Origin of the sequence: Pseudoalteromonas sp. Angola-7 (assembly GCF_028599255.1) — a bacterium.
GTDB classification, from domain to species: Bacteria; Pseudomonadota; Gammaproteobacteria; order Enterobacterales; family Alteromonadaceae; genus Pseudoalteromonas; species Pseudoalteromonas atlantica.
Window position 1 is genome coordinate 115344 of record NZ_JAQREL010000006.1, and the last position, 57671, is coordinate 173014.

A 57671-nucleotide genomic window follows, 5' to 3' on the forward strand; every position below is an offset into this window, starting at 1 on the left:
TAGGTTAGCCGCTAATTGCTGCTTGGGCTGTTCTAGGTGCAAATCTAAACTTGCCATGTTTTCGTGCGTAGGTGCAAAAGGTTGCTGAAAATCGTTATCGATTTTAAGTGTCCAGTTAAAGTAGTAGGCATCGCCTTGGCTTTTACGATAATTACGTACATTTGCCATAGCTGATTTTAATTTTTGCCCTACTAGCGCTGGATCATCAATGATTACTTCAAACTTATCAAGGGCTTCTTTGCCTAATGTCAGCTCTACAAACTTACATAACTCGCTAAAGTACGCTTCGCTTTCTTTAGGGCCGGTTAAAATAACAGGCAAACACTGTTTTTCGTTATCTGGGTGCAGCAAAATACCTAATAAATAAAGTAATTCTTCTGCAGTACCTGCACCACCTGGAAATATAATAATTGCATGCGCCGTTCTAATAAATGCTTCAAGGCGCTTTTCAATGTCAGGCAAAATTACCAGCTCATTTACAATAGGGTTTGGCGGCTCTGCGGCAATGATACTAGGCTCAGTTAAACCAAGATAACGGTTTTCGCTAATGCGCTGTTTAGCATGGCCAATAGTGGCACCTTTCATCGGGCCTTTCATCGCGCCTGGGCCGCAGCCAGTGCATATATTTAAACCACGTAAACCAAGCTCGTAACCTACTTGCTTAGTGTATTTATATTCTATTTCGTTAATTGAATGCCCGCCCCAACATACAATCATATTTGGCTCACTGTTAACACGCAGTGCGCCGGCGTTTCTAAGCATATCAAATACCATATGGGTAATGGCTTTTTGCTGTTTAAGATCTTTTTCGTATTTTTGGCAAATAAATAAAATATCGCGGATCACCGAAAAAATATGCTCGTGAATACCGGTAATTATTTCACCATCAACAAAGGCGGTTTCGGGAGGGTTTTCTAACTCAATTTTAATGCCACGCTCGCGACTGACTAGGCGTATATCAAAGTCTTGGTATTTGTCGTAAATTTCATTACTTGCGTCTGTGTGGCTGCCTACGTTAAGGACGGCTAAGGCACAGTTTCTAAAAAGTCGATAACGTTCACTGGCTGAAGATTGCTCTAATAAATCAACTTCCAATTGTGACAGTAAATCTAAAACCCCAGTCGGGTTTAACTGTATTAACATCGGCATTCTCCTTGTTGCTTAAAATGTAAAAACTGCATGTCATTTACTTTAGCACTCAAGCTAATTGAGAATTATGACATTATTTACTCATACAAAGGCGATCCCGACCCGTTTTTTTTGCTTCATAGAGGGCGTCATCTGCTCTGTCGAATGCTTTGAGCGGTGTATCGCCTTTTTTAAATTGTGTAGCGCCTAACGAAATGGTGATTTCTATTTCTTTTTCTCTAAATTTAAAAGGAATATTTTTAATCACTTTTCTAAGTTTTTCAAGCGGCTGCGCTGCGTTTAACAACGAAAGCCCAGGCATTAGTAGTACAAATTCCTCTCCGCCGTAGCGGGCTATAAAATCAGACTGCCGGACTGATTTTTGCAGCGCCTTTGCAATAACTTGTAAGGTTATATCGCCTGCAGTATGACCAAACCTGTCATTAATTGACTTAAAGTGATCCACATCAATAACCACTAGGGTAACATCCGAAGCCTGCACATTAAATAAGTGAAGCTCATGGTTGTAACGCTCATCAAAGGCTGCTCTATTTGGAAGTTTTGTAAGGCTGTCGAGTAAACTTTTAAAGCGTTGCTCGTTTAGGCGTTTTTTATATTTAGTTAGTTTGCCTTCTAAGCTGCCAATTCGATCGTTTATTTCATCAAAACTGGCAATCAGAGTTTCGCGGTCTTTTCTTTCTAGCTGCTCTTTAGCAATAAAGTCTTTACTGAGTGATCTTAGCTCGTTGTCTACTAATTCTTTTAATGAGGAAATAGACGTAGCCGATTGGGTTTGCTCGTTTAAGTGCTTTATTTTCCCTTCAATACGTTTGTTGAGCGTATCGAACTCTTCACCCATTGATTTAGAGTGCTGGCTGGTAGATACAATTGATGAGTGCAACTCTTCTAACGTTTGATTAAGTGAGACTAAAAAGCTTTGTGCCGATTGGCGCTCTTTACTGATATTTTTAACCACAACGCTAATTATATTTAAAGCGGCTTGCAACAGTGCTTCTACATTATCGTTTTCGGTAATCGCATTTTTTATTTGTTTAATTTGCTCTGTCGATTCATCCTCTAATACCAGCTCATTTGCAAGCTCTAATAACTTTTTAGCCATATGAGGAGAAGCATTGGTACTTGTTTCATCCGAGGCTGATAGCTTGCTCTGTAAAGCATGATGATAAAAGTTTATTAGCTGATTTAAAATCGGAATGTAATCGTGGGTAGACTGTACATTATTAATTTCGTGGTCGAGTAAATGTCTTAAGGTGCGACGGGTATCGTCTGGCAAGCCTTTGGTTTTTTGTAAAAGCTTACCGGCTGTTTGTACGCTCGAAAACAGCTCTCGCTGATGGGCTGTTTGTAACGCCTCTTGGTTTTGCAGTAACAATAAAATGTCATCTATTAAAGGGGATAATATTTCAAACCCGACACCTTTATTTAGCGAACTTCTAAATTTGGCGAGTTTATTATCAAGCTCAATATCAAGCCCTTTACAGCTTAAAGACAGTTTTGCAGTTAGATTTGATAAAGTATCAACTTGGAGCTTACGCGCATTTTCAATGGCTACCCTTGCTTCAATTGCTTGCTTTAACTTTTTATCTACAGCGTTAGAGTTTTCAGACACCTAAGCATACCGCCATTGTATTAATTACATTACCTTCAGTTTACAACAAAATCATATTAAGTGTAGTTATCTAATTAAAAACTTAGCATTTTTACTTAGACCCTGCATGTAAACTGAGCTATTAGGTTGTTTGTCGTTTTTAATTCACTTTTAATTTATGCCTTGTTAGGCTTATTTCAAATAATAAGTAACTTTGAGTCATTATGAAAAAGCGTTTTGTCCTGTCAATGTTAGCGGCCTGTTGTGCAGCCCCTGCGTTAGCCGATGTAAATTATTCTTTAAGTATTACACAGCCACAACATCATTTAGGTAATGTAAGTGTAGAGTTTCCAAAGTCGGCGCAATCGCATATCGATGTTAAATTGCCTGCATGGCGCACTGGGCGCTACGAAATATTAAATTTAGCCAATGGGGTACGTTACTTTGCGGCCACAGACGACAATGGCAATGCATTAAAATGGGAAAAAATTAACCACAGCACATGGCGAGTGCATTTAGCTGAGCCAACACACGTCAATATTGATTACCAAGTCTATGCAAACGAGTTAGGTAAACGTGCACGCCACATAGACGATAGCCATGCGTTTATTGATGCATCTGGCTTTTTTATGTTTAGTGAATCGTTTCGCCAAGAGCCAGTTACCGTAGATTTAAAGGTGCCTAAAGCGTGGCGCTCTGTATCAGGCATGGAAAATGCGAGTAATAAACACAGTTTCAAAGCCGCAGATTACGATGTACTGGTAGACTCACCAATAGAAACAGGAATTAACAAACTTCATAAATTTGAAGTAGATGGCCGCCAATACGAGTTAGTTATATGGGGCGAAGGCAACTACGATGAGCAACTAATGCTTACTGATTTAAAAAAATTAGTCACCACAGGTAATGTTATTTGGGATAGCTACCCGTATGAGCGTTATGTATTTATGGTGCATGCTACATCGGGTGCTGGCGGGGCAACTGAGCATTTAAACTCAACCATTATACAGCGCCCACGGAATCGTTTTGGTAGCCGCGAAGACTACTTAGGCTTTATAAGTACCGCCGCGCATGAATTTATTCATACTTGGAATGTAAAAGCTTACCGCCCTAAAGGGCTGGCGCCTTATGATTACACCAACATGAACTACTCAAATTTATTATGGATTTCGGAAGGTTCTACTAGCTACTTTGAAGATCATCTATTAGTGCGCTCAGGCATAGAAACCACCGATGAGTTTTTTAAAGTGATGAGTAAAACGATTAATCGCCACTTACAAACACCAGGTCGAGAAGTACAAAGTGCCAGCGAAACAAGCTTTGATAAATGGATAAACCAAGGCGGCGACCACGCGCGTAATTACAGCACCAATATTTACTTAGAAGGCTCATTGCTTTCTATGTTGTTAGATATACATTTATTAGAAACAACCCAGGCAAAAGTTAATTACCGCCAAGTACACAATGCTTTATACAACAAGCACACGTTACCACAAGGGTTTACTGAGCAAGATGTACTGGCAATATTAAAAGACCTAACAGGTGAAGACTACACAACGTGGTGGCACGATAACGTGAGCACCCCAGCTAATATAGATTTTGATGCTTTATTAGGTAAAGTTGGCTTAAAGCTTACTCGTCCTGAGAGCGCTAAGCCATTAGCAAGCATTGATGCAACTGCAAAAAATAGCGGTGAGTTATTAACGCTCACCCACGTTCGCAGAGGCGGAGCAGCATGGCAGGCGGGCCTCACAACAGACGATAAAATTGTGGCGGTTAACAAGCAGCATGTAGGAAAAGATTTAAAATCGAGCTTAGAAGTATTTAAAGCGGGTGAAAAAGTCACTATCGATTTTATTCGTCGCGACGCACTTCAATCGACAACCCTCGTTTTATCGCAAGATTATGATAAACCTAAAAAGGTGGTTGCTGATAAAAATGCAACTTTATCTCAACGGGCCTTATTTAAAGCATGGATGGGGGTAGAGCACCCCATTAATGTGAAAGCTGATTAACATAATAGCGTTTAATAAAAGGAGCTTTGGCTCCTTTTTTTATATCTTATGCAAAGGTATATCACTTAAAAACCAACCTAAAAGTGCTAATTTTAAGAGTACGTCCTATTATTGTGTTAATAACGACTCTAGGTTGCGTATAAATGAAGTCATTAAAAACCACTCAAATCCTCTCACATCAATTTGTGCTTAACGATCCGCTGCATCAGTTATTTGATGCGATACACAGTATTTCTGTGCAAGGATACGATGAGCAGCGCCGCGTTATTTATTGGAATAAAGGCAGTGAGCTGCTTTATGGCTTTACAAAAGAGTACGCAACCGGAAAAAAACTAGAAGATTTAATTATCCCACCTCCAATGCAAGATGCGGTTATAGATGCTCATCGTGAGTGGCTCATAAACGATATCGAAATCCCCGCGGCTGAGCTTACATTACAGCATCAAAATGGCAGCAGTGTTACTGTGTTTTCAAGCCATGTTATGTTTACAAATCAGCATGGGGTAAAACAGATGTACTGCATCGACATAGACTTGAGCGATGTAAAACAAGCACAAGCGCAAGCTATGGATAAACAGCAGATGCTCGAAAAAGTATTTGAAGCCATTCCTGATTTGTACTTTTTACTCAAACCGGATGGCACTATAGTTGATTACCATGCTAATGATTTGAGCAACTTACATTTACAGCCTGAGCAATTTTTAAATAAATCGATGTTTAGCGTATTGCCCTATACTGTAGCCAAAATGTTTAAAGACAATATTCAAGAGCTGTTAATTCACAAAGGTAATGTATGCTTTGAATACGAACTTTTAGTACCCAAAGGCGTGTTGTATTTCGAAGCGCGAGTGAGTTATTTACATCATTCAGACCAAGTAATGGTGATAATTCGCGACATAACAGAGCAGCATGAGTCAAACAAACTTATACGTAAACAAGCCTATTACGATAGCTTAACGCTACTCCCTAATCGTTTTAATTCTTTAAAACGACTTACTCAGCTAATTAACACTGCGAGCGAAAAAAACACTTTAGCCGCTGTTATTTTTATCGACTTAGATGACTTTAAAAAAGTAAACGACACACTCGGGCATGAAATTGGCGATTCATTACTTATCAGCGCCGCTAATAAATTGAGCCAAATAGTTAATGAAAACGCGACCGTAGGCAGGTTGGGGGGCGATGAATTCATTATTTTACAACCAGAGCTACACAGTAAAAAACAGCTAGACGAGATTGTTACACGCTTACTTAAAAGCTTTAGAACCCCCTTTGAAATAGATGGCCGCGAATTGTTATTAACGTTAAGTATTGGCGTGGCTTTGTACCCTGATAATGGGGTAACAGCCTCTGATTTATTACGCCATGCAGACACAGCAATGTACCAAGCAAAAGCGCTTGGCAGAAACACCTACGCCTGCTTTACCAGCGAAATGAATACCGCTATAAAAAGGCGGTTAGCAATAGAAGAGCAGATGCATGTTGCTCTTGAAAAAAATGAATTTGAATTGTATTTCCAACCTAAATGCGATGCTAAAACACTTAAAATAATTGGGGCTGAGGCGCTATTACGCTGGAACAATAGTGTGCTTGGTAAGGTTATGCCCGATGAGTTTATTCCGTTAGCAGAGCAAACAGGTTTAATTATTCCAATTGGAAAGTTTGTTATTGAGCAGGCATTAGCATTTTTAACGCAGTGGCAGGCAAGCTCTCAACAAAACTACAGCATGGCAATTAATTTATCACCAAGCCAATTTAGAGATTCAGAGCTGCTAAGTTTTATAGCAAGCACGTTAGAAAAAACCGGAGTAAGTGCTAAAAATGTCGAGCTTGAAATAACCGAAGGCGTGTTAATGAGCGTGCAAACCAATATTACAGAGTCATTGTATGCACTTAATAAGCTCGGTATTAAACTATCCATGGATGACTTTGGCACAGGCTACTCATCGCTTCGCTATTTAAGGCAATATCCGTTTGAGGTATTAAAAATAGATCGCAGCTTTATTTGTGGTATTACCGAAAACCAAGAAGACTACAGCTTAGTTAAAGCCACAATTGCAATGTCGCATAGCTTAGGCTTAAGTGTGGTAGCTGAAGGCGTAGAAACATCAGCACAACAAAAACTACTAGCCGAGCTAAATTGCGATCTGATTCAAGGTTACTATTTTAGTAAACCGCTGCCTGCATTACAGTTACTTGATTTTAAAGCGTTATAAGTACATTTATTATAAGTGTTAACCTAAACCCAGTGAGCTGTAAATAGCGTAAATTGAGCCGCCCACCGCATTTAGTATTTAAACCCTTTAGCCAAATAACGCTACACATTAATATGATAGGCTTTACTGCTACTGCTACTGCTACTGCTACTGCTACTGCTACTGCTACTGCTACTGCTACTGCTTTGGTATTTTGATAAAACAAAACCTATGCAGTGAAATACAACACCCACTAGATTGAGTAAAACTCATCCCGCAAACTTTAATTCCCCTGACACTCATAATTCATTAATTTAATTCATGTGCATTTTATAAGCTAATGATGCTAGGTTTAATCATCACAATATTGAAGGAAATAATTATGAAATTAGAGTCATTAGCACTGCACCATGGTTACGAGTCTGAAGAAACCACAAAATCAGCAGCAGTGCCTATTTATAATACCTCATCTTACACGTTTGATAACACGCAACACGGCGCTGATTTATTCGACTTAAAAGTACCAGGCAATATTTATACTCGTATTATGAACCCAACCAATGCGGTGCTTGAACAGCGTATTGCTGCAATGGAAGGGGGCATTGGTGCGCTAGCGGTAGCCTCGGGCATGGCAGCTATTACCTATGCTATTCAATGCTTGTGTGAAGTAGGCACTAATATTGTGAGCACCAGCCAAGTATATGGCGGTACATATAACTTATTAGCTCATACGTTACCGCGCCAAGGTATTGAAGCACGCATGATTAAGGCTGATGATTTTAGCGCCTTTGAAGACGCGATTGATGATAATACCCGCGCAGTATTTTGTGAGTCCATTGGTAACCCGGCAGGTAATATTGTCGATATTGAGCGTTTAGCTAACATTGCTCATAGTAAAGGGGTGCCACTTATTGTTGATAATACTGTAGCTACACCGTATTTATGCCGCCCATTTGAGTTAGGTGCCGATATAGTGGTTCATTCACTGACAAAGTATATAAACGGACACGGTACAGCTATTGGCGGTATGATTGTTGATTCAGGTAAATTTGATTGGAAAGCCAATGCCACACGCTTTGCAATGATGAACGAGCCCGATCCGTCTTATCACAATGTGGTCTATACCGATGCCTTTGCAGAAGCAGCCTTTATTGGTCGTTGTAGAGTAGTGCCACTTAGAAATACCGGTGCAGCACTTGCGCCCAAAAACGCATCTGACATTTTAATTGGCCTAGAAACCTTAGGTTTACGAATGGATCGTCACTGCGAAAACGCGCAGCAACTGGCTGAATACTTAGAAAATCACCCTAAAGTACTTTGGGTTAACTACGCTGGTTTAACATCAAGCTCATATAATGCAATGAGCCAAAAAATCACCAGTGGTAAAGCCTCAGGCATTTTAAGTTTTGGTATTGCGGGCGGCCTTGAAGCAGGCACGCGCTTTATTGATGCGCTTAATATGATCTTGCGTTTAGTTAATATTGGTGATGCTAAATCGCTGGCTTGTCACCCAGCGTCAACTACACACCGCCAATTAAATGATGAAGAGCTTGCAAACGCAGGTGTGAGCCGTGATTTAATTCGCCTATCAGTCGGTATTGAAAACATTGCCGATATTATTGCCGATGTAAGCCAAGCGCTCGATAAAGCATAGTTATAAAATTAAGAACCTTGCGTAAGTAAAGAAGGTGCTTTTGAAGCGCCTTTTTTATTAAGTTTAATTTGCTTGGTTTGTTTTATAAATGCATTTGTATAAAGTTTATTTAAAACGCCGCTGTGTAATTGTTGAAACTTACGTTTAAAAAAAGCTTTTTTAACCTTTGTTTTAGTACCGCAGCTTGCAATATCGCTCTGTATGTCTGTATTTTGCGAAACAGGGTATGGCATAAGCGAAAAACCATTTACGTGGGTTTCCCAAATATGTTGTAAGTCGCAATCTACAGGGCGGCCAAATTGGGCTGTGGCTTTAAGTAATTGCTTAGCCCCTTCATAGCTTATTGCCGTAGCACAACAGCCGGTCATTAGCTTTTTATGTATGACTAATTGCTGGTGGTTATTTAGGTTTTGCTGATAGGCAATAGGGCGAGTGCGGCTTTCATAAGCGGCGAGTTTAATAAGCTGCCAGGGCTGCTGTAGCTGCTCAATATTTTTTATCGCATTATGAATGCTCTCATCAATATAAAAGTCATCCTCGAGCACAATCGCGTAATCTAGTTTTTCATCAACTATTTTTTGCCATGCTTTACGGTGGCTTAAATAGCAGCCAATTTGACCATTGCTTAGCGGATAGTGATACTGCTGTTTATTTAATTGCGGGCTGTAATGTAGGAACTTTTGTTGTGTACTCAATTGTGCGCCATCTACGGCATCAATCCGTTCAAATGGCAAGTTAACACGTGCCAGTTGCGTTTGAGTATTTGCGAGTCGCTGCGCGGAGCGCGCTAAGTTTATTACAAATAATGCTGCCATGATGTTCACCCCCTACCGTTTTTAGTAATACTAAAGGGGGGCTGTTACACGCAAGTGGCAAATTTATGGCTTTTTTAAGTCAGCTCGCGGCTGCGCTAAAATGGCGTTTTTTTCTTCTTGGCTGAGGATGATCCAATCAAATATTTCTTCATTAGTTCGCCCGCAGCCAGTGCAATAACCGCTGCGGCGCTCACATATGCCTAAACAGTCTGTTTTTAACTTAGTGTTTGAGTGTGTGGGTTTTTGCATTTAATTTCCTAGCGGCGGAGCAATCTCAAAACGGGTAATATAGCGCGTTCTGCTTTGAGAGGTAAATAAGGTGATAACTGGGTGAGCTTCATCCAAAACAAAGTTACTACTCATTGAGGTTGCTGACTCTTTCGTATTTTCGTACCAGCCTTGTGATGCTAAGCATTGACGTATTTTATCCACTGTTTGTATATGTAGATTTGTGGCAAGGGCTTGTTTGTTTTCACTCGTGCATTGATAACTAAACTGCTTATTATGTTGAGTAATGGTGCAGGTATTGCCTATAAAATGAGTATTAGCATGCCACTGGTTTATAAAATCATTTCCCACTTTATTTGCTTTTACTGCATTAAAGCCGTTAGTGTGCGCATTAAGTAATGTGTTTAGTGGGCTACATGCGTTTTGCGTTTTTACTATTTTAGGCGCAGGGGCTTTTTGGCTTACACAGCCTGTTAGTACCAATAAGGATAAGGCTGTGATAATTGATTTATTCATAAGCAACGCTAAAAGAATTCGATAAGCTGCACCATACGCAACCTATGTAAAAAAATAAATACCATAACGTAAAAAGGCCCATAAAATATGGGCCTGTAAATGTGCTAAAATAAAGCAGCTGTATTATTTATGGCGACCTTGCAGGCATTTTACAACGTCTTCTAGGGCTAAGCCTTGGCGTTGTAGTAATACAGTAAGGTGGTAAATTAAATCAGCCGATTCGTTAGTAAGCTCATCGTTATCGTGTTTCATTGCAGCAAGCGCTACTTCTACGCCTTCTTCACCTACTTTTTGACAGCTACGGCTTAAGTCTTTAGCAAACAATGAAGCTGTGTAGCTTTTTGCTGGGTCGTCGTTTTTACGCTCAACAATCACATCTTCTAATTGCGCTAAAAAGCTTAGGCTAGGTTTTGCATCATCACCAAAGCAGCTTTGTGTGCCTAAGTGACATGTTGGGCCTTCTGGGTTAGCCAGTACTAAAATTGAGTCGTAGTCACAATCGGTATGCACCGATACTACGTTTAAGTAGTTTTCTGATGACTCACCTTTGGTCCATAAACGTGACTTTGAACGCGAGTAAAAGGTTACTTTGTTACTTTCAAGCGTTACCTTTAGTGCTTCGCTATTCATGAAGCCTTGCATTAAAATAACACCAGAGCGAGCATCTTGAACAATCGCAGGGATCATTTCGCTTTTAGCAAAATCTACTTGAGTTTGGTTTTGTTGTGTTACTTGCATAGTCTTGCTGCCACTTGGTTATCGGTTAAAAATTGTTTTAATTCGCCAATGTTAATCACATTTTTGTGAAAAACGCTTGCTGCCAATGCGCCATCGACTTCGCTTTGTTTAAACACATCAACAAAGTCTTGCATACTGCCTGCACCGCCTGATGCGATTAAAGGAATATTACATAATGCGCGAATTTTACTTAGCTGCTCATTGTCGTAACCGTTTCGTACGCCATCTTGGTTCATACAGTTTAAAACAATTTCGCCTGCGCCTAAGTCTTGTACGCGTTTAACCCATTCTTCGGTTTTGTAACGTGTACGGCTTGATGCATTAGGATCGCCGGTTAATTGATACACTAAATACTCACCGGTTACTTCATCGTAAAAGCTATCAATACCTACAACAACACATTGCTTACCAAATTCATCGTGTAGCTCTTTTATAAGCTCAGGGCGGGCAATAGCAGGGCTGTTAATACTTATTTTGTCAGCGCCACGCTCTAGTACACGTGCTGCATCAGCTACCGATTTAATACCGCCAGCCACACAAAATGGAATATCGATGTGGCGGGCAATGCTCTCTACCCAATTTACATCAAGTAGGCGTTTTTCAACACTTGCGCTGATTTCATAAAAAACCAGTTCATCGGCGCCGGCATCGCTGTAGGCTTTTGCCATTGTTAAAATATCGCCCACTATTTCGTGGCCTTTAAATTTAACGCCTTTTACTACTTGGCCGTCTTTTACATCTAAACACGGGATTATGCGTTTTGATAACATGCCAACGCCTCCTCAACACTAAATGCGCCATCAAGTAGTGACTTACCTAAAATAACGCCACCTACACCAAGCTCTTTAAGCTTTTTAATGTCATCAAGTGAACTTACGCCACCCGAAGCTTGCACTTTAATGCTGCTGTTATGGCGAGTTAAATCTTCATAAAGCTCAAACGATGGGCCAGTCATGGTGCCATCTTTACTGATGTCCGTACATAAAAAGTCAATAACGCCCAAGCTTACATAAAAATCAACAAGCTCAAGTAAACCAAATTCAGATTCACTTAACCAACCGTGCGTAGCAGGTGCCCAGCCCGTGGCTGTTTTATTTACATCAAGGGCAATAACAAAGTGCTCGGCGCCAAATTGTTCAATCCAGGCTTTTACTTGCTCGCGTTTTTCTACCGCCATAGAACCAATAACAACTTGGTTAGCACCGGCTTTTAGCCAATCGCTTACATCTTGCTCTGAGCGAATACCGCCGCCCACTTGATACGGTACGTTAAGCGCTTTCGTTGCAGCTTGGATATGTTGCCACTGTTTTTTACTTGGATCGCGTGCGCCTTCTAAATCTACAAGGTGCAATTTACCTGCGCCGCTGTCGGCGTATTCTTTTAAACGTGCGCCAAGCTCAAAAGGGTAAAACTGAGCGGTGTCGTACTTACCTTGGTATAAACGAACAATTTGATTTTGTAATACGTCTAATGCTGGAATAATCACAAATAATCTCTTTATTGTTGGTTAATGGGCCGTTTATAACTGCCAATCAACAAAATTTTGTAATAAACGTGTGCCTACTTTTGCACTGCGCTCTGGGTGAAATTGCATGCCAGCGTAGTTGTCTTTTGCAACAATGGCTGAAAAGGTTTGGCCGTATTCGCCGCTTACAAGTGTTGCATCGTTTACGGTGTGCGCAAAGCTATGTACAAAGTACACTTGCTCGTCTTGCGTTAAGCCTTTGGTGAGTGCATGCTCTTTATTTACGCTTAAGTTATTCCAACCCATATGCGGCGATGTTAAATTGCCAACATCAAGGGCTTTTACTTGGCCTGGTATTTTACCTAAGCATTGTACGTTACCTTCTTCGGTGCTTTCGCACAGTAACTGCATACCTAAGCAAATTCCCATAAGAGGGCGCTGGTATTCGTTTATAGCTTGTTGCCAGCCGTTATCTACAAGGCGTTTCATGGCAACAGATGCATGTCCAACGCCTGGTAATATAGCACGCTCAAAGCCGGCTAATTGCTCTGGCGAGGTAATGACTGTTGGCGTTTGACCTAAGCGTTCAAAGGCAAAACGAACTGAATTTATATTGGCACACCCGGTATTAATTATGGCAATCATAAACATCCCTTAGAGCTGGCTGTTTGTTGGGTCGTGTCTTGTGCTACTGCCATACGAAGGGCACGTGAAAACGCTTTAAATAAGCCTTCTACTTGGTGATGACAGTTACCGTCGCTCACCGATAGAATAAGGCTAATAGCGGCATTATCGCTTAAGCTTTTGAAAAAGTGCTCAACCATTTGTACGTCTAAATCGCCGGCTTTTTCACGGCTAAAGTTAGCGTTTAATACAAATGAAGCGCGGCCCGATAAATCGATTTGTGCTTCAGCTTTACACTCATCCATTGGCAGTGCAAAACCATAGCGCGCTATTTGCGATTTAGTGCCCAGCGCTTGTTTAAGCGCGACACCTAGGGCAATACCTATGTCTTCAACAAGGTGGTGCTCGTCTATGTGTAAATCGCCTTGCGCTTTAATGTTTAAACCAATGTTGGCGTGGGTGCGAATTTGATCAAGCATGTGATCAAAAAAGCCAAGGCCTGTTTCAATGCTACCGTTTTTAGTTTGATCTAGGTTTATGGCTACATCAATTTGGGTTTCTTTGGTGTTACGCGTAACACGGCCTTCGCGATTGGCAGTTGTAAGCTTTGTAACAATGGCAGGCCAGCTGCCATCATACAAAATGCCTTCACAACATAAGTTTTGAGCAAGGCCAATATCTGTTTGGCGATCGCCAATCACGTATGAGCGAGCTAAATCAACCTTGCCAGAGCGCATAAGCTCAGTTAATAAACCTGTTTTAGGTTTACGGCAATCACAGTTTTGCTCGTCAAAGTGTGGACAAATTAATACCTCGTCAAAGCTAATGCCTTGGCTTTGCATTATGTCCATCATTTTATCTTGTGCTATATCAAAGTCAGCAGTCGGGAAGCTGTCTGTGCCTAAGCCATCTTGATTAGATACCATTACTAAGCGGTACCCTGCGGCTTGTAACTGTAATAAAGCCGGGATAACACCAGGTAAAAACGCTAATTTTTCTAGGCTGTCTACCTGTTTGTCGGTGATTGGCTCTTCAATTATGGTGCCGTCACGGTCAATAAATAAATAGGGGTTACTCATGATACTTCTTGTCCTGATAAAAGAGGTGAGGTTGCTGGCTTATCAAGGCCATCTAACCAAATTTTTACTTGCTCAAGTTCTTGCTCATTACCAATGGAGATACGTAGCCAATCGTCTTCACCGTATAGGGTAAACGCGCGCATCACTAAGCCTTGTTCAAGTGCTACTTTAAAGTAGTTTTTGTCGGCTAATTTTAAGGTAACAAAGTTACCTTCACCAGTGAGAATTTTTAATGCAGCAGGAGATGCGTTTAACCACTGTACAAGTTTAGCTTTTAAACTATTTAAAATAGTTACTTGTCGGCGCATTGATGTAATGGCATCAGGCGCTATGGCTTGTGCTGCAATACTTGCTACCACACCCGATACCGGATACGGCGCAATCACTTTGCGAATAGGTGCAAGTACAGTTTCTTGTGCAAGTGTAAAACCGGTTCTTAGCCCTGCAAGCGCAAACGCTTTAGATAAAGTGCGCAGTACCACTACATTAATATATTCGTTAATCAGCGCTGTAGCACTTTGCTCAGGGCAAAACTCAATGTAGGCTTCATCAACAATAACTAAAGCTTTACCGGTAAGCGCTGTTGCAATTGCTTTTACTTTTTCAAGGGGGGTTATGCTACCGGTTGGGTTATTTGGATTACAAATAAACACCAATTTTGAGCTGCCCACTGCCTCAACTATTTCATCAACACTGCCATCAAGTAATAGCGCTTGGGTTAAACCATTGATTGCTACGTTGTGCGTATCAGCGGTTACTTTGTACATACCGTAAGTTGGCAAAAATAACGCAATGCTGTCTTTTGCAGGTTCGCAGTAGGTGCGTACTAAAAGCTCAATGCCTTCATCAGCGCCGCGCGTCATTAATACGTTTTCGCTTTCAAGCTCTGCATACGCAGCGTAGCGGTCAATAACCAATTGCGGCTGTGGATCTGGGTAGCGATTTAAATCTTCAATACTCAGTTCAATATTTTTAGCGTACGGGCTTTCATTGGCATTTAACCACGTTGACCCTGTTAGCTTTTCACTTTTAGCAGAGCTATAGGCAGCAAGAGCTGCAATATTTTGTGGTAATAAGCTAGTCGCTTGTGCGCTCTCATTGCTCATTTTTAATTGCCTCTAAACGAATTGAAACCGCATTTGCGTGTGCATCAAGGCCTTCTGCATCTGCTAGTGGCAAAATAGCTTTTGATAGCTGTGTTAGGCCACTTTTACTTATAGTTTGTACTGTGTAAGTGCGGAAAAAATCAAGCAAGTTTAAGCTTGAATAGGTTGCACTGTAACCGTAGGTAGGTAGCACGTGGTTAGTACCCGATGCGTAATCTCCCGCTGATTCTGGCGTGTAGTCGCCAACAAATACCGAGCCTGCATTTTTTACTTTATCTAAGTAAGGTGTTGAATCTGCTAATTGCAAAATTAAGTGCTCAGGGCCATATTGCGCTGATACGTCAAATGCTTGCTCAACAGAGTCGACTAAAATAAGTGATGAATTAGCCAGAGCTTGCTCGGCTGTCTCTTTGCGGCTTAATTTAACAAGCTGACGTGTAAGAGCCTGCTGCGTTTGCTCAATGATACTTTCGCTGTTACACAATAAAATAACTTGCGAGTCTGCGCCGTGCTCAGCTTGCGAGAGTAAATCTGCCGCTATAAATTCTGGGTTTGCACGCTCATCTGCAATAACTAGTACTTCAGAAGGGCCTGCCGGCATATCGATTGCCATACCAGGAATTGTTTGCGCAACAAGCTGTTTGGCCATCGTTACAAAGCTATTACCTGGACCAAAAATTTTGTTCACTTTAGGCACTGATTCAGTGCCGTAGGCCATTGCGGCTATAGCACCTGCGCCACCGCTTTCAATTAAAGTTGTAATGCCACATAACTTAGCTGCATATAATATCGCAGGGTTAATGCTTTCATCACCTTGCACAGGGGTTGCAAGTACGACGGTTTTAGCACCACTTAATTGTGCAAGTACACCTTGCATAATAACCGATGATGGCAGTGGAGCACTGCCACCAGGTACATAAATACCCACAGCTTCGATGGCCTGATATTTCAGTTCACATTCAACGCCAGGTTGGGTTGATAACTTAATATCTTTAGGCAATTGCGCTTCGTGAAAACGTTTAACGTTTGCATAAGCGGTGTCAATTGCGTATTTAAGCTCTGCGCTTAGTGCTTGCTCTGATGCGTTTATTTCATCAAGCGGTACACGTAAACGAGGGTTAGCTCTATTATCAAACTTTTTAGCCATATCAAGTAAGGCTTTATCACCTTGCTCTTTCACATCGCTCATAATTGTTTGGCATATAGCTTCAATCTTGGCGCTGGCAGAAACCGCAGGGCGCATTAGCGCCGCTGCTTGTACTTGTGAAGATTCCTCATTCCAACGAAGCATGGTACTTACTCCATCATTTTTTCAATTGGCATTACTAAAATAGAGTTAGCGCCTAGGGCTTTAAGCTGCTCCATTGTTTCCCAAAATAATGTTTCGCTGCTTACCATGTGAAGCGCTACGTACTCTTCGTTACCAGCAAGTGCAAGTAGAGTAGGTTGGCCAGAGCCTGGTAAAATTTCGCAAATTTCATCAAGTTTAGTTTTTGGCGCGTGTAGCATAATGTATTTGCTTTCTTTAGCTTGTTTAACACCACGAAGGCGCGGCATAAGCTTATTGATTAGCGCTAGTTTGTCTTCATCTTGCAGGTCTTTATTTTGAATTAAACACGCGTTTGATTCTAAAATTGTATCACCTTGAATCAAGCCGTTCGCTTCAAGCGTTGCACCGGTAGAAACTAAATCACAAATTGCATCTGAAAGACCGGCACGTGGGGCTACTTCTACTGAGCCTGTAAGCATTACAGTGCTTGCATTAATGCCTTCGCGCTTTAACCATTGCGTTAATATTTCTGGGTAGGTTGTTGCAATACGTTTGCCTTCAAACCAGCTTTTATCACGTGGGCCAAGCTCTTGTGGCCATGCAAGTGCAAGGCGGCAGTAACCAAAGTCTAGTTTTGCTAGTTTGCTAACTTCGCTTGGTACACCTTGGCGTTCACGTTCGGCTTGTACTTCTACTAGTACGTTTTCGCCAACAATACCTAAATCACAAACACCGTCCATTACTAAGCCCGGAATATCGTCATCGCGCACACGAAGTACGTCAATTGGCATATTGGTTGAGTGTGCAATTAAGCGTTGCTCACGTAGGTTTAATTTAACACCTAGTTGCTTTAGTAAATCTTGACAATCTTTAGACAGGCGACCGCCTTTTTGGATGGCGATACGTAGACGATTTGTGTTACTCATTATTCATTTTCCTTTAATTTAAAAACTAAAAACCCCGAGGGGAACCTCAGGGCGAAAATGAATCAATGTGTTTTGAATCGCCAGAGGTTCCTTTTAGGAATAACCTCTCAGCGAAAGACCTGACAGGTTATTCCGGTGAATGGTTGTGATGATGTACTGTTGTCAGGTTTAAGCGCATTTTTGTATCCTATTTTACTTACCGCTATTTAGTGAGCGTTAAGCTTTAATCTGTTTCAATAAATTTCGCATTCATAAAAACATAAACCGCCTAGCTTAGGCAAGTTTTTTTTTACCAAATTAAAGCATATCTTATAACTGCCGATAATATTGAGAGCTAAACAGTATTTTTAGTTGTTTTAATGTTTAAATTGTAGGCAAATTGGGCTTTATTGGTCAATTTATCTAATTTTTAATAAACAAGTTAAGGAGGGGAGTATGGATATAATGATCCCTTTTTTAGGGAAAATTTCACGGTTAGAGCTTGAACCAAAAAGTACATTTCATATTGCAGGTGTGCAAAATATGCCACAAGCGCAAAAAATTAAGCTTGAAAATGAAAAAAAGCAGACGCTCAACAAAAAAAGATTAGCGCAGGCGCAGGGCAAGAAATGTGCAAGTGCAGCTAATGAAAAAGCAATTACTGTAGATGATGAAGGGAATAAACATTTAGATACATGGGCATGATCTAAACCCTTAATAGTAAAAGCCACGTACAACTTTTTACTATTAAGGATGTGTTTGCTAGCGTTTTTTAGCTTTAATAATGTAAAAGCTAAATATAACAGCTACGGTAAGTTGCGCTATAAAGCCTTGCCACGTAGATTTTAAGCCCAGTAGTGCAATATCAAAGTTTATCGGCATTGAACTAATTGCGACTAAATCAGCCTCTTGTAATGCAATGACAGCTTTACCCATTAATACAAAGGCAAGTGCAAATAATAAATAAGTTGTATACGCAAAAAACTTAGCAATAGGTAACTTAATCGAATATTTAACTAACACCCATGCAATAAGCGCTAATAAAACCACACCCAATGCAAAGCCCATCGCAACCGATGAATACTGTGCTTGCGAGCTTTGCGTTAATAACGACTGATAAAATAATACCGTCTCGAACACTTCACGATATACCGCTATAAACGAGAGGCCCGCGAGCCCCCACAGTGTGCCAGACTCTAAACGCGTATTAATATTTTGCTGAATATATGCCTGCCACTGCTGAGCACTGGTTTTACTGTGCATCCATACCCCAACATATAGCAAAATAATAGCTGCAAATAGGGCGCCTATCCCTTCCATTACTTCGCGGCTGGCACCACTTATTTGTATTAATGTTTGCGCTGCTGCCCATGTTAAGCCACCTGCTATGAGGGCCATTACCCAGCCAATATGAACGTATTTAAGCGCATCTTGGCGTTTGGTTTTTATAAGTACGGTCATTAGCGCAATAACAACTAAGAGTGCCTCTAGGCCTTCGCGCAGCAAAATAACTAAACTGGCTGATAGCAAGGCGCCATCGCTGATTGTGGTGTTATTAAGTAGGTTGTTTGCTTTTGTTAATTGTGCAAGTACAGCATTAACTTGCGCACTGACAAGCTCGGTGCTTTTTTCATTTTTAAATGTGTTACGTAAGTTCATCAATTGTACTTCAATGCTTTTACGCAAGCTTTCATCGTATGCATTTAAGTTATTTTCTATCAGCTCAAAGCCATCTAAATAGGCACTGATAGCCAGTTCGCTGGCTTTTTTATATTCACCATTAGCATGTGCATTTTGCGCTGCAATAAGTTGCGAGCGTGCAACGCTAAGTGGCTCAGCTTTGTTTTTAAATAAGTGTTCTGGATTACCGCGAAGCCACTTAATAAATTGAACTTGGGCAGGGGATTTATTTTGTGAAAGCTGCGCAGGGTTAAGATTAATGATGTCTGAAGTGCTGATTGTCTGGTTATTGTGTTGCGGCTTAGTTATATCTTGAAAAGCTAAACTGCCTACATAAAAGGCGAGTGACCAACGTTGTTGCTCATTAAATTGGCTAAAAGCAACCATTGGCGTATCGTCTATGCCATTGGATACAGCTTCATATAATCCCATAATTGTGCGATTTGTGGCTCGCTCTTTATCCGTAAAGTTGATGGGCTGTGGTATTAAACCTTTAGCAAGTGGTCCATCACCTTGTCCATTTATGCCATGGCACATAGAGCAGTTTTCTGAAAAAAGTGCCTTTGTTTGTTTTAGGGGTAATAAAGATGAAGGCAAAGAAAGCTGCGGCATAAATTCAAGCAAAGACTCCCTAAGCTTTGAGCTCGCAGCACGAACACTTTGTACGCTTTGTTTATTTATAATGGCGTTATGTAAGGCGCCAGCTTGTATTTTTATATGACTGTATTGATTATTAGCACTGCTTAACTGTGTGGCTAGCGTGCTTATTAAATTTGCAAACTCAGACATTTCTTGAAATTCGTCTCTACTGACTACCTCGCCTTTTTGCACCGCGCCAACGTAATCAACCCCTACGTACTCTGCAAGTTGTGATATTTGTTTAATCTTAGCTTGCTCAGCAGGCGTTGAGGCAAAAGCAGAAAAACATAAAAAAGTGAGTAAGAACAAAGGAAAGAGAAAAACGTGGCGACGTGTAATGCCATAAAATAACGAAAAAACACTTGTATACTTACTGGACATAATTAGCCCTATAAAAAACATTTAAAATTAAAACTATTTTTATTACGCTTAAAATAAATAAAACCGTGCTAAAAATAATCCCCCATAAATAACTAACCCGCAGTGAATAGACTGCGGGTTTAATAAAGAAAACTTAGTGATTTTGCTCGGCAGATTTAATACTACTTTGAATGAGAGGAGAGATAGTTAAACCTTGCACAATAATAGAAAATATAACCACAACATAGGTCACAATAACGATTAAATCATGCAGATCGCTGCCTGATATAAATACTTGATCACGAGGTATAGCTGCAGCCATAGCTAATGCTAAACCGCCACGTAAACCACCCCAAGTTAAAATTTTAACGCTGTGTTTGTCGTAGTTTTTAAAGCGCTTAAATATTACAAATGGCGCACCAACACTAATAAAACGTGCTAATAAAATAGCAGGGATCATAACAAGGCCTAAGCCAATTTCACCCATTGTTACTGGCATAGTGACAATCAGCATACCAATAATCAAAAACAACAAAGCGTTTAAAAAGCTGTCGGTGGCGTGCCAAAAGTCTTTAATATAGCGCGTGTTTTCAGGCCCTGTGCGCTCGGTCGCTTTTGCGCGAGTAATATTACCTAAAATAATACCACTGGTTACCATGGCAAGCGCACCTGATATTTCCCATACATTGGCAGCGGCAAAACCCGCAGTTGGAATGGTTAAGGTTATTAATAGGCGAATATTTACATCTTTACAGTTAATAATTAAAAAGTGACCCACAAGGGCCATTGCTAAGCCAAACAGGATCCCGCCTATGGCATCAACAAAAAACAGCTCTGCAATGTCGGCTGGGTTGGCATCGGTGCCAAAAAATGCAACAGAAAACAGCGTAGTAAAAATTACCAAACCAATACCATCGTTAAATAAAGACTCGCCTTCTACCTGTACCGAAATACCTTCAGGGGCGCGTAATTGTTTAATAATTGCCAGTACAGCAATTGGATCGGTTGGGCTTATTAAGGCGCCAAAAAGTAAACAATAAATAAAAGGGACGGGCCAGCCAAGAGCGGCAAAAATATAAAAACTTAAATAGCCAATTAAAAAAGTAGAGACTACGGTAGAGAACAAAACTAAAGCGGTTATTTCCCATCGTTGTTTACGCAGTGCCAAAAGGTTAATTTCTAAAGCACCTGCAAATAACAAAAATCCAAGCATGCCTTTTAAAAGCAATTCATTAAAATTAATACTGGCTACAATTTGCGTCATTTCTAATGCAGTTGTATCGCCTAATAACTTAACTGAAATAATTAATAACAACGATATAACAACCGAGCCTGTTGTTATAGCAATCGTTGTTTGCATTTTAAGAACATACTGGTTTGCATAAGCAATAAAAATTGCGATAGCAGAGAGAAAACAAATGAGATACCAAGCATTCATTGGCTAACCTTAAATTTATTTTAGAGAACAAAAAAGAGCGAATTAAACGAGCCGTATATTACTCCTGTGACTAGGCTGTGTCACAGTATTTATGGGGCTTTTAGCACTTTTTTTATGTCTTTAGGAGACATATAGTTAATGCAAATTTACTGGTGTTATTGCTTGTAATGAAGAGATTAATACAAAGTTGCCTAGGCAACTTAATGGCTAATTAATGCTGTTAATTGAATAAAGTAAACGCGGCTATTTTGCGGGGGTAATAGTGTAAATATATGTATACAATTTGTATCTGTTTAAGGTTTTACTGATTTTGTGTGTTTTTTAACCTACTGTAATTTCTGTTGTTCTTACGTTTCCTAATACTTTACTTGTAAATTAAATGTTTAATTTTCATAACTCAAATTTTTAACATAAGCTTGATCCCTAATCGGGTACAAGTTGTTCCGGTTAATACAAATCCACTACAAACTAAATACTTTGACGGAGCGTAAACGTGAATTTATCAAAAATCACATTAGCAACTTTTGCTGCTTTAACCTTGGTTCAAGCAACAGATGCAGTAGCTGCGAACAAGAAATACCTAAATCAACAAACGGCTTTAAATAACATGATGCAATCAAATTCGGCATCCATTTTATCTACTAGCCCTAAAGACTTGATTGGGTTAAGTGTAAGGAACGAGTTAGTTGTATTAAAAGAGTTTATAAGTAATAACGGTGAAGTAACTCGTCGTTATCAGCAAACATATCAAGGTTTACCAGTAATTGGTGACACTTTAAGCCTTACATTTAAAAATGGCATGCTTAAAAAAGCCCATGGCGCTGCGGTGTACGATATTGAAGGCGATATAAACGATGTAAGTGCTAAATTATCTGTAAAACAAGCCATGCTCCATAGCCAAAATGTAGGCATAGCTGCAAAAACTATAGGCTTAAAAAAACACAATGAGAAATCAAGATTAGCGATTTGGGTTGATCAACAAAGTAAGGCGCATTTGGTGTACGAAGTATCGTATGTAACCTACGGCAAATCGCCATCACGTCCTTATCAAATAATCGATGCTAATACCGGTGAGGTTTTGCTCAGCTACGATAACTTACAACATGCTGATGCTACGGGACCAGGGGGGAATCTCAAAACAGGTAAATACATTTACGGTACTGACTTTAGCAACCTAGATGTGTCTCAATCTGGTAACACCTGTGTTATGGATAATGCCAATGTAAGAACTATAAATCTCAATGGCGGCACAAGTGGCTCTGCTGCCCATTCATTTACTTGCCCAGAGAATACAGTAAAAGAGATAAATGGGGCTTATTCGCCGCTTAACGATGCTCATTATTTTGGTAACGTTATTTTTAATATGTATAACGACTGGGTGGGATCGCCACCGCTAAGTTTTCAGTTAAAAATGCGCGTACATTATTCAAGTAATTATGAAAATGCATTTTGGGATGGCAGTGCAATGACCTTTGGTGACGGGCAAAGCACTTTTTACCCTCTCGTAAGCCTTGATGTATCGGCGCATGAGGTAAGCCATGGCTTTACTGAACAGAATTCTGGCTTAATTTACAGCGGTAAGTCTGGTGGCTTAAATGAAGCTTTTTCAGATATGGCTGGTGAAGCGGCTGAGTATTACATGAAAGGCACTAACGATTGGTTAGTCGGACAAGATATTTTTAAAGGCAATGGCGCGCTTCGCTATATGAATAACCCATCACAGGATGGACGCTCTATAGATAATCAAGGTAGTTATACCTCTGGCATGGATGTGCACTATAGCTCGGGTGTATTTAACAAAGCATTTTATAACCTTGCTACTACATCCGGCTGGGATACTAAAAAAGCATTTGTAGTCATGGCGCGTGCGAATCAGCTTTATTGGAGTGCGAGTACAAATTGGGATTTAGCTGGTAACGGCGTTATGGACGCTGCGTGTGACTTAAATTACAACCCAAGCGATGTACAAGCTGCATTGGCCGCAGTGGGAGTTAGTTCAAACCTAAGTGCAGGGAGCGATTGCTCGAGCACGCCTGTGCCTACGGATGAGGCGTTAACAAATAAAGTAGCACGTACGGGGATCAGCGGCTCTGCAAAAGCGCAGATGTTTTTTACACTCGATGTACCAGCGGGGGCAACAGATCTTGAGTTTAATACCGCTGGTGGCTCGGGCGATGCAGATTTATATGTAATGTTTGGAAGTAAACCCACACTGAATACGTATGACTGTAAAAGTACCACCTCTTCAAGCACCGAAAATTGCAGTATTTCGAACGTCCAAGCAGGCACCTACTATGTAATGGTAGAAGCATGGAATGCTATAGCTGATGTATCGCTTACTGGGAGTTTTAACAATTCAACAGGAGGCGTCACACCGATTAACAGAACCGAGTCTAATATTAGTGTTTCAACTAATAGCTGGGCTCGATTTACTCAAGACTTAGGAGCGGGCTATAGTAATTTAACCGTTACTATTTCTGGTGGAAGTGGCGATGCCGATCTTTATGTAAATTATGGTTCGGCGTCGAGTACGTCAACTTATTTGTGTAGACCTTATAAAAATGGCAACAGTGAAACGTGTTCGTTTGATAACCCACAATCAGGTACCTGGTACCTAGATTTAAGAGGGTACAGTAATGCAAGCGGAGTAACACTGAGTGTGTCTGCTAATTAAACATTGATACCAGGGGCCTAGTGCCCCTTTTTAATTTTATGGATACCAGTATTGCCAATTATAAGGAATACCAATGAAACCTTTTAAACTACTAAGTGCGCTGAGCTTATTTACTACAATGGGCGTTGTAGCACAAAGTGAAACAAACAAAGTGTGGGTAAGCATAGATTCAACTGCAGCGGCACATTATGAGTATACCCAGCATGGATTAGTACAAAGATTGCCCTTTGCACAGCGCTCAACAAGTGCGCTCGAAAATATAGACTTGGTAAATATACCTGCTGATCAGGTAAATAATCTAAGCGAATTTATGCACCACAATTATAATCGGTGCGGTGGGTTTGTGGCACATGATTCATGGCAAGAGGCGAGCAGTTACGCAACACAATTAGCCGCGGCGCATACTATACAAAATACATTAGCATTTAGTTATTCTATTGATAACGAACAAACAGTACAAAATTTAATGTCATCAATTAGCACCGTTAACCTCGATAGCACTGTTAACTCTTTAACCAGTTTTAATAATCGTTATTACACCTCACAAACAGGGATAGATGCTGCAAATTGGTTAAACACATATTGGCAACAAATAGCGCAAAGTCGCAGTGATATTAGCATTGCAACTTACCCGCATAATTGGGCGCAATCGTCGGTTATAGTGACAATTGAAGGCAATGAAAAAGCAGATGAAATTGTTATTATTGGCGGCCACCTTGATTCGATAAATCAGTCAAACCCAAGCAATGGACGTTCACCTGGTGCTGATGATAACGCCTCAGGGATTGCTGTGCTATCAGAGGCGCTGCGCGCGATTGTACAAACTAATTACAAACCACAGCGTACGATTCAAATTATGGCGTTTGCAGCGGAAGAGGTCGGCCTTAGAGGTTCAAGTGATATTGCAAGCAGCTACCAATCGCAGGGTAAAAGTGTAGTGGGCATGGTGCAGTTTGATATGACAGGCAATAATGGCAGCCTTGAAGATATAGTTATGATGACTGATTATACTAACAATGCACAAAATCAGTTTTTAGCAGCGCTTTTAGATACCTACTTACCGCAATTAAATTATGGATTTGATCAGTGTGGTTATGGGTGTTCTGATCATGCGTCATGGTATCAGCAAGGGTTTGCAGCCTCTATGCCTTTTGAATCAAAAATGGGCGATATAAACCCGCTTATTCACACCCAAAACGATAACCAGTTTGACGCTCAACATGCCAGTAAATTCGCCAAGTTGGCAGTAAGTTATGTTGCCGAAATGGCAAAAAATGCCGGCGATACTGTGCCTCCTACTAATAACCAATTAACCAATGGGCAAACACTTAGTGGGATCACAGGGGTTGCAAAAGAGCAGTTTATTTACACTTTAGCTGTGCCACAAAGTGCGAGCAATTTAAAATTTATTACGACTGGGGGCACAGGGGATGCAGACTTATATGTACGCTACAATCAAGCACCTACGCTGAACGATTATGATTGTAAAAGCACTACCTCAAGTAGTAATGAACGTTGCGATATTAATCCCTCTAGTGAAGGAGTTTACTATGTGATGGTACACGCATGGAATGCGATAGAAAATGTATCCCTAACCGGAAGTTACAATGAAGGGGGGAGTATTGAGCCTATCAATCGGAGCATAACAAACATTAGTGTTTCTGCTGGGAGCTGGCAACGCTTTAGCCAAAGTTTAAATACGAAGTACGCATCATTAGATATAACAATGTCTGGTGGCAGTGGCGATGCTGATTTATATGTAAACTTTGGCACTCCTTCTAGTGATTCTGAGTACTTGTGCAGGCCATATAAAAATAGCAATAGCGAAACCTGTTCGTTTTCTGCGCCACAAACAGGTAATTGGTATATCGATTTAAAAGGGTATAGCAATGCCAGCAATGTCACGTTATCTATAAATGCACAATAACGTGTAAAGGGGTGTGAGCCCCTTTGCAAAATTCTAATTTCAATTGGCTTGCCCTTATAGCCAGGCTTACGTAAAATCTCGCTATTATTTTTTGTAAAGTGACTGGTATTATCAAACAGCTGTTTAGTGCAACCGGGCCGTTAGCGTTATCTTTAGATGGATACACGCCTCGCCAACCTCAAATTGATATGGCCGTTGCCGTTAACGATGCATTAAAAAATAGCACGCAGTTAGTGGTTGAAGCGGGCACTGGTACAGGTAAAACGTTTGCCTATTTAGCGCCTGCCCTTAAATCTAAAGGTAAAACAATTATCTCTACAGGCTCTAAGGCCTTGCAAGAGCAGTTATACCACCGCGATTTACCTCAGCTAGTAAAAGCACTTAATGCCTCTAAAAAAACCGCATTGTTAAAAGGGCGCGCTAATTATCTGTGCACTTATAGGCTAAACCAACATGTAGCCCATGTACCAACAGACGATCCTGATGTAATGCATCAACTTGCTATGGTTGCAAAATTTGCCAGTGAAACACACTCGGGTGATTTAGCTGATTGTATTGGTATTGAAGAAGACGCCAAGGTACTGCCCTATGTTAATTCGACAGCCGATAATTGTTTAGGCAAAGAGTGTCCAGACTTTCAATCATGTTATATACGCAAAGCGCGTTTAAATGCAGCCGAAGCGGATGTAGTGGTTATAAACCATCATTTATTTTTTGCTGATATGGCAGTAAAAGACTCCGGTTTTGCCGAACTTATGCCCACCGCCGACGCTTATATTTTTGACGAAGCACACCAGCTTAGCGAAATTGCTAGTGACTACTTTGGTGAAAGTATTAGCACTAAAAAGCTGGTGGATTTAATTAACGATTTACGCGCTATTTACCGTGCAGAAATTCCCGATATGCTGCAGCTTGGCAAAAGCCTTAATAAGCTTGAAACCAGTGTGGCTGATTTACGTTTACAGTTTGGTGTAGATGGTAGCCGAGGAGATTGGCGCGAAAAGCTCAGTGATAAATTAATTTGCGCAGCGCTGCATCGGGTAATTAGCGATTTAGACTTTGTTTATCAGGTATTAAAACTGTGCCTAGAGCGCAGTGATAAAATAGAGCATCCGTTTGAGCGCACTTTAGCGTTTAAAGGTCAGTTAGAGCGTGTTTTTGATACCGCACAAACGGGCTTTAGCTATTGGTACGAAACCACGCGGCGCTATTTAACGGTTAATATTACGCCACTTAATGTCTCTGCTAAATTTGCTCAAATGATGAAAGACACCGGCGCAGGGTTTGTATTTACCTCAGCCACGTTATCGGTTGATAATAAGCTCGATCACTTTAATGCAAGCTTAGGTATTACTCCTGCGCAAAGTATGATGGTTGATAGCCCCTTTGATTATCCTAATCAGGCGCTTTTATGCTTACCACGATATTTGCCTGAATCGCACGCAGAGAACATGCCTCATGCAATTATAAAATTAACCCTAGAGCTGATTAAATCGGCTAAAGGGCGTTGCTTTGTGCTGTTTACAAGTTACCGAATGATGCATTTGGTGGCTGAGGGGTTAACCACACAAATGGACTACCCAGTTTATATGCAAGGGCAAATGTCTAAGCGTATAATACTGGAAAAATTTACGCGCCATGGTAATGCGGTATTGTTAGGTACTGCCTCGTTCTGGGAAGGGGTTGATGTACGTGGTAGCACGCTAAGCTGTGTTATTATTGACAAGTTACCTTTTGCAGCACCGGATGACCCATTACTGCAAGCCAAAATGCAAGATTGCCAAATGCAAGGCAAAGACCCGTTTGCTCATATACAGTTACCGCAAGCTGTTATTGCGCTCAAGCAGGGCGTGGGGCGTTTAATACGAGATAACAAAGATAAAGGCGTGCTGGTTATTTGCGACAACCGATTAGTAACGCGCCAATATGGCCAAGTATTTTTAAAAAGCTTACCGCCGATGCGCCGCACGCGAAGCTTAGAAGATGCAAACACATTTTTAAAACACATTAACTAGAGTACTAAAATGATTAAAAGTAATATTCTTGCCCTAGACGCCTCAACCGAAGCGTTATCTATAGTTTTACACTTTGAGGGCCAAACATTTCATCATTTTGAAGAATGCCCACAGCAACATAGTCAAAAAATACTCCCTTTAGTTGATGAGCTGCTTAATAAAGCACAGTGTAAATTAAAAGACTTAGACGTTATTGGCTTTGGCCAAGGGCCAGGTAGCTTTACCGGTGTACGCATTAGTGTTGCTATTGCACAAGGGCTAGCTTATTCAGCCAATTTACCATTAGTGGGTGTTTCAACCTTGGCAATTATGGCCCAGCAAGCGTACGAGCAAACGCAGGCACCAGTAGTGTATTCAGCTATAGATGCACGCATGGGAGAAATTTATTTTGCCCAATACCAGGTAAATAACGCACGCATGGAGTTGGTAAATGAAGAGTGTGTTATAAAACCAGAGTTATTAAGCGAAGAGCACATAAGCAGTGAAGAGTTACACGCGATTGCCGTTGGCACGGGATTTAAAAGTTACCCTGATGCACTTAAAAACGTTAGCAATATAACCATAAATACAGACATTACTTTGCCAGATGCTCGCTATATGCTTAGCCATGTAGACACGGCCTTTTTAAAGGGCGAGGTTGTTAAAGCAAGTGATGCGCAACCTAAATATGTGCGCGATACAGTAACATGGAAAAAACTACCGGGTCGCGAATAAGCACAAGAGTTGCAAATTGGGTGTTTTTAAATCATAATTTTTAATATGTTTATTGTTGGAAGTTATCTATGACTTTGCCAATTGGCGCTGGTTTTTTTACTGGAGATATTCCTGCAAAGGTTACCTCTACAAAAATTATACCCTCTAAACCACAAGGTTTAGCGGATGATAGCGCCAGTCAAAAAACAAACACAGATTATGTAAAAACTAGTAAAGCGGGTGTAGAGCTTGCTAATCAATACTTTAGTCAAAACACTAGTAACGCAAAGTACAGCCAAACTATTTATGACCAACCAAGCCCAACGGTGAGTAAAGCAATTTCAACATATACAGAATTTGCAAATTTAGAGCGTCGCGCCGAAGTACAAGATTTAATAGGCGTCGATATATACGCTTAGCCCCAGTAATAGTAAAAAATAAAAAGCCCGAACACTGGTTCGGGCTTTTTGCGTAAGCTTATGGCTACTGTTTAATAAAGCCAATTAGTTTATCGGCAATATCTGTATTATTTTGAGCACCGTTAAAGTGTTCACTGCCTTTACCGTAGGCAAATACTTGTACATCTACAGCGGTGTGTCCGCCTGTTGTCCAACCAGTAAAGCTGGCATCACTAATAATACTTTTAATGGCTAAATTAAGCGCTGTTTCGCCCATTTTTTTCGCTTGTTCAAGTTTTACTTTATTAGCCGGTGTATATTCAATACCTGTGTTGGCGCGCCAAATAGGCTCTAGGTCATCAGCAGCGAGTAATTGCTTTGTTAGCTCAACGGCTGTTGCTTTAACGCCTTTAATAACGTCTGTATCCCACTTATATTGTCCGTGCGCACCGAGGGTTAACCCACCAGTTGAATGATCTGCAGTAACCACTAATAAAGTATCAGGGTTTTTATCAATATAGGCTTTTGCTTTTTCAATCGACTGTGCAAAGTCATCCATTTCGGCCATGGCACAGGCTACATCGTTAGCATGTCCACACCAATCAATTTGGCTGCCTTCAATCATTACAAAAAAGCCGTCTTCATTTTGGCCGTCGAGTAAATCAAATGCTTTAGCTGTTAGTTGCGTTAAGTGGTTTGAATTAGCATCAAGCGCAAACGGCAGACCCATTGGGGCGTATAAGCCAAGTGCCGGTACTTGCGTAATCTGACCAAGGTTTTTTATATCATCGCTATATTGATAACCAGCTGCTTTAAATTCATCAACGAGGTTACGGTCTTCTCTAATAAAATACTGCGTACCGCCGCCTAGCATTAAATCAACAGGGAGTTTACCGGCAATTTTGTTATCTATGTACTCATTAGCAATCGCATCGTAATTTCGACGTGATTCGTTATGTGTAGCAAAACTAGCTGGGGTGGCATGGTTAATTTGCGAGGTAGCCACTAATGCTGTTGTCATACCGCGTTCTTTTGCTATTTCTAACATGGTCTTAACGGGCTTTTTGTCTGTATCGACTGCAATAGCACCATTATAACTTTTGTGGCCGCTACTCAGTGCGGTTGCACCTGCAGCACTGTCGGTAACATAAGTGTGATCGTCAGGGTAAGTACGCGCCATGCCTGTTAAAATAGTATCAAATACGGTTGTTTCAATCTGCTTGGTGGTTGGATCATCTTTAAAATAACGATAAGCGGTTGTATAGGCAGGACCCATCCCGTCACCAATCATATAAATTACATTTTTAGGTGCATCGCTTGCATAAACACTGGTAGATGCACATAAAAGCGCTAATAAGCTAAGTTGGTTCTTCATTTTTATCCCTATGAATGTGCTGTTTAAATAGCACCACAATTGTATATGGTTACGGCGTGTTGAATTTGCAGCATAAATACCAAACATGCGCTGCCCAAAAATTCTTTCTAAGGCGATTAAATTTTTTGCTAGGTTTTTACTCAGCCCACAAGGTTACAAACCTCGTACCAGGATTTAACCGCCCGTAGATTGAACAAGTTTCAATCCACAAAGTTCAATACGCCCTCGTATAATAATGAAATGAAGTAAGAATAAAAAGCAAAGTATATAAACAGGTTTGGCTAATTGTCACTAAAACAATACAGCCATTTTTTTAGCTTATGTTAATTATAGTGTAATGAATATAGTGGTATACATTACCTACCTGAAGAGTATTTAAGCTCTGTTTGTAATTATTTATTGAATTAATGAAACTTAAAATATTTTAAGTTGTTGAAATTAAATACATAATTAAAATTCAAAAGTTAACCTTACAAAAAAAGTGGTCTTTATAAATATAAAAAATATAAATACTTTTGGTATTAGAGGTCTGACAACTAGTATGTTATAAATAATGTCGCACGTTAAAAAGAGGTGTCTGTTGCAGCCATTTGAAATAAAAACAAGAAATATAACATTGCGTGGCTTACAAAAAGGCACTGGCGATGAGCTGGTTATAGCCTTGCATGGGTGGCTAGATAACAGCAATAGTTTTACACCTATGCTAGATAAAGTTAATCCGCAGCATACTTGGTATTGTGTTGACTTTGCTGGGCATGGACTATCTGATTGGCGTGCACAGGACGCTCATTATTATTTTGTTGATTATATTGACGATGTGTACCAACTTATAAAGAGCTTAGGGGCAAAAAAGGTACATTTAGTCGGCCATTCAATGGGCGCATTGGTGGCAGGTTTATTTGCAAGTTGTTTTAGTGAGTATGTGTATTCAGTTACCTTTATTGAAGGGATTGGCTGTGTTACAACCCCCAGTGATGAAGTATGTGAGCAATTAAAAGGGGCGATACTGAACAGAGAGCGCGCCTACAATAAAAAAAAGCGCGTTTATAAATCGCAATCAGCGATTATCGATGCGCGTGCAAATACAACAGATTTAAATAACGAACTGATCACCTTATTGATGAGTCGTAATATTAAGCAAAGTGAACTAGGGTATGAGTTAACAACAGACCCTAAGCTTAAAAATCACTCAGGTTTTAGGTTTGATGAAGCGCAATGTATTGGTGCAATAAAACAATTAATTGCACCAAGCCAATTAATTTTAGGTAACCAAGGTTATTCGTTTGTAAAACAAAATTTGGCCAAGTATATTAGCTATTACAACAACTTGAAGGTAATTAATGTAGATGGCGGGCATCATTGCCATATGCAAAGCAGTGGGTTATGTTTTGAGCATATTCAAGCCTTTATGCTGCAAAATGGTGCATGTTAATTGTAAATTAGCGCCAAATGTGGGATTATTCCTGCATTAGAGTATTTGCTCAATTGTTAAAGTGCCTTACTTAGATTAAGGTTAATAAAAATATAATTATAAACAGGGGCTAAGAGTGGAAAAAATCTGGCTTAAGCGCTACCCAGAAGGTATGCCTGAAACAATCGATCCTGAGCATTACAACTCGTTACTCGAAGTGTTCGAAAAAAGTTTTACCGATTACAAAGATTTACCTGCATTTACGAATATGGGTAAAACATTATCGTATGATGAAATAGATACAGCGACACAACGTGTTGCCTCGTATATTCAAAATGATTTAGGTCTTAAAAAAGGCGACAAAGTTGCCGTAATGATGCCTAACTTGTTACAAACGCCTATCGCTATTTTAGGTATTTTACGTGCAGGTTGTGTGGTGGTTAACGTAAACCCACTTTACACAGTACGAGAGCTTGAGCATCAATTAAAAGACTCTGACGCGTCAGCTATTTTTATATTGGCTAACTTTGCAGACACGCTTGAAAAAGCACTTGCAAAAACGGATGTAAAACACATTGTTGTTACCCAAGTGGGCGACATGGTGGGTGGTATTAAAAAGCATATCGTTAATTTTGTGGTTAAATACATAAAAAAAATGGTACCTAGCTACAGCCTACCAAATACAATTAAGTTTTCAGATGTGCTAGCAGGTGACCCTGCAAAGTATACGCGCCCAGAAATGAGCTTATCTGATCTGGCCTTTTTACAATACACAGGTGGTACAACCGGCGTATCTAAAGGGGCGATGTTAAGTCATGGCAACATGGTTGGTAACCTTGAGCAAGTATCGGGCTGTTTAGATAAAGTATTAGACCGTGGTACTGAAGTTGTTGTTACTGCATTACCGCTTTATCATATATTTGCGTTAACGGCTAACTGCTTAACGTTTATGAAATACGGTGGTTTGAATGTATTAATTACAAACCCACGTGATATGCCAGCATTTGTTAAAGAGCTTAATCAGCATAAATTTACTGCTATTACCGGTGTAAATACCCTGTTTAACGGGCTACTTAATACACCAGGGTTTGCAGAGCTTGATTTTAGTCATTTAAAAATGTCATTAGGTGGCGGTATGGCGGTACAACGTCCTGTAGCTGAAAAATGGCAAAAAGTGACTAATTCTAAATTAATGGAAGGTTACGGTTTAACTGAGTGTGCACCGCTTGTAACTGTAAGCCCGTACGATCTAGAAGCTTATAATGGCTCTATTGGTCTACCTGCTCCTAATACCGAAATTAAGCTAATGCTTGAAAACGGTGAAGAAGCGGCAAAAGGTGAACCCGGTGAGCTATGGGTTAAAGGCCCACAAGTTATGCTAGGTTACTATAACCGCCCAGATGCAACCGCAGAATGTTTGCAAGATGGCTGGTTTGCTACCGGCGATATTGCCACATACGACGATGAAGGTTTCTTCTATATTGTTGACCGCAAAAAAGACATGATCATTGTATCGGGCTTTAATGTGTTCCCAAATGAGATAGAAGAAGTGGTTGCCATGCACGACGGCGTACTAGAAGTCGCGGCTATTGGTATACCGCATGATGTAAGTGGCGAACAAGTTAAAGTTTTTGTTGTTAAAAAAGACCCTTCTTTAACTGAAAAAGATATAATAAATCACTGTCGTGATAATTTAACTAATTATAAGGTGCCTAAACTCGTTGAGTTTAAGGATGAGTTACCTAAAACAAATGTAGGTAAAATTCTCAGAAGAGCCCTAAAAGATTAGTAAACTATAAAAAAGCCGGCATTAGCCGGCTTTTTTATTGTAGGAGATTAAGTGCAATACCAATTGATCGAAACACAAAATCAACTCAATACCTTTGTTGAGCAAATAAAAAACAAGCCTATTTTAGCCATAGACACAGAGTTTATGCGCCGCCGTACTTTGTACCCTGAAGTTGCACTTATTCAAGTATATGATGGCGAGCATCTTGCCCTTATAGATCCACTGGCCGAACTCTCGTTATTTGAATTTTGGCAAATATTACAAGATCCATCAGTACTGAAAGTGTTGCATTCACCTTCAGAAGATATTGAAGTATTTCAAAAATATGCAGGCTTTGTACCCGCTCCATTGTTTGATACACAATTTGCTCTTCAGCTTTTAGGCGAAGGCAACTGTATGGGCTTTGCGCTAATGGTAAAAGAGCTATTAGGCATAGAAATAGACAAAAGTGAATCGCGAACTAATTGGCTACAGCGCCCATTAACTAAAAAGCAGCTCGATTATGCAGCCGCTGATACGTTTCATTTACTGCCTTGTTTTGAACTAATAATTGAGCGTATAAATAAAGCTGAGTTATTTGATATTGTAATAAATGAGAGCGAGTTAATTGCAAATAAACGCGCCTTTCAAACTCCAGATGAGCTGCTTTACAAAGATATAAAAAACGCATGGCAACTAAAACCGCACGAGCTCGCGGTATTAAAAGAATTAGCTGTATGGCGTCGTAATAAAGCTATTCGTAAAAATTTAGCGCTTAATTTTGTGCTTAAAGAGCACAACATGACGGAAATTGCTAAACGTGGGCCTTCGAGTTTAAATACGCTAAGACAAATTCCGGGTGTTGAGTCAATGGAAGTAAACCGCTCTGGAGTCGAAATACTAAAGTGTATTGAAAAGGCCAAAGCACTCCCGGTTGATGAGCATCCGCCAGTGCTTAAACGTTTAATTGATTTTCCGGCTTATAAAAAAGTAGCTAAAGATATTAAGCAAAAAATCACTAAAGTGGCAAAAGAGCAGGGTATACCAGAGGATGTAATGGCCTCTAAAAAGCAAATTAATCAGCTTATTAGCTGGAATTGGAAACTCACCGATGAGCAAAAGCTAAATCATATTAAACCTGATTTACTTAATTCTTGGCGCTACAGTTTTGTTAAAGACGCACTTAAAGAGTGGGATAATTAAACCCTCTTTTTAAGCTAACAGGCTATGTTATACCAATTCGCAATAATATTTAATCATTTTTAGGAGCTAAACGTGTCGCTATCTGCGTTAAAAAATTCTCATTTAGAACAACTAAATAGCGATTTTTTTGCCTTGCTATCAACACGTTTTTTCATCCTCAAAATAGATCACTTAATTATGCGAATTGGTATTAAAAATCGGGCGCTACGCAGAACGTTAAACGCTTATGTGTAATGGGGTGATCTAGCGCCAAATACTCGGCATGTAAGTGTAACCTGTTGGCTTTTTTACCGTAATGTGTGTCACCAATAATAGGCATATTCAGCCCTAAGTGATGAGCGCAGTGTACCCTTAATTGGTGAGTGCGGCCCGTTTTAGGGTAGAGCTGTAGGCGTGTAATATTGTTTTTACGTTCAAGCACCTGCCATGTAGTAAGTGCGGGTTTGCCGTTTTTATAACAAACAAGCTGGCGTGGCTTATCGTCAAAATCAAGTCGCAATGGCAGCTCTATCTTGCCACTGTCCTTAGGCACAATACCATCAACCAGCGCAATGTAACGTTTATCAATAGTGCGGGCAATAAATTGCTTTTGTAGTGCTTTGTGGGCTCGTTTATTGAGCGCAACCACTAATAAACCTGATGTAGACATATCTAGTCTGTGCACAATTAACGGGCCTGTAGCGTGTGGAAATTGCGTTTGAATACGTAAATACACAGAATCTTCAATATTGACACCTGGTACAGATAAAAACTCGCTGGGTTTGTTTACAATAACAATATCATCGTCTTGATAGACTATCGGCAGCGTTTTACCTTCAGCAGGGTTAACGAGTAGCGGGTTATCTTCTATGCTGAGGCCTTTTAACATGTGCGATAAAATAGGTTGGCACTTACTGTAGCAAGAAGGGTAATAGTTTTTATGTTGGCGTATTGCCGATTTAGGTGCGGGCCCCCACCAAAACTCAGCCATAGCCACTGGCTTTAAATTATTAAGATAAGCGTATTGTAATAGCTTGGGTGCAGCGCAATCTCCCGCACCTGATGGCGGAGTATGCTCTGGCAATGCTGCAAATATGGCATTGAGATCTTTAACTTCATGCTCTGCATTTAAAAACTGGTACTGTGCAAACACTTGCTTTTGTAAGTTTTTAGATAAAACTTTACGGCGTTTTTTTAACTGTTTTATTTCGTCGTGTAGAGCATTAAGCGCCTGCTGTTGCTGAGTTATTTTATCATGCCAGTGATCTTTTATGCTTTTATAGTGTTTTTTATCTTCTATGCTTTGTTTGGCCAGTTCATTCAAGCTTGCTTGTTGCTCAGGCGTTATTGCTTGGCTGTGCTCAATTGCAAGTGCACTGCGCGCCTTTTTACGTGCTTTTCTATTGGCTTGCATTACGCTTTGTTGAGCGTGTAACTGCTGCTCAAACGCGGCTTTATCGGCATTTAATGACGCTTTTAATTTATTCAATGTACTTGCATTTTCTAGGGCATGTATTTGCGCATTTATCTCGTTAATTATTTTACTTTCTTTTAAATAACCCACATCTTCAAGTGCCATTGTAGATACATTAGGCACGCATTCTATATCGGTATTTAAATTTTCGAGCCGGCCTGAATACGCCGCTAAAAAGCCAAGTTGTTGTTGCTGGTTTTTTACAACCAGTACACCAAACATTTTGCCATCATTCGTTGCTGTATTGCTGCTGTCATTTTCGTTATACGGTAAATGCGTTTCAAGTTGCTGCTGCAATTGTGTTGCGGCTAAAACAGATAACGGATGAGGCTGGTAGTAAAACGGAAACGTAAATTTATCTGGAAGCGGTATAGAATCTACAGAGCAATCAAATAAAGTAAAACAAGAAGCGTGATTTAACATAGCAAAGTAATAGCAGGCATAAAGCAAAGTAATGGGCCCATAATAACATATTCACTTAAGGGGTACTTGCTTAATCCTCTGCGGTTACTAAACCGCGCTTAGCTAAAAAGCGCACTAATAATAGTGTTAGGTTTTCTCTGCGTGCATTATTTGGCCATACAGCATAGTAACCAAGCGGCTTGAGTTGCCAGTTAGGTAAAATGTGAATGAACTCTTCTCGTGCTAATTGTTTTTTTACTAGGTTTTCGGGCAATATGCCTAGACCTAAGTTTTCAGATACAAAGTGACTTATTGCAAGCGCACTATTTACATTTACGCGCGACTTTTCACAAATACACACCACTTCGCCATTTGGAGAGGTAAAATCTACAGTGCTGCCACGCATACTAAAATGAACCCAATCCCACTGTTTTAAATCGTTTGGGTGCGTAGGGGGTTGATGCTTACTCGCGTACTTACTTGAAGCAACTAAAAAGCGTTTACTCTCTCCAATTTTGCGCGCCATGAGTGAGCTGTCTTCTAGCCAGCCAACTCGAATACTTAAATCGAGTCCTTCATCCATTATATTTATTACTTGGTCTGTGTAATTAAGAGACAAGTTCACTTTTGGGTAGGTTTGCACAAATTCTGCTATCGCGGCTGAAATTTCGGAGCTTGCTAAAAAGGCGGGCAGCGATATTTTTAAAGACCCTATAGGCTCATCACCCACAGAGTTAATTTCGTTCAAACCTGCCTCTGCGTGTTTTGTTATGTTTTCTACGTGGGCGTAAAATTTTTCACCTTCAGGGGTAAGCGACAATTTACGGGTTGTTCTATGTAATAAAGTGACGCCTAAAAACTGTTCTAAGTCAGAAACACTATGGCTAACACGTGAAGGTGCTATGCCAAGCTCCTTAGCTGCAATACGAAATGAACCGCCAGCAACCACTTTGGCAAAAATAGCCATGTGTCGTAAATAGTTAATCATTGTTCTGAAAGTCGGAATTGTATTGTGCCGTTATTGTATCTATTTGCTTGTGTATCTAAAAGTTATATTAACCGCGAATTCAACATTAGCCTTACAGCCCAATAATTTGGTTGTTAAAAAAATCAGGAATGACAATGAACACATTACAAAAAACTATAGTTGCAGCAATTGCTTTAGCGTGTACCGCGCCTACTTTAGCTAGTGCAGAGGGGTTTTATGGAACTGCACATGTAGGCTATAGTTCGCAAGCAAATGACTCTCAAGCCATTGGTAACAATATTGCCGTAGATGCCGATTTTCCATCTGAATTTGATGCCGGTGAGGGCAGTGTAGGCAGTATTGGTTTAGGTTATCAGTTCAATCCTCAATTTAGAGTAGAGGCGCGTATTAGCTATCATGATACTGACTATAGCGATACAAAAGTTGGCGTGGGTGCACGCGAAGGTGAGCAGTATGTATTAAAGGGGGATTTAAAAACTACCACTTATACAATTGAAGGCTTTTACGATTTTGATAACAGCACCGCGTTTACGCCTTATATTAAAGCAGGGTTAGGGGTTGCCGATAACAGCTATTTTGCAAAATTAGGTGGTGCAGGCATTAGCGCCTTTGACGCATTCGATGGAAATGTTGATGGCTATTACGATGCGTATGCTGATGACGATTCAACTGAATTTACATGGAATATTGGTGCAGGGGTTAACTATCAAATAACTAAAACTATGTCGTTATACACTGAGTATCAATACATTGAATTTGGTGACGTGCAAACGGGGCAAGATGCATTTACCGATGGCTTTAAAATTGACAGTGCAGCAAGCCATGAGTTTTTACTTGGTTTACGTGTAAACTTTTAAATTTAAAACACAACACAATGCACCACATACGTGTAGTGAGTGTGTAAAGCAAAAAGCGGCATTTAAAATGCCGCTTTTAATTGTGCTACTTTTTCTCTTCGTCAGGTAATGTCACGTTGAGCTCAAGTACCGCTAAATCATCTTCGTTTTGATCAAACTGTACCTGCACTGCATCAGTGTTTACATTTACGTACTTACGGATCACATCTAAAATATCTTGTTTTAATTGTGGTAAGTAATCCGGTGTTCCGCGTTGCGAACGCTCGTGCGCGACAATGATCTGCAATCGCTCTTTTGCTAATGACGCGCTATTTTTCTTTTCTGAGCGGAAGTAGTCAAGTAAAGACACATTAACCTCCAAAAATCCGTTTAAATAAGCCTTTTTTCTCAACATCTAAGAAGCGAAAATCGACTGTTTCACCGAGTAAGCGATTGATTGCATCAGCGTATGCTTGCCCTGCATCTGAATCACCATCAAGTATTACTGGTTGGCCTGAATTAGACGCACTTAATACCGCTTGCGACTCAGGGATAACACCTAGTAAAGGAATCGACAGAATATCTTTAACATCTTCTACCGATAACATTTCACCTTTTTCAACTCGCTCAGGGTTGTAGCGTGTTAATAATAAGTGTTCTTTAATATTTTCTAGGCCTTCTTCAGCACGTTTCGATTTGCTGTGTAAAATACCTAAAATTCTGTCTGAATCTCGAACCGAAGATACTTCAGGGTTTGTCGTTACAATTGCTTCATCAGCAAAGTACATCGCCATCATTGCGCCGGCTTCAATACCTGCAGGTGAATCACACACAATGTAGTCAAAGTCTTCTTTTAGTTCGTTTAATACGCGCTCTACGCCTTCACGGGTAAGGGCATCTTTATCACGTGTTTGTGATGCGGGTAGTAAAAATAATTTTTCAACGCGTTTATCTTTAATAAGCGCTTGATTTAGGTTGGCTTCGCCGTTTATTACGTTTACAAAATCGTATACTACGCGGCGCTCACACCCCATAATTAAATCTAGATTACGTAAGCCAATATCAAAATCGATAATAACTGTTTTATAGCCTTTTAAAGCTAAACCGGTGCCTATTGCAGCACTTGATGTTGTTTTACCAACACCGCCTTTACCAGAGGTAACGACAATTACTTTTGCCATGAGATTTATCCTTTAACCAAAGCTGAAATTTCTAATGATTCGTTTTTTTGTTGTATTTGTACTGCATTGCCCCAGTGCTCACCTTGTAATGAGTCGCTGATCCAGTAATTGCCATCAATTGAAACCAATTCGGCTTCGAGCTTTTGGCAATAAATGCAGGCGTCTTTAATCCCTTTTGCACCTGCAATAGCACGCCCGCGTAAGGTGCCATAAATATGCACATTACCATCGGCTATTACTTCTGCACCATGGCTAACTGCACCAAGTACAATTAAGTCTCTGTCTTTTGCATAAACTTGCTGCCCTGAGCGTACCGTGCCATTAATTACTTGCGCAGGTAGGTACACGTTTTTTTCAACAATAGAGGTATTTGGCGCCTCTTGTTTAACGGGTGCACTTTTAGCATCTTGCGAGTAATTTAGTACAGAAAGGCCAGCGGCTTTAGCTTGCGTGTGTTGCTCATCTGAGCCATTACAAACACCTACAGCATTAAAGCTCATACGCTCAATGAGAGATTTTAAATGTACAAAATCAAGTGAGCTGTTTTTAATTTCTTCTAAATTAACAACAATAGGCGCTCCTTCAAAAAAACGAGGAGCTTGGGCTATTTTTACATACAACTGTTCTGCTAGAAGGGCGATATCAGTGCTATAAAGATGCAATACTGACAACGTGAAAAGGTTCCCTTTTAGCTCAAAAATTTGTTCCGACATACACGCTCAATTGATTTGTCTGATTAGAAATTAATTTTAGATAAACGTAGGCTGAATAAGGCCTTTAATGAAATTTCTAATCTAATTTTTCTAACTTATTATTACTCTCATGTTATAGTGTGCGGCAATGTTAAGCAAGATTAAATAGGGCCATTATGCTCACTGCGGTATATAAAAGTAAGAAAAAAGCGGATACCTTCTTATTTGTTGAAAAAAGAGATGATTTTAGTAAAGTGCCTGAACCTTTATTGGCTATGTTTGGTCAACCTATTTATGTAATGATTATTAATTTAGCAAAGCGTGATCATTTAGGCGGTGCCGACCTTGAAACAGTAAAAGCAGCGTTAGCTGACCCAGACAAGGGTTACTATTTGCAAATTCCACCGCCGGAAGAAAATTTACTTAGCCAATTACGAAAAGAAAACGGAGTTGATAGTGATTAAAAAGTTAGCCGTAATTTTATGCTCAGTGTGTTTAAGTGGCTCTGTAGTTGCTAAAACGCAGGCCGAATTTCAAACTTATTTAAGTGACTTAAAACAAGAGGCCATTGCAAAAGGGTACGATAGCAAGTTAATTGACGATGCATTTGCGACTGCCTCATACAAAGAAAAAGTAGTATCGGCTGATAAAAACCAGCCAGAGGTTAAAGAAACCCTCGAAACCTACTTACCAAAACGCGTACCCCAGTGGAAAATTGATCGTGCACGTAAACTCTACGCAGAAAATAAAGATGTACTTGAACAAGTTGCAAAAGAGTTTGGCGTACAAGCACGCTTTATAGTGGCATTATGGGGCCTTGAAAGTAACTTTGGCACAATACAAGGTGGCCATAATGTTATTTCATCGCTAGTGACGCTTGCCTTTGATGGTCGTCGTGAAGCGCTTTATAAGCGCCAGCTTTGGGCAGCATTAGATATTTTAAAGTCAGGCCATATTACGCTTGATAAATTTAAAGGCTCTTGGGCTGGAGCAATGGGGCAAACTCAGTTTATGCCTACCTCATTTAACGCCTACGCGGTTGATTACAATAACGATGGCCGTAAAGATATTTGGACCACCAAAGAAGATGCATTTGCATCGATTGCCAATTATTTAAAACAAGAAGGTTGGAATGACTCACTAACTTGGGGTCGCCAGGTAAAATTACCTGAAAATTTTGACAGTAAATACGTGCTAAAACGCGGCACTAAAACACGCAAGCAATGGTTAGAATATTGGAACGACTCAGAGCGCTCGCTTGCAGACTGGCAAGCACTGGGTGTACGCAAAGCTGACGGGTCTGACTTACCTAATGTTGATGTACGCGCTGCACTGGTAATGCCTGATGACATTAATGGGCGTATGTACTTAGCGTATGATAACTACAAAGTGTTTATGCACTGGAACCGCTCATATTACTTTGCCACCAGCGTGGGCTATCTATCAGATAGAATTGGTTATCCAAAAATATAATTTATACGCTGTTGTGTAATAAAAAAAGCCGCTAAGCGGCTTTTTTTATTTGTTTAATCATGTTCTTTTTTAAATATTTTATCTTTTAAATCGATAACCTTGCCAATTCCTGAACCAAGCTTCATTAGCTTATTAAGCTGCTCTGGGCTTAAGCGTTGTAACTCTGAAGACCACTTAGTAACCGTTTCGAGTAGGTTGTGGATTTCGCCCATTTGCTTTTGTGCATAGCGCTCTTCTTCGTTGTTTGCTTCGTCTAAAAGGTTATCACGTAGCAAACTTAGGGTAGGGTCTATTTCACGCTTTTTACGCTCTTCAAATACGCGATTAGCCATATCCCAAATTTCACCCGCTGGGGCGTAATATTCTTTACGATCACCAGGGATATGATGCACTTTAATTAATTGCCATGACTGGAGTTCTTTAATTCCCATGCTTACATTGCCACGCGAGATACTTAGCGCATCGGCAATCTCATTTGCGGTCATGGGCTCTTTGGTGATGATCAGTAAACCGCACATTTGGCCAATCGTACGATTGAAACCCCAACGGCTGCCCATTTCACCACAGTGCATAACAAAGGCTAAGTTTTTTTCAGATAGACTCATAGCTTTTTAAGTTTCAGTAAATTCAGAAAGTAATGCTAGCATGCTTATAAATTATAGCAACGTTTAGCCTGGTATCTTTTGTAGAGTATTAAATCAAGACTAGGTTTAATTTACTCCTACTTTTTGTAGGAGTAAATTAATTGCTTAGGCAGGGTTAAAGTGTGTAGCTAAAGCTGAGCTTAGCGTTGCGCTCTTCGCCTGGCATACCGCCTAAAAACATGGCTTTAGAGTAGTACTTTTTATTAAACAAATTGTTTAAATTAAGCTGTATGTGCCATTTATCAGTGGTGTACGAAACTGCTGCGTCGTACACCGTGTAGCTTGGTACATAGCCATCAGGAATACTAAACGAGCTTGAGTTAGTGCTTCTGTTATCAACAAAAGTAATACCGCCACTTATGTTAACAGCCTTAGGTAGGTTAAACATATCGGCGTAGTAGGTAACCCACGTACTTGCCGTTACATACGGTACGCCTTTTTGGCGTGTATCGTAACTGCTGCTATTTGGGTTAGATTTATCCCGGGCATCTTGGTATACGCCGTTTACATTTACTTTCCATTGCTCGTTTAAGTGCGCATTTAAATCGAGTTCAACGCCTTTGGTTTGCTCTTCACCATCGTAGTAGCTTTCTACTACATCAGGCCCAGACACACCGGCTTCATACAGTGGGTTTGTGTATTCAAGGTTTGTACGCGCGCTTTCAAATACCACCAGTGATGCTAAAAGCTGATCATCAAATGCTTTAAATCTAAAGCCTAAATCGTTACTGATAGACTCAGAGTCTTCACGGTCGGCCTCTGTACCTGCTACTGAGCCTAATACACTGTAGGCAGTACGGCCTTTCGCGTGGTTTATAAACACGCTAAAGTTTTCAGTAGGTTGATACGTTGCGCCTAAGTTATAAGTTAAGCCACTGTCTGATGTGTTTGCTTCAGGCGTTGGTTCAGCGCGACTTGAGCTATAACGCTCATCTACACCATAGTGCTCATATGTTTGCTTAATGCGATTATAAGCAACACCAACTCGAGTTGTAAGCTGCTCAGTAATATAGCCTACGTGCTGAATACCTAAGCCCCACGCTTGTACTTTTTTATTGTAGTCACTGGTTTTTAGCGGGTCGTAGTCATCAAAACTGCCTGTTGGCCAATTTGGCGAGCGCATATCATAAATATATGGCAGCGTGCCTTGATACAGTACATTTCCTTCGCTATCGTAAATAACTTTGTCTGCATCGTAAATAGAATACTGTTTAAAGCGAATGTCTCTGTCTTCGTAGTTTGCATTAACCAGTAATTCGTTATCCACGTCGCCTAACATAAAGTCATAGCGTAAATCTAAGAAATACTGCCATGACTTTTCATCAGCTTCTACTTGGCGGTATTCTTGGCGTCGCGCTGCAAACGGGTAAAGCACATCGTCTTCAACTAACGGGGCACGCGGGTCGTTATTTATAATGCCATCGCGTGTTGAATACACATAATTAAACGCGCCAGTTTGACGAGCAAAGCTTGATGTGTAGTTACGGTACTGTAACTGCTGATTTAAAAATAAATCATCTGTAATAAAGTAATTATGGGTTAGCTTAAAGCGAAGCTCTTCACCTTCATTATCATCCGCCATAGGAGAGATAATACCGTTAGTACCAAAATCGTACGGGGTAAGGCCATCGGTTGATGAAAGCGAATCTGCCAATTGTGTTTGTTGAGCCGCAGTTAATTGCACACCATTACCAGATGGGTCATTTACTAAATCTGCGCCAGTTACTTCACCTGCAGTTAAACCATTGGCGGTTTCTGCGTTATAAATTCGAATAGGGTGGCCAATAGAATCTACTGCAATTGAGTCTTTAATATAGGCAGCAGAGAGCATGATATCTTGCTTGTCACTTAGTATGTATTTAAGCGAGGTATAAATTTCGTCGCGGTCTTCTTTTAAATCACGAAAGCCATCGCTTGAGGCCGTTTTAGCCATTACGCGATACGCTAGGTCATCGGTAATCGCATTGGTGCTATCAAAGGCAAGTGAATAACTTTCCCACTGGCCAAGCTCGGCAGATATTTTATGTTTTTCTTCAAACTCTGGCTTTTTTTCAATCAGATTTATAACACCACCAGCACTGCCTATACCATATAAACCGGTAGCAGGGCCTTTAAGTACTTCAACCGACTCAACATTAGTGAGTGAACGAGTTGGGTTAAATGTATTACCTAAGCCTGCACCGCCATACATACCATCGTAAGTGTAATTAGCATCAAGACCACGAATGACTAAATTGTCGCCTATACCGTAGTTATTACCGGCTTGAGTTAAACCACTTACATTACGTACAAGTTCTTGTAGGCTATCTACACCTTGTGACTCTATAAGTTCACGGTCAATAATAACAACCGGTGCCGGTGTTTCCATTAACGACATGTCTGATTTAGTTGCAAGGCCTGAGCTCATTACAACTTGGTTTTGCTTTTCGTAAACGCTGATGCGCTCAATGTCTTTTTCAGCCGTTGTTGCAGCAACCGCTAATGATGCGTTTAAACACGCAAGTGTAACAAGAGAGTATTTGAACTTTTTCATATTGATAATTATTCGCATTCCATAAAGTATGCGAATAGTAATAGTTATTATTCGTTAAGTGAATAAAAAATTCTAAAAAAGTGAAATTAATTGCGTAGTAGGTGAGTTATTGTTCTAAAAAGTAAATTTAAAGTTAAATTAATGCGGTAAATAAAAAAGCATGAAAGTGTAAGCTTTCATGCTTTTGTAAAATTATACATTAATTAGTGACTATTTTTTATAAACAACGCCTGCTTTCATAACAAAAGGAATGCGCTCAAGCACAGAGATATTCTTAAGTGGATTACCTTTTACGGCAACAATGTCGGCTGCAAACCCTGATTTTAGCTGACCCAGTTTATTATCCATTTTTAATAGCTTTGCACTGTTAATGGTGGCAGCTTGTATTGCTTGTAGTTCGCTCATGCCAAATTTAACCATACGGCTAAATTGTTTGGCGTTATCGCCGTGAGGGTAAATAGCAGCATCGGTACCAAATACCATATTTACACCGGCTTTTACTGCGCGGTTAAAGCTGTCGCGCTGCTTTTTAGACACTTGACGTTCTTTATTGAGGTTTTCTTCATCTACCCCATTTTGCTCACCATAACTCAGTGTGTATTCTGTATTATAAATGTCCATTGATAACCACGTGCCATGTTTTTTAGCAAGTGCGATGGCTTCATCATCTAAAAAGCTGGCATGTTCAATACTATCTACGCCGGCTTTTATAGCTGTTTTAATACCACTTGTGCCATGTGCGTGAGCGGCTACAGGTAAATCACGCATGTGGGCTTCATCTACAATGGCTTTCATTTCTTCAAATGAATACTGCTGTACACCCACTTTTGTACCTTTAGAAAAAACGCCCCCCGTGGCGCAAAACTTAATGGCATTAGCGCCATACTTTATGTTTTCTCGTACTTTTACACGTGCAGCCCATGGGCCATCGGCTACCCCTGTTGAAGTGTATTTTAGCTCTGGTGGTAAACGGTTATTATCGCAATGTCCGCCTGTGATCCCAAGCGAAGGGCCAGCTGCCCAAATACGCGGGCCTACAATATCTCCGGCGTTAATACCATCACGCACTGCAATCACGCTATAGCCCTCGGCCCCTACATTTCTGAGGGTTGTAAAACCAGCAAGCAATGTTTTTTTAGCAAAGTGCGCGGCTTTAATGGCCATGCGCGGTACCGACTGACTTAAACGCTCACTTCGAGATACCGTAGGGTCGCTGGTCAAATGTACATGCATATCCATAAGGCCCGGCATTAAAGTGAGCTCGGGTAAATCAATATGCTGATCGTTTTTGGTCATGCTCGGCTTTTTGTTTTGTGCGACGTTAGTGATCACCCCATTATCAATGGTGATCAGCGGCGATTGAATAACCTCGCCAGTTTGTACATCTACCATGGCTTTAGCAGATATATAAGTAAGGGCTTGCGCGTTAAAGCTTCCTAAACACATAAGTGCAACGGAGGCGCTGAGTAGCTTTTTTTTCATTGTTTTTTCTTCTGGTGGCGGTTTAATTAATTGAAATGTAACAACCTAATATAAAAGTGTAAATATAATAGGTTAATCGCCACTTATCGTAATTTCTTTATTAACGCAGGTTAAGTGCGCATAATCGGCTGACGATACTAAAAAGGATTACCATGAAATCAATTAAATTAGCCTTAGTTGCCAGTGGCGTTATGTTTGCTTTAAGTGGCTGTATGAACACACAAACCAGTAATAACACTGACAATAGTGCACAGCTAAACACGTCAAACGCACCTGCAGCTATTGTTTCAGAGCTCTCTTATGAGCAGCAATTAGATGTACTTGTAGCACAGTACTACAACGAGTTACTCAGCTTTAAACCTATTAATGCAACTTATAGTGGTCGTAGTGAATTTAATGATAAGTTTACCCCCGCTATTACCCAAAAGAATAGGGCAAAAAAAGCCGCGTTTTACAAAAAGTATCAACAACGTTTAACACTTATTGATAAGGCGCAGTTAACAGGGCAAGCGTTACTCAGCTATGAAATATTACAAAGAGACCTAGCACTTAATTTAGAGGGAATGCAATTTCCAAGCTATATGCTGCCTATTAACCAAATGGCGGGAGCGCATAATACCTTTGCAGGTTTTGGCTCGGGCCAAAGTGCGCAGCCATTTAATACCGTAGAAGATTACAATAATTTTATAAAACGAAGCGAAGGCTTTATTACGTGGCTCAGCAGTGTAGAGCGCGCGATGGCGAAAGGGATTAAAGCGGGCATTACCTTACCAAAACCATTAGCTAAAAAGCTTCAGCCACAATTTGCTGCGCATGTGGTTAAAAATGCAGAGGATTCGTTATTTTGGGGGCCAATTAAAAACTTACCAGCCTCATTTACTGCACAGCAAAAGCAGCAAATAACGGCGCAATATAAAGCACTTATTATGCAGCAATTAGTGCCTGCATATAAAAGTATGAGCGACTTTTTAGCCAATCAATACATTCCTCAAAGCCGAGAAACGGTAGGTTATAGTGACTTGCCTAATGGTAAAGCTTGGTATGAATATCAAATTAAAAAAAATACCACGTTGAGCCTTTCTGCAGATGAAATACATGAGATTGGTTTAAGTGAAGTTTCGCGTATTTTAAGTCAGATGAAAAAAGTAAAACACGAGGTAGGTTTTAACGGCACCTTGGATGAATTTTTTCAGCACTTACGTGATTCGGACCAATTTTATTACGATACGCCAGAGGGATTAATTGCAGCGTATGAAGATATAAAACAAAAAATAGATGCGCGCGTCCCTTTACTGTTTGATGTTGCGCCTAAAGCCCCTTATGTTGTAAAAGCGGTTGAACCTTATCGAGCTCAATCTGCAGCGGGTGCATCTTATGCAGCGCCGGCACCTGATGGCTCTCGACCAGGTATTTTTTACATCAATACTTATAACCTTAAAGCGCAGCCAAAATTTTTATTAGAAACGCTCTCTATTCACGAAGCCGCGCCAGGTCACCACTTTCAAATTGCTTTACAGCAAGAAATAGATGGCCTTCCAGATTTTAGAAAGTTTGGCGGCTACACGGTATTTGCAGAGGGCTGGGCGTTGTACGCAGAAAGCCTAGGAAAAGAGCTGGGCTTATTTACCGACCCTTATATGTGGTATGGGCGTTTGGCCGATGAGCAACTTAGAGCAATGCGCTTAGTGCTTGATACTGGCTTTCATGCAAAAGGCTGGACTCGACAGCAAGGTATCGATTACATGCTGGCAAATTCGTCAATGGCTAAAAGCGATGTGATAGCAGAAGTTGAGCGTTATATTGCATGGCCTGGCCAAGCACTGTCGTACAAATTGGGGCAATTTAAAATTCAACAATTACGTGACTACTCTAAAAAAGAGTTAGGTGATAAGTTTGATATTAAAGCGTTTCATACGCAAATATTGATTGATGGCGCCTTGCCAATGCCTATTTTAGAGGAAAAAATTAAACGTTGGGTTGCTGCCAGTAAATAGCAAAATGCGCAAAGCCCGTACAAATAAAGGCACGGGCTTTGCGCACGCTGTAGCAATACGTTAGAATGCGCGCTCTTTAGGGGCGCGAGTAAATTATGTTTGATCAAGAGTTAGCAAATACACAGTTTTGGCTTAAAAAAAGCTTAGCCGATATGAACCAAAACGAATGGGAAGCGATTTGTGATGGTTGCGGAAAATGCTGTTTAAATACCTTTATTGACAGTGAAGATGAAGACGAATTTACCGCCACCGACCAACTACGTGAAGGCGAAGAGCTTATTTTCACCAACATTGTTTGCCAATACCTTGATAACAATACCTGTGGTTGTAGCGAATACGAAAACCGCCAAACGCTTGTCCCTTCTTGCGTTAAACTGACCAAAGCCAACCTTAAAGATATCTTTTTTATGCCGCAAAGCTGTAGTTATCGCCGTCTTCACGAGGGGCGAGGTTTAGCCTCTTGGCATCCGCTATTAAATCAGGGTGACAAAACCCAAATGCATGCGCTTGGTATTTCTGTTAAAGATAAAACCGTAAAAGACTGTGACGTAAAGCTCGATGACTTTGATTTATACATTGCTGAGTGGCCAACAAAGGATTGCGACTAATGAGCGAGCTTAAGGCTGTAATAGGTTTAATTAATCCTAAAAGCCCGACAAATGTTGGCGGCGTTTTACGTGCTGCGGGTTGCTATGACGCTAAACAAGTATTTTTTACCGGTAGTCGCTACTTAAATGCTAAAAAGTTTCATACCGACACTAAAAATGTTGTTGAGCGTATTGCACTTACCGGCACTGATAACCTACTCAGTGTAAAACCTGAAGGCGCAAAGGTTGTGGTTATTGAGCTGATTGAAGGCGCCACTGCGTTACCTGATTTTAAACACCCTGAAAACGCATTTTATGTATTTGGGCCAGAAGACGGCTCAGTACCAAAAGAGGTTTTAAAATGGTGCGATGAAGTGGTTTACGTACCTACAATTGGTTGTATGAACCTTGCGGCCACCTGCAATGTGGTACTTTACGACCGTTTAGCCAAACTTGGTGGGGTAGAGAGCAGCGACTCAACTATTATTAATTCTCGCGATACCAATAATAAAATGAAGTGGGTAAAAGCTTAAGCACCCACTGCTGTAATTTTAATTAAAATTTCTTTTACTTTATGTACTAAGTTCTACACTTTAGGAACATATTGTAAATGAAATTTAATTATGCGTTTATTTTTAATCCTCATACTCTTTTCATCTTATTGTTTTGCTGAGGTTCCTGTGACCTACATGCAAGATGATACTCGTCACACTGTAATAGGTGAGCGCTATAAATCGGGTTACCTATTTAGCACGCCAAACAGCAATCAAACAATTCATGTGGTTACATTAGACTGGCCGCCTTACATAGGTAATAAGCTGTGTAACAAAGGCTGGGTATATCAATTTAGTACGGCGATTCTACATAGCGCTGGTTATAGTGCTTATATAGAGTTTGTTCCTTGGGCGAGAGCTGTTCGTTCTGTAGAGCTAGGTAAAGCCGATGTGTTAATGCCAGAGTATTATATTGAAGACACCGCGCCATCTGATTACATAGAAGGTAAAACACGCCGTAAGCTGTTAGGGCTTTCTAATTCGTTTGAAGGCGGTAACATAGGTTTTTTAAAACGCAAAGGCGAGCCCGACAGGTTTAATGGCAATTTAAAGTCGCTTAAAGGCTCGCGTATTGGTGTTGTAAGAGGGTATCAAAATACCCCTGAGTTTGATGCCATGATGGATAACAACGAATTTATCATCATTAATGCCGTTGATGATTTACAGCTGGTAAAGTTACTTGCGGCAAAGCGTGTAGATTTAATTATAGGCGACCCCGCTGTGTTACTTTACTCGGTAAAATATGCCACTTTACCCGATAGCGAAAAACAGACCCTACTTAGTGCTATTGAACCAGAGAGCAAGGCAATTCAATATAACCCTTTATATTTTGCGATAAGTAAAAAAACACCAAACTGGCTCACTGTATTAGAAGATATTAATACTGCTTTATACAAATTTAAAAATAGCGGCGAAACCCAAAGGATGAAACAGGCTTTATTAAATGAATGTGATTAATTGTAACGTTCCAATTATTTTGTACTTATAATGTGTCGCAAACGTGTAAAATCATTTTCAACTTGTTAATGGAGTGAAAATGACGTGAGTGAAATAAATACCAATCAATCATTTGCGGTCAAAGAGCAACAAAATAAAAATTACCTGTTACCGCTGACTGCAATGACCACACTGTTTTTTTTATGGGGTTTTATTACCGTTTTAAACGACGTACTAATCCCTCGTCTGAAAGGCGTTTTTGACCTAACTTACTTTGAAGCAATGCTCGTACAGTTTTGCTTTTTTGGCGCCTATTTTATTGTCTCTATTCCAGCTGGAATTTTGGTTAAACAATTAGGTTATAAAAAAGGCATACTAACCGGCCTAGTAGTTGCCTCAATTGGCTGTATGTTGTTCTACCCTGCGGTAGTGGTGCATGAATACTGGTTGTTTTTAGGTGCTTTATTTGTACTGGCTGCTGGTGTAACTGTTTTGCAGGTTTCTGCGAACCCGTATGTAGCTGCTTTAGGACCAGAAAAAACCGCCTCATCTAGGCTAAATTTAGCGCAAGCACTTAATGCCTTAGGGACAACCGTAGGCCCGTATGTTGGAGGTATCCTGTTTTTTGGTACCGCAGGTACATTAGCGGCAAGTGCTGCTTCTGCTGAATCTGTAAAAGTACCTTATTTAATGTTAGCAGCGGCCTTACTTATTATTGCTATCGTATTTGCCTTTATTAAACTTCCTGAAATAGAAGGCCATAAAGAAGAAAATAACCCGGTTAATGAAACTCGCTCACTAACACAGGCACCTCATTTAACAATGGGCGTATTTGCTATATTTTGTTATGTCGGTGGTGAAGTGGCTATTGGTAGTTTTTTAGTTAACTTTTTTGGCGAAGCACATATAGCTGGGCTTGAAGAGCACGCTGCTGCTGCACTGATCAGTTACTACTGGGGCGGAGCAATGGTTGGCCGTTTTATTGGCTCTGCTGCACTACAAAAAATAGCGCCATCTAAAGCATTAGCATTTAATGCCTGCATGGTAATTGCCTTATTACTTGTAACTATATTTACGCAAGGCAATGTAGCCCTGTACGCGGTACTGGCCATTGGTTTATTTAACTCAATTATGTTCCCGACTATATTTTCTGTAGCGATAGAGCGCTTAGGCTCATTAACCAGTAAAGGCTCTGGTTGGTTGTGTTTGGCAATAGTAGGGGGTGCCTTGGTGCCGTTATTACAAGGTTACATTGCTGATGTTGTTAATATTCAGCAAAGCTTTTTTGTTCCGCTAGTGTGTTATGTATTTATTGCTTGGTATGGCTTAAACGTGGTTCGTTTAGCTAAAAAGTGGTAAATACTCCCCGATGAAAGAGCGACTGAATACGTATTCAGTCGCTTTTTTATCACTATTTTATAGGAACGTTCCAAGTGCGGGTTTGTTTTAAAAAAAATAGAGTTGTTACAACTATATAGTGAATAGAGCTGGTTCTTTATTCTTATTTTAAGTACATAAACTGCTTATCTACCTCATTAACGACGACATACCTTTATATTTTTGCTAAAAATATAATTAATAACAAAAAAATAAAAAGGGCAGTCATGCTTAACTCACTTAAATTCACCTCAAAAGTGACTATTGCAGCATCTATGGTACTGGTTATTGTACTGGGTTTATTTGCTATAAATAATTACATCGCTATGCGTAACCAAACGCAACAGCAGCTCGACTTAGTCCTTAAGCAAAATTCAGAATCTACCTCACAAAACATTGCAAGCTGGCTTAACGCTAAACTCACCATAGTAAAATCGATTGCGCAAACTCACAAAACAGTGATCCAAAACAGTTAACCCTTGCTCAGCTTAATACTGCCAAATACGCTGGTGGCTTTAAAAACACGTATATAGGTAAACCAAGTGGTTTATTTATACTTAACGATCAAAGCATTGTGTTACCTTCTGATTTTGATGCCACCTCGCGACCTTGGTATAAGTTAGTTGAAAATAAAAGCTATACCGCATTTACCACACCGTATATTGATGTAACCACCAACGAGCTGACTATATCTGCCGTTGTGCCCATTCAAAGCAATGGCCGCTTTAGTGGTGTAGCGGGTGCAGATATAGACATGCACACAGTAACTGAAATAATTAACGATATTGATTTTTTAGGGTTAGGGTATGCTTTTTTAGTAGATAAAAATGGCCAAGTGCTAAGCCATCCTAATAGCGAACTTAATTTAAAAAACACCGCCGAATTATTTGGCCAACCTACCGCGCTTAATAGCGAATTTACACAATATGATATAGCGGGTGAGCCGCAGTTGATATCGTTTACTAAAATACGTGGCATAGACAATGTTGACTGGTATTTAGGTGTCGTTATTGATAAAAACCAAGCCTATGCAGAGGTGTCTCGTTTTGGTATTAACGCGCTTATTTATATGTTAGTGGGAATTGTGGCCATTATTGTGTTTATGCAATTTTTACTGCGTTACTTAATGCAACCTATGGCGCGCCTAAATGATGCACTAGAAGATATTGCAAAAGGCGAAGGCGATTTAACCAAACGTTTAAAGGTTGAAAACAATGATGAGTTTGGCCAAATTAGTCACTCGTTTAACATTTTTATTGAAAAAATTCAGCACTCTATAGAACACGTTAAATTAACGACTGAACAACTCGATAGCGTAATAGCCAGCGTGGTGTCGCAGACACATTCTTCACTAGCCATGCACCATGACCAAACAAAACGTACTGATAGTGTGGCCATGGCGGTTAATAATTTTTCGCAATCGGCTATGGCTATTGCTAATAACGCCAGTGACGCTTCTGTAATAGCTAAAAATGCAGATGAGCATTCAACACAAAACCAGCAAACCTTATTGCACAGCGTTAATAGTATTCATCAGTTATCAGCCAATATGGAACAAGCGCAACACACTATTAATAGCCTTAACGCGCATACAATTAGTATTGGGCAAGTGCTTGAGGTGATTAAAGGTGTGAGCGAGCAAACCAATTTACTTGCATTAAATGCGGCAATTGAAGCTGCAAGAGCAGGCGAAGCTGGGCGCGGTTTTGCTGTTGTGGCTGATGAGGTACGCCAGTTAGCTCATCGAACTCAGCAATCAACCCAAGAGATTGAAGATACCGTAGGGCAATTACAAAGAGGCTCAAACCAAGCGGTAGAACTGATGAAAACAAGCATTCAAGACAGTGAAAAAAGCGTAGAGCACGCTGAAGGTGTGAGCGTGTTAATGGGCCAAATAATAGAGTCAATAAAACAAATTAGCATTGCTAATCATAGTGTTGCCAATGCCACTGTTGAGCAAAACGACCTTGTTAAAGTGCTCGACGCAGACATTACAAGCATGAGTGAGTTATCGGTACAAAGCCAAGAAAATTTAAAAAACACCCTCAATGAATGTACTAAACTTAAACAACAATTTAGTGATTTAGAGCAAATGGTTCAAAAGTTTAGAGTTTAAAATATGCCAAAAAAATCGGTTACAGGACAAAGTTGGTTAAGCCTTATTAACATAGATAAGGTGTATAGCTCGGATAAACAGCGCCAAGCATTTTCACTATTCACCATGATAGCCATTGCTATTATTGTTATCTCTATGTTGGTGGTGTTTAACTACACGGTGTATTCGCCTATTCTTACCACGTCGTTAATAGCGGTTAATATTACCCTTATTAGCGGCACTTTTTATTTTATAAAAACAGCCAAGCTCGAAATGGTTGCACTTATAAGTATGTGTATAGTGTTTATTATGTGTGTGGCCCTTACGTATACAGGCGGAAAAGAAAATACCGCGCTTTATTGGCTAATGTTTTACCCAGTAGTGTGTTTTGCCTCTTTAGGTGTAAAGCATGGCTGCAGGCTTGGCTTAAGCTTATTATTGTGCTGCAGTGTTATTTTATACGGGCCTGATTTTGGCCAAGTTAACTATGGCGGTATTGAAAAGTCTCGGTTTTTAGCCTCTTTTACACTGGTGTTTATTTTTTCGTTTATAGGTGAATATTTCAGGCATAAAAGTCACCTGGCAATTGCTGATATAACCCTTGCGCAAACGCAAGATGCCTATACAGATCAGTTAACGGGTGGCGCGAACAGGCGTTTCATCACCGCTCACTTTTTAAAATTAGCCGCTAAAACGCCCGAAAACTACCTGCCGTTTTCTATTTTATTACTTGATTTAGATTATTTTAAACGACTAAACGATACCTATGGTCATGATTTTGGCGATACAGTGTTGATAGAGTTTACCAAATTACTTGATTCACAATTTCCAAGCTCCGCAGTTAAAGCCCGTTATGGAGGCGAAGAGTTTGTGGTGATTTTACCTAAAGAAACAGCCCCAGTGGCTACAAAATTAGCCGATGATTTTAGACAATGTGTCGCAAAACAAGCTATTTTAACCAGCGATAATAAACGGGTATTTATTACCTGTAGTATTGGTGTGGCACAGGTTGATAATGTGGATCATTACAGCCGTGCACTTAAACAAGCAGACGAATACCTGTACCTAGCTAAAGAGCAAGGGCGTAACAAAGTTGTATCAAATCACACAGGAACACTATGACTCAAACTAAACTTATATATGTACACGACCCTATGTGCAGTTGGTGCTGGGGATATAAACCGACGTGGTTAAAACTAAAAGCCGCATTATCTTCGCAGCTGACTATAGAATACAAAGTAGGGGGGCTTGCTCCAGATAGCCAAGAGCCCATGCCAGAAAATATGCGCGCCATGCTCCAAAGCACGTGGCATAAAATTAGTGCGATGTTGGGCACACAGTTTAATTTTGATTTTTGGCATGTTTGTCAGCCAAGGCGCTCTACTTACCCAGCCTGCAGAGCGGCGATTATTGCCAGAGAGCATAATAAAGAGCCACAAATGATAGAGGCAATTCAACATGCTTATTATTTACATGCTCAAAACCCATCTGATGAAAGTACTCTAATTACCTTAGCGGAAAAAATAGGCCTAGATAAACAACAGTTTACCGAGGAGCTTTGCTCTGAGGCTTTGAATCAAAAATTACATGAGGAGTTAGCATTTAGTGCAAGCTTGCCAATACAAGGCTTTCCTTCGTTAGTATTAATAACTGATAATAAAGCCATTGCAATTAAAATAAATTACACCGATCACCAGCAAACACTAAACACAATTAACGCTTTATTAGCTTAACAACTAGCCAAAATGCGTGTATTTGCTGCTTTAATACACGCTTTGCATATAAACACTCCGATATAAGACGCAAATGTTACAGCTGTAACAAAATAGACTTTTTTGCGCAACATGCCTGTCATTATTCATCTATACAATTTCACTCATTGAAAATCTTTAGCCTAAAACAAGTCAGTTTAGGCTAAAACAACAAACTAGCAAATCCGCTAATTAACGAGTAAAGGTGTATGCGATGAAAGGCGTTAAACCATTGATCTTAGCTGGTATTGTAGCAGCAAGTGCTGCAGTACATGCCAATGATTTAGAAAAGGTTATCGATAAAAGCAGTGAAATAAATAAATCAGCTGCGCAATCACAAACAAAAATAGACAAGATTGCTGATTCAATGCAAGGACGTCTTCAACAGTTTAAAACCCTTAATAAAGAAATTGATGGTTTAACTGTTTATAACGCGCAATTAACTAAACAGTTAAATAACCAAATTGAAGAAATGGAGTCACTTAACCTTTCAATGGATCAGGTCTCTATTATTGAGCGTCAGATCACACCACTAATGCTGCGCATGATTGAAGGGCTTGAGCAATTTGTAGCACTTGATGTGCCATTTTTGCAAGAAGAGCGCACTAAGCGTATTAGCTCTTTAAACGCCATGATGGACCGTGCAGATATTAACTCAAGCGAAAAATTCCGCCGCGTATTAGAAGCATATCAAGTAGAAGTTGATTACGGACGCACTATTGAAGCCTACACCTCACTGCTAACGGTAGACGGTAAAGAGCGTGAAGTAGACTTTTTACGCATTGGCCGCTTAGAGCTTATTTATTTAACACGTGATGGTAAGCAAGCTGGTAGCTGGGATGAAGAAACAAAATCGTTTGTTACTTTACCAGACTCAACAATTAGCCAAATCAACAAAGGTTTGCGTATCGCACGTAAGCAACTTGCCCCAGATATGTTAACTCTGCCAGTACACGCAGCAGAATAAGAGGTTGAAGATGAAACTGTTTACTCAAATGACAAAAATGGCCCTTTTTGCTGCAAGCCTAAGCTTTGCAGGCGCAAGTGTGGCAGATGAGCCTATGGACTTAGACTCACTATTAAAAACACTTGAAGAAGGCAAATCGGCTCAAAGCGCGCAAAACAAGCAACGCGAACAAGAATTTATGGCGCGCCAAAACGAACAAGTGCAAATGCTTAACAACACACAAGCAAAACGTAATCAAATGCTTGCTGAGTCTGAGCGCTTAGAAACACAGTTTGAAGAAAACGAAATTAAACTTGCTAACTTAACAGATACACTGTCTAAACGAATGGGTTCTTTAAAAGAGCTATTTGGTGTGCTTCAGCAAGTTGCTGGTGATTCTAGCAATAAGTTCGCTACTTCTGTGGTATCAGCTGAAATTGCGGGTCGTAGCACATTTATGGATGAGCTAGCACAAAAAATGGGCTCTACTTCAAAGCTTGCCTCTATCGAAGATATTGAAAAAGTATGGTTTGAGCTACAACGCGAAATGACAGAGCAAGGTAAAGTAAGCCGCTTTACTACCGATGTAATTGTACAAGGTGGTGAAAAAGCACAACAAGAAGTGGTACGTGTAGGTGCTTTTAACTTAATCTCTAACGGTAAATACCTAGAATTTAACCCAGTAACAAATACCTTAAGCGAGTTAAATCGCCAGCCTGTAGCACGTTTTACTGCAACTGCAGAAGAGTTACAAAATGCAAAAAATGGTATTGTGCAGTTTGCACTTGACCCAACGGGTGGCTCAATTTTAGGTTTATT

The 57671-nt window shown here is 40.2% G+C and carries 48 protein-coding genes and 1 pseudogene (2 of these 49 cut by a window edge); 25 read left to right on the forward strand and 24 right to left on the reverse strand.

What is annotated here, in order from left to right; all coding sequences use genetic code 11:
- Both ppnN and PSH50_RS10450 read right to left on the reverse strand, forming a co-directional pair.
- Window positions 1-1143: the 5' portion of a nucleotide 5'-monophosphate nucleosidase PpnN gene (gene ppnN / locus PSH50_RS10445; protein ID WP_273609612.1), read on the reverse strand. It extends 201 nt beyond the left edge of the window; only the first 1143 of its 1344 coding nucleotides appear in the window; the start codon lies at window positions 1141-1143; its stop codon lies beyond the left edge, outside the window.
- A 79-nt stretch (window positions 1144-1222) separates the two neighbouring features.
- On the reverse strand, window positions 1223-2758 hold the full coding sequence (locus PSH50_RS10450; protein ID WP_273609613.1) for a GGDEF domain-containing protein: 1536 nt from the start codon (window positions 2756-2758) through the stop codon (window positions 1223-1225).
- A gap of 203 nt (window positions 2759-2961) precedes the next feature.
- On the opposite strand from PSH50_RS10450, the gene PSH50_RS10455 reads away from it, so the two are divergent.
- The 3 genes from PSH50_RS10455 to PSH50_RS10465 all read left to right on the forward strand — a co-directional run bounded on the left by PSH50_RS10455 (window position 2962) and on the right by PSH50_RS10465 (window position 8601).
- Window positions 2962-4752: a M61 family metallopeptidase gene (locus PSH50_RS10455; RefSeq protein WP_273586349.1), complete on the forward strand. Its 1791-nt coding sequence runs from the start codon at window positions 2962-2964 to the stop codon at window positions 4750-4752.
- 143 nt (window positions 4753-4895) lie between these two features.
- A complete protein-coding gene (locus tag PSH50_RS10460; RefSeq protein ID WP_273586350.1) occupies window positions 4896-6968 on the forward strand; it encodes a bifunctional diguanylate cyclase/phosphodiesterase in 2073 nt (690 codons plus the stop codon).
- 361 nt (window positions 6969-7329) lie between these two features.
- Entirely contained in the window at window positions 7330-8601 is a 1272-nt protein-coding gene (locus tag PSH50_RS10465) for an O-acetylhomoserine aminocarboxypropyltransferase/cysteine synthase family protein (protein ID WP_273586351.1), read from the forward strand.
- A gap of 8 nt (window positions 8602-8609) precedes the next feature.
- On the opposite strand, the gene PSH50_RS10470 is transcribed toward PSH50_RS10465, so the two are convergent.
- The 11 genes from PSH50_RS10470 to hisG form a co-directional block, all read right to left on the reverse strand.
- Window positions 8610-9416: a glycosyltransferase family 25 protein gene (locus PSH50_RS10470; protein ID WP_273586352.1), complete on the reverse strand. Its 807-nt coding sequence runs from the start codon at window positions 9414-9416 to the stop codon at window positions 8610-8612.
- A gap of 63 nt (window positions 9417-9479) precedes the next feature.
- Complete coding sequence (locus PSH50_RS10475; RefSeq protein WP_024031736.1) at window positions 9480-9665, reverse strand: DUF1289 domain-containing protein; 186 nt, start codon at window positions 9663-9665, stop codon at window positions 9480-9482.
- Window positions 9666-10160 (reverse strand): hypothetical protein, encoded by a 495-nt coding sequence (locus tag PSH50_RS10480; RefSeq protein WP_273586353.1) that lies wholly within the window; start codon window positions 10158-10160, stop codon window positions 9666-9668. It abuts the gene before it with no gap.
- Window positions 10161-10283: 123 nt separating this feature from the next.
- The gene (hisIE, locus tag PSH50_RS10485; RefSeq protein WP_010556207.1) at window positions 10284-10898 is read right to left on the reverse strand and encodes a bifunctional phosphoribosyl-AMP cyclohydrolase/phosphoribosyl-ATP diphosphatase HisIE; all 615 of its coding nucleotides are present in this window, start codon (window positions 10896-10898) and stop codon (window positions 10284-10286) included.
- Window positions 10889-11668 carry an imidazole glycerol phosphate synthase subunit HisF gene (gene hisF, locus PSH50_RS10490; RefSeq protein ID WP_273586354.1) on the reverse strand — a complete coding sequence of 260 codons (780 nt, stop codon included), beginning with the start codon at window positions 11666-11668 and terminating at the stop codon, window positions 10889-10891. Before hisF ends, hisIE begins: the two co-directional genes overlap by 10 nt.
- On the reverse strand, window positions 11650-12384 hold the full coding sequence (locus PSH50_RS10495) for a 1-(5-phosphoribosyl)-5-[(5-phosphoribosylamino)methylideneamino] imidazole-4-carboxamide isomerase (RefSeq protein WP_004586383.1): 735 nt from the start codon (window positions 12382-12384) through the stop codon (window positions 11650-11652). Before PSH50_RS10495 ends, hisF begins: the two co-directional genes overlap by 19 nt.
- Before the next feature lie 33 nt (window positions 12385-12417).
- Window positions 12418-13008, reverse strand: a complete 591-nt coding sequence (gene hisH, locus PSH50_RS10500) for an imidazole glycerol phosphate synthase subunit HisH (RefSeq protein WP_004586382.1) — start codon at window positions 13006-13008, stop codon at window positions 12418-12420.
- Window positions 13005-14066 (reverse strand): bifunctional histidinol-phosphatase/imidazoleglycerol-phosphate dehydratase HisB, encoded by a 1062-nt coding sequence (gene hisB, locus PSH50_RS10505; RefSeq protein ID WP_273609614.1) that lies wholly within the window; start codon window positions 14064-14066, stop codon window positions 13005-13007. The genes hisH and hisB overlap by 4 nt, the downstream gene beginning before the upstream one ends.
- A complete protein-coding gene (gene hisC, locus PSH50_RS10510; RefSeq protein ID WP_273609615.1) occupies window positions 14063-15172 on the reverse strand; it encodes a histidinol-phosphate transaminase in 1110 nt (369 codons plus the stop codon). The genes hisB and hisC overlap by 4 nt, the downstream gene beginning before the upstream one ends.
- Entirely contained in the window at window positions 15162-16463 is a 1302-nt protein-coding gene (gene hisD / locus PSH50_RS10515) for a histidinol dehydrogenase (RefSeq protein ID WP_273609616.1), read from the reverse strand. The genes hisC and hisD overlap by 11 nt, the downstream gene beginning before the upstream one ends.
- 5 nt (window positions 16464-16468) lie before the next feature.
- On the reverse strand, window positions 16469-17368 hold the full coding sequence (gene hisG, locus PSH50_RS10520; RefSeq protein ID WP_004586378.1) for an ATP phosphoribosyltransferase: 900 nt from the start codon (window positions 17366-17368) through the stop codon (window positions 16469-16471).
- 435 nt (window positions 17369-17803) lie between these two features.
- Here hisG and PSH50_RS10525 point away from each other — a divergent pair, with 435 nt between their 5' ends.
- Entirely contained in the window at window positions 17804-18052 is a 249-nt protein-coding gene (locus PSH50_RS10525; protein ID WP_273586357.1) for a hypothetical protein, read from the forward strand.
- A gap of 57 nt (window positions 18053-18109) precedes the next feature.
- Here the strand turns inward: PSH50_RS10525 and PSH50_RS10530 are convergent, their stop codons facing one another.
- Both PSH50_RS10530 and PSH50_RS10535 read right to left on the reverse strand, forming a co-directional pair.
- Window positions 18110-20047 carry a cytochrome c/FTR1 family iron permease gene (locus tag PSH50_RS10530; RefSeq protein ID WP_273586358.1) on the reverse strand — a complete coding sequence of 646 codons (1938 nt, stop codon included), beginning with the start codon at window positions 20045-20047 and terminating at the stop codon, window positions 18110-18112.
- A 133-nt stretch (window positions 20048-20180) separates the two neighbouring features.
- The gene (locus PSH50_RS10535) at window positions 20181-21464 is read right to left on the reverse strand and encodes a sodium:proton antiporter (RefSeq protein WP_273586359.1); all 1284 of its coding nucleotides are present in this window, start codon (window positions 21462-21464) and stop codon (window positions 20181-20183) included.
- A gap of 493 nt (window positions 21465-21957) precedes the next feature.
- Here PSH50_RS10535 and PSH50_RS10540 point away from each other — a divergent pair, with 493 nt between their 5' ends.
- From PSH50_RS10540 to PSH50_RS10560, 5 genes are all read left to right on the forward strand, one after another.
- Window positions 21958-24138 carry a M4 family metallopeptidase gene (locus tag PSH50_RS10540; protein ID WP_273586360.1) on the forward strand — a complete coding sequence of 727 codons (2181 nt, stop codon included), beginning with the start codon at window positions 21958-21960 and terminating at the stop codon, window positions 24136-24138.
- A 73-nt stretch (window positions 24139-24211) separates the two neighbouring features.
- Window positions 24212-26065, forward strand: a complete 1854-nt coding sequence (locus tag PSH50_RS10545) for a M20/M25/M40 family metallo-hydrolase (protein ID WP_273586361.1) — start codon at window positions 24212-24214, stop codon at window positions 26063-26065.
- A gap of 98 nt (window positions 26066-26163) precedes the next feature.
- A complete protein-coding gene (locus PSH50_RS10550; RefSeq protein WP_029772969.1) occupies window positions 26164-28080 on the forward strand; it encodes an ATP-dependent DNA helicase in 1917 nt (638 codons plus the stop codon).
- Window positions 28081-28089: 9 nt separating this feature from the next.
- On the forward strand, window positions 28090-28794 hold the full coding sequence (tsaB, locus tag PSH50_RS10555) for a tRNA (adenosine(37)-N6)-threonylcarbamoyltransferase complex dimerization subunit type 1 TsaB (RefSeq protein ID WP_273586362.1): 705 nt from the start codon (window positions 28090-28092) through the stop codon (window positions 28792-28794).
- 68 nt (window positions 28795-28862) lie between these two features.
- Window positions 28863-29192 (forward strand): hypothetical protein, encoded by a 330-nt coding sequence (locus tag PSH50_RS10560; protein ID WP_054981945.1) that lies wholly within the window; start codon window positions 28863-28865, stop codon window positions 29190-29192.
- Between the two features lie 64 nt (window positions 29193-29256).
- Here PSH50_RS10560 and PSH50_RS10565 read toward each other — a convergent pair whose 3' ends face one another.
- The gene (locus tag PSH50_RS10565; protein WP_273609617.1) at window positions 29257-30546 is read right to left on the reverse strand and encodes an alkaline phosphatase; all 1290 of its coding nucleotides are present in this window, start codon (window positions 30544-30546) and stop codon (window positions 29257-29259) included.
- A gap of 580 nt (window positions 30547-31126) precedes the next feature.
- Between PSH50_RS10565 and PSH50_RS10570 the strand changes: the two genes are divergently transcribed.
- The 3 genes from PSH50_RS10570 to rnd all read left to right on the forward strand — a co-directional run bounded on the left by PSH50_RS10570 (window position 31127) and on the right by rnd (window position 34928).
- The gene (locus PSH50_RS10570; RefSeq protein WP_273586363.1) at window positions 31127-31978 is read left to right on the forward strand and encodes an alpha/beta hydrolase; all 852 of its coding nucleotides are present in this window, start codon (window positions 31127-31129) and stop codon (window positions 31976-31978) included.
- Between the two features lie 115 nt (window positions 31979-32093).
- Entirely contained in the window at window positions 32094-33746 is a 1653-nt protein-coding gene (gene fadD / locus PSH50_RS10575) for a long-chain-fatty-acid--CoA ligase FadD (RefSeq protein ID WP_004586367.1), read from the forward strand.
- Window positions 33747-33797: 51 nt separating this feature from the next.
- Window positions 33798-34928 (forward strand): ribonuclease D, encoded by a 1131-nt coding sequence (gene rnd / locus PSH50_RS10580; protein ID WP_064387254.1) that lies wholly within the window; start codon window positions 33798-33800, stop codon window positions 34926-34928.
- A gap of 190 nt (window positions 34929-35118) precedes the next feature.
- On the opposite strand, the gene PSH50_RS10585 is transcribed toward rnd, so the two are convergent.
- Together PSH50_RS10585 and PSH50_RS10590 are read right to left on the reverse strand one after the other, a co-directional pair.
- Window positions 35119-36804 (reverse strand): pseudouridine synthase, encoded by a 1686-nt coding sequence (locus PSH50_RS10585; protein WP_273586364.1) that lies wholly within the window; start codon window positions 36802-36804, stop codon window positions 35119-35121.
- 70 nt (window positions 36805-36874) lie between these two features.
- Complete coding sequence (locus tag PSH50_RS10590) at window positions 36875-37771, reverse strand: LysR family transcriptional regulator (RefSeq protein ID WP_248531924.1); 897 nt, start codon at window positions 37769-37771, stop codon at window positions 36875-36877.
- A gap of 134 nt (window positions 37772-37905) precedes the next feature.
- On the opposite strand from PSH50_RS10590, the gene PSH50_RS10595 reads away from it, so the two are divergent.
- Window positions 37906-38628, forward strand: coding sequence for an outer membrane protein (locus tag PSH50_RS10595; protein ID WP_273586365.1), 723 nt, complete (start codon window positions 37906-37908; stop codon window positions 38626-38628).
- Window positions 38629-38713: 85 nt separating this feature from the next.
- On the opposite strand, the gene minE is transcribed toward PSH50_RS10595, so the two are convergent.
- The 3 genes from minE to minC are packed head-to-tail and all read right to left on the reverse strand — an operon-like array spanning window position 38714 to window position 40501.
- Entirely contained in the window at window positions 38714-38977 is a 264-nt protein-coding gene (gene minE / locus PSH50_RS10600) for a cell division topological specificity factor MinE (protein WP_004586362.1), read from the reverse strand.
- 1 nt (window position 38978) lies between these two features.
- Entirely contained in the window at window positions 38979-39788 is an 810-nt protein-coding gene (gene minD, locus PSH50_RS10605) for a septum site-determining protein MinD (RefSeq protein ID WP_024031716.1), read from the reverse strand.
- 5 nt (window positions 39789-39793) lie between these two features.
- Window positions 39794-40501 carry a septum site-determining protein MinC gene (gene minC, locus PSH50_RS10610; protein WP_004586360.1) on the reverse strand — a complete coding sequence of 236 codons (708 nt, stop codon included), beginning with the start codon at window positions 40499-40501 and terminating at the stop codon, window positions 39794-39796.
- A 155-nt stretch (window positions 40502-40656) separates the two neighbouring features.
- Between minC and PSH50_RS10615 the strand changes: the two genes are divergently transcribed.
- Both PSH50_RS10615 and PSH50_RS10620 read left to right on the forward strand, forming a co-directional pair.
- Window positions 40657-40944 (forward strand): YcgL domain-containing protein, encoded by a 288-nt coding sequence (locus PSH50_RS10615; protein WP_004586359.1) that lies wholly within the window; start codon window positions 40657-40659, stop codon window positions 40942-40944.
- A complete protein-coding gene (locus PSH50_RS10620; RefSeq protein WP_004586358.1) occupies window positions 40937-41953 on the forward strand; it encodes a lytic transglycosylase domain-containing protein in 1017 nt (338 codons plus the stop codon). Before PSH50_RS10615 ends, PSH50_RS10620 begins: the two co-directional genes overlap by 8 nt.
- Before the next feature lie 53 nt (window positions 41954-42006).
- On the opposite strand, the gene PSH50_RS10625 is transcribed toward PSH50_RS10620, so the two are convergent.
- The 3 genes from PSH50_RS10625 to PSH50_RS10635 form a co-directional block, all read right to left on the reverse strand.
- Window positions 42007-42558: a GbsR/MarR family transcriptional regulator gene (locus PSH50_RS10625; RefSeq protein WP_004586357.1), complete on the reverse strand. Its 552-nt coding sequence runs from the start codon at window positions 42556-42558 to the stop codon at window positions 42007-42009.
- 154 nt (window positions 42559-42712) lie between these two features.
- Window positions 42713-45130, reverse strand: coding sequence for a TonB-dependent siderophore receptor (locus tag PSH50_RS10630; RefSeq protein ID WP_273586366.1), 2418 nt, complete (start codon window positions 45128-45130; stop codon window positions 42713-42715).
- Between the two features lie 210 nt (window positions 45131-45340).
- Entirely contained in the window at window positions 45341-46612 is a 1272-nt protein-coding gene (locus PSH50_RS10635; protein ID WP_273586367.1) for an amidohydrolase family protein, read from the reverse strand.
- A gap of 152 nt (window positions 46613-46764) precedes the next feature.
- Here PSH50_RS10635 and PSH50_RS10640 point away from each other — a divergent pair, with 152 nt between their 5' ends.
- The 10 genes and pseudogenes from PSH50_RS10640 to PSH50_RS10685 form a co-directional block, all read left to right on the forward strand.
- The gene (locus PSH50_RS10640; protein ID WP_273586368.1) at window positions 46765-48606 is read left to right on the forward strand and encodes a DUF885 family protein; all 1842 of its coding nucleotides are present in this window, start codon (window positions 46765-46767) and stop codon (window positions 48604-48606) included.
- Between the two features lie 95 nt (window positions 48607-48701).
- The gene (locus PSH50_RS10645) at window positions 48702-49214 is read left to right on the forward strand and encodes a YcgN family cysteine cluster protein (RefSeq protein ID WP_024031710.1); all 513 of its coding nucleotides are present in this window, start codon (window positions 48702-48704) and stop codon (window positions 49212-49214) included.
- On the forward strand, window positions 49214-49726 hold the full coding sequence (locus tag PSH50_RS10650; RefSeq protein WP_004586351.1) for an RNA methyltransferase: 513 nt from the start codon (window positions 49214-49216) through the stop codon (window positions 49724-49726). The genes PSH50_RS10645 and PSH50_RS10650 overlap by 1 nt, the downstream gene beginning before the upstream one ends.
- Before the next feature lie 90 nt (window positions 49727-49816).
- Entirely contained in the window at window positions 49817-50704 is an 888-nt protein-coding gene (locus PSH50_RS10655) for an ABC transporter substrate-binding protein (RefSeq protein ID WP_273586369.1), read from the forward strand.
- Window positions 50705-50788: 84 nt separating this feature from the next.
- Window positions 50789-52042: a sugar MFS transporter gene (locus PSH50_RS10660; RefSeq protein ID WP_004586349.1), complete on the forward strand. Its 1254-nt coding sequence runs from the start codon at window positions 50789-50791 to the stop codon at window positions 52040-52042.
- Between the two features lie 245 nt (window positions 52043-52287).
- A pseudogene (locus PSH50_RS10665) lies at window positions 52288-54176 on the forward strand (methyl-accepting chemotaxis protein).
- A gap of 3 nt (window positions 54177-54179) precedes the next feature.
- Entirely contained in the window at window positions 54180-55277 is a 1098-nt protein-coding gene (locus PSH50_RS10670; RefSeq protein WP_273586370.1) for a GGDEF domain-containing protein, read from the forward strand.
- On the forward strand, window positions 55274-55888 hold the full coding sequence (locus tag PSH50_RS10675; protein ID WP_273609618.1) for a DsbA family protein: 615 nt from the start codon (window positions 55274-55276) through the stop codon (window positions 55886-55888). The genes PSH50_RS10670 and PSH50_RS10675 overlap by 4 nt, the downstream gene beginning before the upstream one ends.
- A 232-nt stretch (window positions 55889-56120) precedes the next feature.
- The gene (locus PSH50_RS10680) at window positions 56121-56873 is read left to right on the forward strand and encodes a DUF3450 domain-containing protein (protein ID WP_004586345.1); all 753 of its coding nucleotides are present in this window, start codon (window positions 56121-56123) and stop codon (window positions 56871-56873) included.
- Window positions 56874-56883: 10 nt separating this feature from the next.
- Window positions 56884-57671, forward strand: the 5' portion of a protein-coding gene (locus PSH50_RS10685; protein ID WP_273586372.1) for a MotA/TolQ/ExbB proton channel family protein. The gene runs 580 nt beyond the window's last position; 788 of the gene's 1368 nt are visible here — the first part of the coding sequence; its start codon is at window positions 56884-56886; the stop codon falls past the right edge of the window.

Bases quoted from the DNA above. Each gene is read 5' to 3' on its own strand.
- tsaB (WP_273586362.1), top strand. From the start codon at position 28,090: ATGATTAAAAGTAATATTCTTGCCCTAGACGCCTCAACCGAAGCGTTA.
- hisB (WP_273609614.1), bottom strand. From the start codon at position 14,066: ATGAGTAACCCCTATTTATTTATTGACCGTGACGGCACCATAATTGAA.
- PSH50_RS10470 (WP_273586352.1), bottom strand. From the start codon at position 9,416: ATGGCAGCATTATTTGTAATAAACTTAGCGCGCTCCGCGCAGCGACTC.
- minC (WP_004586360.1), bottom strand. From the start codon at position 40,501: ATGTCGGAACAAATTTTTGAGCTAAAAGGGAACCTTTTCACGTTGTCA.
- PSH50_RS10630 (WP_273586366.1), bottom strand. From the start codon at position 45,130: ATGAAAAAGTTCAAATACTCTCTTGTTACACTTGCGTGTTTAAACGCA.
- PSH50_RS10595 (WP_273586365.1), top strand. From the start codon at position 37,906: ATGAACACATTACAAAAAACTATAGTTGCAGCAATTGCTTTAGCGTGT.
- PSH50_RS10655 (WP_273586369.1), top strand. From the start codon at position 49,817: ATGCGTTTATTTTTAATCCTCATACTCTTTTCATCTTATTGTTTTGCT.
- PSH50_RS10545 (WP_273586361.1), top strand. From the start codon at position 24,212: ATGAAACCTTTTAAACTACTAAGTGCGCTGAGCTTATTTACTACAATG.
- hisIE (WP_010556207.1), bottom strand. From the start codon at position 10,898: ATGCAAGTAACACAACAAAACCAAACTCAAGTAGATTTTGCTAAAAGC.
- PSH50_RS10525 (WP_273586357.1), top strand. From the start codon at position 17,804: ATGGATATAATGATCCCTTTTTTAGGGAAAATTTCACGGTTAGAGCTT.
- PSH50_RS10460 (WP_273586350.1), top strand. From the start codon at position 4,896: ATGAAGTCATTAAAAACCACTCAAATCCTCTCACATCAATTTGTGCTT.
- PSH50_RS10675 (WP_273609618.1), top strand. From the start codon at position 55,274: ATGACTCAAACTAAACTTATATATGTACACGACCCTATGTGCAGTTGG.
- PSH50_RS10640 (WP_273586368.1), top strand. From the start codon at position 46,765: ATGAAATCAATTAAATTAGCCTTAGTTGCCAGTGGCGTTATGTTTGCT.
- hisD (WP_273609616.1), bottom strand. From the start codon at position 16,463: ATGCTTCGTTGGAATGAGGAATCTTCACAAGTACAAGCAGCGGCGCTA.
- PSH50_RS10560 (WP_054981945.1), top strand. From the start codon at position 28,863: ATGACTTTGCCAATTGGCGCTGGTTTTTTTACTGGAGATATTCCTGCA.
- hisF (WP_273586354.1), bottom strand. From the start codon at position 11,668: ATGTTATCAAAACGCATAATCCCGTGTTTAGATGTAAAAGACGGCCAA.
- PSH50_RS10585 (WP_273586364.1), bottom strand. From the start codon at position 36,804: ATGTTAAATCACGCTTCTTGTTTTACTTTATTTGATTGCTCTGTAGAT.
- PSH50_RS10565 (WP_273609617.1), bottom strand. From the start codon at position 30,546: ATGAAGAACCAACTTAGCTTATTAGCGCTTTTATGTGCATCTACCAGT.
- hisG (WP_004586378.1), bottom strand. From the start codon at position 17,368: ATGAGTAACACAAATCGTCTACGTATCGCCATCCAAAAAGGCGGTCGC.
- PSH50_RS10455 (WP_273586349.1), top strand. From the start codon at position 2,962: ATGAAAAAGCGTTTTGTCCTGTCAATGTTAGCGGCCTGTTGTGCAGCC.
- PSH50_RS10645 (WP_024031710.1), top strand. From the start codon at position 48,702: ATGTTTGATCAAGAGTTAGCAAATACACAGTTTTGGCTTAAAAAAAGC.
- minD (WP_024031716.1), bottom strand. From the start codon at position 39,788: ATGGCAAAAGTAATTGTCGTTACCTCTGGTAAAGGCGGTGTTGGTAAA.
- hisH (WP_004586382.1), bottom strand. From the start codon at position 13,008: ATGATTGCCATAATTAATACCGGGTGTGCCAATATAAATTCAGTTCGT.
- PSH50_RS10535 (WP_273586359.1), bottom strand. From the start codon at position 21,464: ATGAATGCTTGGTATCTCATTTGTTTTCTCTCTGCTATCGCAATTTTT.
- PSH50_RS10625 (WP_004586357.1), bottom strand. From the start codon at position 42,558: ATGAGTCTATCTGAAAAAAACTTAGCCTTTGTTATGCACTGTGGTGAA.
- PSH50_RS10615 (WP_004586359.1), top strand. From the start codon at position 40,657: ATGCTCACTGCGGTATATAAAAGTAAGAAAAAAGCGGATACCTTCTTA.
- PSH50_RS10465 (WP_273586351.1), top strand. From the start codon at position 7,330: ATGAAATTAGAGTCATTAGCACTGCACCATGGTTACGAGTCTGAAGAA.
- PSH50_RS10680 (WP_004586345.1), top strand. From the start codon at position 56,121: ATGAAAGGCGTTAAACCATTGATCTTAGCTGGTATTGTAGCAGCAAGT.
- PSH50_RS10670 (WP_273586370.1), top strand. From the start codon at position 54,180: ATGCCAAAAAAATCGGTTACAGGACAAAGTTGGTTAAGCCTTATTAAC.
- PSH50_RS10530 (WP_273586358.1), bottom strand. From the start codon at position 20,047: ATGTCCAGTAAGTATACAAGTGTTTTTTCGTTATTTTATGGCATTACA.
- PSH50_RS10475 (WP_024031736.1), bottom strand. From the start codon at position 9,665: ATGCAAAAACCCACACACTCAAACACTAAGTTAAAAACAGACTGTTTA.
- PSH50_RS10650 (WP_004586351.1), top strand. From the start codon at position 49,214: ATGAGCGAGCTTAAGGCTGTAATAGGTTTAATTAATCCTAAAAGCCCG.
- hisC (WP_273609615.1), bottom strand. From the start codon at position 15,172: ATGAGCAATGAGAGCGCACAAGCGACTAGCTTATTACCACAAAATATT.
- PSH50_RS10635 (WP_273586367.1), bottom strand. From the start codon at position 46,612: ATGAAAAAAAAGCTACTCAGCGCCTCCGTTGCACTTATGTGTTTAGGA.
- PSH50_RS10590 (WP_248531924.1), bottom strand. From the start codon at position 37,771: ATGATTAACTATTTACGACACATGGCTATTTTTGCCAAAGTGGTTGCT.
- PSH50_RS10480 (WP_273586353.1), bottom strand. From the start codon at position 10,160: ATGAATAAATCAATTATCACAGCCTTATCCTTATTGGTACTAACAGGC.